Consider the following 57671-nt stretch of genomic DNA (forward strand, 5'->3'; position numbering starts at 1 on the left):
GGCGGTCAGGTCGTAGCACATGAAGTCCTGGAACACCGCTCCGATGCGCAATCGCAGCTCGGCGACCGGGACGTCGCGAAGGTCCACACCGTCCCAGAGGATCGCGCCGCGGGTCGGGTCGTACAGGCGGCAGAGCAGCTTGACCAGCGTGCTCTTGCCCGCGCCGTTGTGCCCGACCAGGCCGACCGCGGATCCGGCCGGGATGGTCAGGTCGACCCCCGCCAGCACCCAGGGCAGGTCCTCGCCGTAGCGGAACCAGACGTCGCGGAACTCGATTCCACGGCGCAGTACGGGCAGGGCGCTGGGTACGGCCGGCTCGAGGAGGTCCGGCTCGGTCCGTTCGACGTCGCGGAAGTGCTCGAAGACCAGCAGATCGTGATTGAGCTCGGCAACCGCCGCGACCGCACCGCCGATCCCCGTCTGCAACGCGGCAACCGCGGCGACGACCATGGTGAGGTCACCGGCGGTGAGGCTGCCGCCGACCGCTGTGAATGCTGCCCAGACCAGGCCCGCGCCGCTGACCAGTGCGGTCAGCAGCGCGAGGCCGGTCTGGGTGGCGAAATCACGACGGTCGACGCCGCGCCGCAGTACGTCGGCAGACCGGCGCTCCGCGAGCATCCGATCCCCGAAGAACCCGGCCAAGCCGAACAGGCGGATCTCCTTGGCCGCTTGGATCTGGGTGAGCAGGCTGCTGTAGAAGACCTCCCGTCGTTCCAGCGGACTGGTGTTCCACAGCAGGGCCGCACGTCGGCGGCTCATCGCGAGTTGGGCCAGCACGGCCGGCACTGCCGCCAGGACGACCACGGCGGTCAGGAGCGGACTCAGCGTGAGCATCGACGTCACGAAGCCGCCGATGACGACCAGAGCCCTTCCTACGCTCAGCAGTTGGCTGAGGATCTGGCATGGTGCGCTGGACCCTGGGGAATCGGCGACGCGGAGCCGGTTCAGGAACTCGGGATCCTCGAACCGTCGCAGGCCCTGCAGCCTGGCGACGGCATCGAACAGGCGGCGCCGCGCCACGAGCTCGGCTCGTCGGCCGTGCTCGTTGCCGAGATAGTTGTCGACCGGCGCGAGGACGCCCACCAGCAACGCACTGAGGGCGAGCAACAGAACGGGCGGCGCGATCAGGCCCACGCTCGGATCAGGTCCGGTCAGGCGGTCCAGGGTGTACTTCGTGCACCACGCGGCGGCCAGCGGTGCGACGCCCTGCACGACCATGACGAGGACCCGGCCGATCGCCAGGTGCGGTGCCGCCTGCCACGTGAGGAACACGGCCGAACGGGTGGCCGCGAATCTGCTCACCGCGCGGTCACCATCGGCAGGCCGTCGACCGTCGTGTCGACGGCGGCAACCCGGCCGTCCTCGTCGAGCAGGAACACCGCCGGATAGCCGTACGCCGACAGCGCCTCGACCACCGTCGCGCGTTCGCTCGTCACGACCACCCGGGCCACCGCCTCGAGCGCCTGGTGGCCGGCGGCGTCGCTTCCGGTGCCATCGACGATCACTGCGAGCACCCGCTCGCGATCCAGTCCGGCGGCGTACGCGACGAACCGCGGCAGGGCTGCCTCGCACGGGGGACACCCGGGCGAGAAGTACCCGACGAGGGTTTGCGCGCCGCGCAGGTCGCGATCCGAAACGGTCTCGCCGTCGGTTGTCGCCGCAGTGAACGGACGGATCGTGGTCCCGACGGGCAGCGGTTCGGGCGGCGGTTGGACGGGGTTCATCGTGCGCAACCGCCGCACGATGGCGAGCGTGAGAAGGAGATTGAGCGTGCCCAAGACAGCGAGCAGAACGACGGCGGCGGTCAGATACGGCATTGGAGCTCCTGTGTCAGCGGGCGGTCGATGGCGTGAACAACTCGACGAGATCGTCGAACGCGACCAGCAGCGCGGCGCCGATCAGTCCGGCGAACACTGCCGTGAGAACGCCGGCAGGCTGCAGATCGCCGGCGCCGGCGCCGGCGCCGGCGGCGTTGGCGGTGGGCACCAGCCCGGTGAGCGCGATCGCGGCGAGCAAGCCGTTGCGGGTCAGGTGCTTGCGGCCGAGGGGAGCACCGGTGGCGCCGAAACAGGCGCACGACGCGGTGACACCGCGCATGAGCAGCACAAGGATGCCCACGCAGAAGATCGTGAGCAGGCAGAGACATCCGATCAGGCCGACGACGGCCGACAAGGGAACGGCCAGCGCGCAACCCGACTCGATCGCGACGATCCCGGCCGCCGCGACGCCGGCGTACCGGTCGGGCACCAGTCCAAGCGTCCGTACGGAGCGGCGGAAGGTCGCGAATGCCCGCAACTTCGTGACGGCTGCCCACCCGAAGACCGCGGTGAGCAGCGCCTGGCTCGCGACAGTCAGGTACTCCACGCATTCACTCCTCGATCGGCTGCCTCTCGGAGTGGACGCTAAGAGCCCGGCATACAGACACCTGCACAGCCGCTGTACAGCCGTCACCCGGCCAGGCGACTAGTCGGCGAGCGGGGGATCGCCGGTCGGCTTGGCGAGGCTCAGGTGGGTGCTGACCTGGTAGCGATCACCGCGGTAGGCGGCGCGGGTGAACTCGAACCTGCGGCCGTTCTGGTCACGGGTGGTTCGCTCCAGGATCAGGATCGGCGCGTCGAGTGCGAGGCCGAGCAGGGCGGACTCGATGGCGTCGGCCGCTGCCGCGGCGTGAGTTTGCTCGGCATCGGTCGGGATCACGCCATAGTGCTCTTCGAGCAACGTGTAGAAGGAATTCTGCTCGACAGCCTGTACGTCGAAATCGGGGACGATCTCCTGCAGAACGTGGATCGTCTCCAGACAGATCGGGTCGCCGTTGACGAGGCGTTGCCGGGCGATCCGCAGTACGGCTGTGTTGGGTGTGACCTGGAGCCGGTTGCCGATCAGGGTGCCGGCTTGGATCGTGGCGTGGCTGAGGACCCTGCTGGTCCAGGTTCCGGGTGCTGTCGCTCCGTGGGTGCCGGTGATCTGCTGAGCGACCTTCGGGTTGCCGACGAACATGCCGCGGCCGTGCTCGCGCACCAGCCGGCCATCGCGGACCAGGTCGTCGACGACCGCGCGCAGGGTGGGTCGGGAGATGTCGAGTTCGGCGGAGAGTTGGCGCTCGGACGGGATCGCCTGGCCGACGGCCCGCGACTCGACCAGGCCGAGCAGGTACTCGCGTGCCCGGTCTCGCTTTCGCAGGCTGCCTACCACGAGGACCCATCCTTGTTGACGCCGGAAGGTCTCGTATCTTACGCCGCTTCGCCAGGTCGGCACGGCAACTTCGGCTGGACCGGGGTCGCTGTCCAGGCATCGTTTTGCACCTGGTGTGCGGAGCGGGAATCAGGGCCGGCCGGATTCCCGCACCGCGGCTCTCAGTGCTCCGGCGGCTGGTAGTTCTCGCACTTGCCGGTGTTGATCATGGTGTCCTGGTAGCTGGTGTCGTGCTTGCGGTACTTCTGCACGCGAGCGTCGGCCTGTGCGGGGGAGACCGTCTCGTTCTTGGCGTAGTAGGCCCAGTCGACCTGCTCGCGGTACTCGCTGGTTGCCGAGCCCTGGTGCGCATCCAGATCGATGAACCAGAGGTTCCAGTTCATGCTCATGTCCTGACGCGGTAGGACGGTGTTGCCGTCCTGGTCGACGGTGTGGTCGGCGGTGAGCTTGCCGTCGATGTAGTACCTGACATGACCGTTGCCGACCTGCGTGACATAGGTATGCCACCCGTCGAGCGACCTGTTCTGGTGATTCTCCGCGGTGCGTGCGTCCCACGGGTCTTCCCGGAAGGTGTGCCAACTTGTCTGGTAGTTGATCGGGCCGGTCTCGCCCCACCCTCCGTTCGGCAGGTACTCGGTGAAGTCGAGTTCGCTGTAGATCGGGTCGTAGTCGAACTTCGTCGGACCGATCGCGAACGCGGTCTCGTTGATGTGGTCGCCGTCGGGGCCGGTGGCCGGCTTGTCGGCGTACCGCACGCGGGTCGCGTAGGTGCCGTTCCGCAGGTTCATGGTCGTACGGCGGAGTTCGGCGTTCGTCGTACCGGCGACTGTGCCGTTGGTCGTCGCCCGGAGTTGAGCGACCGTTTGTCCGCCCGTCCTGACGAAGGAGACGTTGCTTGCCGGCCAGGCTGACCCCGGCACGCCCGGACCGCCCATCTCACTGCGCGCATTCCAGCCGTGGGCGGCGAGATCAGCATCGGTCGGCGACTTGTACTGGAAGTCGTCGAACAGCACGCCGCAGTTTTTTGGGCTGCGGTCGCCCTGGCCGGTCGAGCCGACGGCGGCCGTCGCACCACCCACCATCGAGGCAATCGAGACGGCTGCGACGAGGAAGCTTGTCGTTCGCTGACGTGACATCACTACTCGGTTCTCCTTCACGGCAAGATCGGGCGGGACAGCTGCCTGATGGTCGAGCATGAATCGCGCGCGAGCGAACCGCAAGAGTTTCGCCGATCTTTTCGAACGAATCCGGCATAAGTAATTCCATCGCCGAATACTGGTAAATACCAAGAGCTGTTGCCGACGATATTCTGCTGCCCACAGAACGCCCAGGTGGTATTTACCACTGCGGCGACCCGGAGCTAAGGCTTGGCAACCTTCGCGGCGAACGCCCTCTTGACCGCACCCTCGACACGGAACGCGTCTTCCTCACCCTCCAGCTTCACGTACGCGTCGGATATCGCGTCCCGGGCGTCTGCCGCGAGGTCTCGGAGGTCGTCGACATCCGCCTGGGGCGGGGTCTTCACCCCGGCGACCTTCTTCCAGCCAGCCACGAGGTTCGTCAAGGAAGTATCGATCGCCTGCAGCCGCTGGAGGAGTGCCTTTTCGGCGGCCGTCAGATTCTTCGCCGCGCTCATTTGCTTGAGTTTGGGCTGCAGCACGGCGGACTGCCAGGTGCCGAAGGTCTTGATGTGTGTCGCGGCAGCCGAGACCTTGGAGGCCGGCGCCGCCAAGCTATCGAGAGCTTCAAAGGCGGCTGAGTGCCGCATGAGGAACTCGAGCAACTCCTTGTGCGCGCCGTACATGACGTCGAACATCCGCTTCGCGTGAGCGATCTGGTCGGCGTCCAGCGGGTCGCCGTACTTCGACGCCGCGACCGCCTTGATCACGTCCCTGCGGATCTTGGTGTCCGCGAAAATCTGGTCTTCCGTCTTCTGCTGATCGAGCTGCACGCGGATGATCAGGACATCCTGATCGGTATGACGCGACTCGTGATACAGCGTCCCGACGACGTCCGTGACCTCAGCCACGGTCAGATCCTTGAGGGTCTTCGGCGTCGTACGATCGCTGAACTTCGAGACATTCACCTGCACCTTCCAGGCTTTCGAGTCAAAAAGCCCGGCTGCGCCCGCGTCGGACACGAACGTCCACCCGAAGAACGGGACCCCGTAACCCTTCAACTCCACCCCGATCACCTTCAGCAGCGCATTGGCAAAGTTCTTGAGCGACATTCCGGGCTGCTTGGTCCACAGTTTGACGGCGTCATCCACGTACTTGTCCTGGCTCGCCTGCCTGTCCAGGCCATAACTGACCCGCTGCACGACCGGCGCGCCACCAACGACCTGCCCACGCCCGCCCAACAACCGCCCCACAGCACGATTCCCAGCCCCCCGCTGAAGCCTGACGATCTCTCCGCTGGCGTGGCCCTGTTCCGACCCCACAATCCCGCGACGCTGTAGCCCCTGCCCGGAGCGTGTATTACCGCCGTTCGCCATTCCCGATTCATCACTACGGCGCGCTCGCACGACTCAGTCCTTCCGAAAACACCTCCTTTGAACCGTACGCCGCCTCAGCCGACCCAGCGATACCCATCTTGTGTCTCCGGGCACCGACTGTCAGCGCGGCTCTAGCGGCTGGTCAGCTGAACTTCGTCCGAAGGGTTGGACCGAGCCAGACCCGATGCCCCAGATGTGTGAGCGAAGTGACAGCTGGTGACTGATGGCGCGCAGCTGTGGCGTGTGCAGCTTGGCCCGCATCGTGTCGTCGGTGCCCGGCTGGCTGAAGTGACCGTAGACGTAGGGGTACGACGGCGGCCCGGTCGCCTCGAGGTACCGCAGCACGGCGAATTCAGGCACCGGCTTGGGAACCCCGGCGGAGCCTGCCGTGACGCGGTGACCGGACGCGAGAGCGGCGTTGATCTCATGGATCTGGCGCAGCTCCGCCGTGTGCGTGGTGAGCGCCAAGTGGTGGTGCATAGTGTTCTCCGTCTGCCCGCGGGGTGGCCGACCTGGCTACCGTCCTGCATCCAGATTGCGCCGTGCTCGAAGGCGCAACCAGGGCCACAGGTCCCGGCATACGACCGCGAAAAGCCCTCCCTGGCTACCCCAGACGTCGACCGGCCCTGCGCTGGCCTTACGGATCTCGCCGGCACCGGGTATAGGTGGTTACCGGCCCCAGCACGTCGGTTCTCGGCTTGTGGCCCGTCCGCATCCCTTGGCGGCGCCCGCGCTACACCAAGGAGTGGGCATCAGATCCAGGAGATTCGGCCGGGTGCCGCTCCGGACCAGTGGATTGGTACGAAGAGCTGTTGTTCGTGTCGGCAGCGACCTTGGCAGGTCGGACAAACGCTTGTAAGACAGGCGAAGGTGGTCCATCGGCCGCAGGCGTTGGATGTGGGGAGGACACGGCTGAGTTGCGGGAGCAGTACAACGCGGCGGCTGCGGAGAACCATGCGGCTAAGGCTGCGCTCGTGCAGTTGCCCCGGAGGCCGTGCTGACCCACTCGGAGCTGGAGGCGTACGTCGAGCAATGAGGCGACATTGGCAAGGCTCTAACCAAGCTGCAGCAGCGGAGGAGGACCTCAAGCACACTTGTTTGCCGAGATGGGTTGCGCAGCATCAGGTGATGCGCGCCGGAGGCGCCCAAAATACTGTCGCCGCCGCAGGCGGCGTCCGATCGTGGAACAGAAACAGGCAGCACCGATAGGGTGCCGCCTGCTGGTTGTGTCCGAGGAGCAACACACACCTTAACCACACGCCTGGAGGTTGAGTCGCACAGGCCGGACGGGCGATCGATATCCGACTGATTTGCGCAACTGGACCGGCGGACAGCGGGCCCGGGCAGGTTGCTACGTCCCTAGTAGCACCTAGGCGACCTGACCTCTGCGGTTCGCCTTGTCGGCGCCGGCTGAGATGATGGCATCTGGTGACCAAGTCAAGTTCATATGTCCCTAACTCCGTCCGAGTGGCAACGGATCCGGTCTATCACTGCATCTCGTCAGTCGCCCTGCTCACCATCGTGAGGAACAAGCGCCTGGGGGCTTCGGAGGCGTCCGGTATGAACGACATCGCAGAGGTGCGATCAGGGTGGCGGCGAAGTAGGGGTGAGCTCGACGAGCTGGCAGAAGACCTCTGGCCGCGCCCGGCATATTGGCAGCCACCGCGCAGGACTCGGTGTGCGCCAGCTCAATCGAGTCGCGCTGGTCTGGCGAAAACTCTGCAGGGCTCCGAGCAGCCCGTAGAGCTTGGGGACGGCGAGGCAAAGATGCCTGGCTAGAAATGTGGCTGGGAGGGACTTGTCATCCTCCGAGCTCACTCACGACCGGCTCACGCGACGTACATCTTGGCTGAGAATGTTATCTCTACCGTCAATATGAGTCAGCGGTACACCCATGACTAGGCCGCTTGCCGCGGCCACGGCGCACGACCGGACGTCTACCACCTATGTGGCAACGGGATGGCGCACGTCCGGGGACTCGGAACCCGCCGCTTGCCGAGCATCGAGGCATGGAATCACGATCAGTCTCCTTGGCTGAGCGCGGAGCACAGGAACACCGCCATACCTTCGGGTGAACATCCTTAGTGGCAGAGGTCGAACACCACGACGACGCGAAGTTCACGCTGGTCGTCGGTGCGGCTTGATATTCCAGCCTCAACGCTGCCCCGGCCGGTTCAGCCCCGCCACGCCTGTGCGCGGCTGGTCCTGCTGGATCGCGTTCGGCCATGGAACAACCTCCTGCAGGCAGGCCAACCCAATTCGACATCGCGACCGACCCCACTGGACCCAACTGGACCGAAGGCGTGTAGCGCAAGCCCTTGGCCAGCCGACCAAAATGAGGCGTCGTGGCAGCATCAAATCTGCTAGAACGGGACCTATGTTAGAGAGTTCGCAGGGTGCCGAGGGGGATGACTTGGCGCGTAGCGTCAGGCGCTTCCTGGAAGTTCCCGAGTCCACTGCAGTCGCGGGCCAACATGTGGTCTCCAAGGTTGTGCTCAAGCACTTCGAGGGAGAGGTTCAGGGCGTTCGGCAGATTGGTGTGTTCAGTGTTCGCCATGGTTCCCAGCGACCCATCGGGATTGGCAATGCGGGCCGAGTACAGGACCTATTGAGGATTGGAAGCGCCTCGGCCGAGAAGTTGTGGAAGGTCACTGAGGACGAGATTGGACAGGCAATTGCTGATATCCGCGATCAAGAATTACTTGCGTCGCCCCACAGTATGTCGATTCTCCGCGACGCCATCGCTCTCCATTTCGCGCGTAGTAAGAGTCTAGTTCCCTTCCTTGAGTGCGCGGAAGATCGGATCTCGTTAGAAACGATCGTGATTCGGCATCGGGAACAGTTGACTGCCTTCTTCGTCGCGGAGTATGGCGGACTCCCGACTGAGAATCAACTCATCTCGCTTGCGAAGGATCTAACGGTGGACGGCCGCGCGCTGGTTGCCTCTGATGCATGGCCCCGCGCTCGCGTCGAGCAGGTCTTCGAGATGCTGAAGAGAAACGCGAGCCATGAACTGATTCTGGTACGCCCCGACGCTGGCGCCGGCGAGTTCCTCATCGGCGACACTCCTGCGGTTGCCTACCGGCACGCAGTTGCCCTCGGCGAAAGTCGCATCGGATGGAATCGAGCTGACGAAATAGTGATGCCGTTCGCGCCGGACCTGGCGATCTGCCTAGCGCCGAAGTCGGCCGCCAGCGCGTTAGAAAGATTGGCGCGCGTGCCGCCGAGTCGCGTGGACATTCTAAACGCTCGTCAAGTCGGCGCCGCGATTGATTATGTCTTCCATCGACCTGAGGCCGAGTTCGCGGGTTTTATTGCAGAGAACCTACTACCGGCCGGTGATGGTCGAGGCGGGTCAGCGTGATCATGTCCGGATCAGGCTGTGTTAGTCGCGGCTGGTCCCGAGACCAGGGAACGTGCCAGCTTGGTCGGCGATGCTCTCGCCGCCCTGCGGTGTGCGGACTGCGTAGAGCCGGGCGGGTCGACCGGCCCGTCGATGACCTCTAATCCCTCCGTGCGAGCGATCGACTCTGTTAGCTACTCGAGCGTCCAGATCTGCGGGCCTGCCCTGCGCATGACGACTACGATGGCGCTTTGCAGCAAGTCGTCTCAGAGAGTGCCGTAGGCCGACTCCGGCATCCGACCATCGGCATACCGCGGGTGCCGGTCGACCTTGGCGAACTTGATGTAACGCTGGTCACTCTCGCTCGATGATGTCTATGACACGCAGGGGCAGGGGGATGCTGTGCCGCTGGTGAAGGAAGCGAAGACGGGGTACCAGAGATGAAGGCGAGGCCGTTGGGAGGTCTGTCGCTCAAGGGCTTGCTGTCCGAGATCGGCTTGTTGGTCAGCGACGGCGACCTGCTGACGTTGGCGACACTCTTCGGCGGCGCCGACGTGCTGGTGTCGCTTGAGGACCCGCAGCGAAGCGCCGATGTAGCCGGAATTGCCTGGAAGGCAATGCTCGATGCACAGCGAAACCGAACGAACCTGCCGATCTCCGCCGAGGTCCTAGGGATGTTGCTAGTCCGTACGGCCTTCAGTGACGCGGAGATCCTCGGCAGCTCGCTGGAGCCAGGCCTACGAGCGGTGAGGCTCGGCTGGATGGGAACCTGGCGCGAGCTGAACCTGAGACTTGCAGGGCGGCTCTATGCCTTCTTGCGCACGCCGGGCGACCTCGGCGACTACGTCGCCTACCGTGCCTGTATCCGGGCAGCGCTGGAATGCTGGGACATCGTCGAGGAACTGGACGATACGAGCGACGACGACCAGCGGCGGCGGTGGCGCGGCATGCGGGCGGCCAGTCAGCTCTTCCTGGCCAGGCAGACCACGGACAACGAAGACCTGTTGCGTGGTGCGGCCCACGATTTCGCCATGTCGGAGATGTACGGCGACCGTACGTCGCAGCACTGTCAGCTCTTGTCCGAGGTGCATCTTCGACTTTTCGAGATCGGTCGTGACGAAGCCGATCTGGCCGCAGCGTCGAGACCACTGGACCTCGCGCGGGATGCCGGATTGCAGACCGGTGGATTGGTGGAGGCACGGGCAGGCGTTCACTTCGTTCGCGGCCTCCGCGCTCTGACTGCGTCCCGACGCATCTCGGAGCCGCGCGAAGGCGCCGACGCCGAACACCTTGCGGACGCTCCAGATGCAGAGTTCGATCCACTCGACCGCAACGCGCTGCTGGCCGGTCGGAGCGCGTTCGTCGCCTCGGCTCTGCTGTGGACTGTTTCGATCGGTATGCCGGTTGAGGGACGCAAGGACACTGTGGTGGCGGAGATCAAGCGCGGCCAGTCGCTGCTCCGGGCGGCCCACGCGAGCCGTTTGCTGGGAGAGCCCCGGATGGACCTCGTCGTGGCGGCGATCCGGGACCTGCGCCCCATGGGTCAGCCGGGATCGCCGATCTCCGGCCCATATTGGTCGAGGGCGCAGTTTGAGCATGCGCGGCTGCTCGTTGGCGGCGGTACGAAAGAGTCTTACGAAGAGGCCGCGCTAGCGGTGGCAATCGGACTCGACGCAGTCGACGACGATCCGGATCCGGACGCCCTGTTGGCGCGGCGGCTGAAAGCTTTGGAGGTCGAGATCGACCTGCGTCTACTGGTTATCGACGAGGACGTGGGGGCGGTACGAGGTGCCCTCGACGCCGCTCTACGATGCGGTGAGGACGACGTGCGGGTTGCCATCACCCCGATGGCGTATGGAGCACGGCTGCTGGTGTCGGCCGAGGGCGATCTGTCGCCCGATGACACAGGGCTGATCCGGCGCGTGGTGGACCATCTCGAATCTACCGCAGAGCGGGCTTCGGGCGGACATCGCAGCTTTGCGGCCGGCCACGCGGCGCGCCTGCTGATGATCACCGATGGGGCGGGCGCGGTCAGCAGTGTCGAGCTCGCCGTCTTGGACCGGATCCACAGGCTGATGCGGATCGTCGTCGAGGACGACTGGCAGGAACAGGACCTGACGGGTCGGCTCGCGCTGGCTCAGGCCGCGTTCCGCAAGGCACGATTAGTCGCCGCAATCGGTGACGAGGACAGCCGACGCGCCGCGATCGAGCTGTTCGACGAAACGATCGAGCAATTCGAGCTGGTCGCAGACCGGGCAGGCGGCTGGGATCTGCCTCCCGACGACCTGCCACCGGGCGCGGAGTCGGTCGACGCTGCTCTCGGGATCGCCGAGTCGGAGACCGGATTCGTTTTCGATCGGCGGCGGATTTCCAGCATGCTCGGAGACAGTTATCTGCGTCGCAGTGCCCTCGGCCGGTTGTCCACCGATCTCGTCGAGGCGGTTACCTGGCTGCAGCGGAGCGCCGATCTGGGAAATGAGACCTCGGAGCATCTCAGCCTGACAGGCGAGGCCTATCTCCGGCTCGGCCGCCGTACGGGCGCGGTCGAGGTCCTGGAGAATGCGGTCAGCTTCAAGTCGAGATCCAGAACTGCGCAGGGCAAGGACGTGGTTCGCGAGGCGTACTCGTCTGCCGCGGCGGCTTGCTATCGGCTGTGGGAGTTGCGGGGTCGGCACCAGGACTTCGCAGAGGCTGTGCGCCTTGCCGCGCTGGCCGCGTCGACCGATCCGAGTTGGCCATGGCCACTGCTGCAGCTCGCCGAGCTGGCCGCCGCCTCACCGCGGGCTGCGGCGAGGTTGCCCGCGCTCCCGCCGACGGACGCCACGACCGGCATCGCGGCGGCTCCGGCGATATGGGCGGCGACCCGGTCGGGTGACGTCGACGTACTGCGAGCCGAAGCCTGCCGTCGGTTCGTGAACAACCGTGAGTTCATGATCAGCGCGCTCGGCGGCCGGCGGAACTGGGAGACGTACGTGCTGAAGGATCCGCACGGACTCCTCTCCTCGACGCTGGTTGCCAAACCGGTCGCAAACCGTGCCGAGGCCGAACAGGAGAGCGAGCGCACCGCGGCGTTCCGGCGGTACATCCAGAAGACCACAGCTCCGTCATGGGTCCGAACCGTGCAGCCGCTTGCTGTTGTCCATGAGCCGGAGACCAAGCGGTGGGTGATCGTGAGCTACCGAGCAGCCGGTGTGGCACTCTCGAACCTGATCGAGGGCGCCGATCTCGGCCCGGACGGACCGCCGGCACAGATATGCCGGGCCGTCGAGCGGTCTGTCACCTTGTTGGCGTTCATCCAAGGGTGGCGTGGGTCAGCCCCGCGCGGGATCGATCCATTCCGGTATGTCGTACCGCAGTTGGAACGTGAGCTGGGGAGACTCGGGCGTCGGGACGCCGCACGGGCGGCGCGTCGATGGAGCGAACTGGTGCCCTCCGGTCTGCCGCTGGTCGGCAAACGCGACGCGCATACCGAGAACTGGCTCGTCACCGACTCTGGAGCGGTGGTGGCTGTCGACCTTGCCTCGCGAGCCTTTCTCCCGGTCGGCTTCGAGGTCGCGCAGCTCGTCGAAGACAGGCCACTGTTCGATTGCTCGGCAAAAGGGGAGGAAGCGAGGCTCGCACTCGCCCGGACCTATCTCGCCGAGCTTGCGCGCCAATTGCCCGATCTCGCGCGGTCCCTGCCGGACGTCGATTCACCGCAGTGGGCCGAGGCGTACGCATGCTTCGCTGCGCGGCGGGCGATCTATTTGCTTGCCAGGAAGCCGGACGGCGCCGGCCGCGGTACTCTCGAGGCGACCAGGTCCCGTCACGCCAGGACCCTGCTCGAGTGGTCGATCCGCACAGTTCCCGAATTGGCGGTGCTCTCCTAGCCGAGGTCTAGTACTGCCAGCCCGTCGTGGCCGGCGACGGCGAGCCCGTGGTCGCCGGCCTGGGCGACGGCCCTGACGTGCAGTCCCGTTCGGAGGCGCTGCGGCGGAGTACCCGACCTGGGGTCCCATACATGGATGTCGCCGGTCCGGGCAGCGGCGACCAGCTTGATTCTCCCGTCCGATTCGAAGGTCGTCATGGCGGCGACCTGGGCTTCCAGGGCAAGAGGGTCACCAAAGGTCGCACTGGCTACTGGGTCCCACAGCCGGACGGTGCGGTCCGACGTCGCGAACGCCAGTACGGGTTGCGCTGCCGTTGTGAATCGGCCAGCCAGTAGGCAGGTCGCGGCGGGTACTCCGCTCATTGTCGTCGGTGCCCCATCGGCAACTGCCGGATTCCACAGCAGAGCCGGCGCCCTTCGTCCACTCGTCACCAGCCGGACGCCGTCGTCGCCGGGAAGTGACGTCATCGTGCCGATGGGATTGCCAGGCGCGCGGAGCGGACCTCTGACCGGGATCAGAGTTTCGAGATCCACGAACTGCACGAGGTCGTCGAGACCCGCCGAGACCAGGACGGTCCTCCCGGCATCGCTGACATACGTCGTCAACGCGACTCCTCGAACGCGGACGACTCGGACCTGCTGGTCGACGTACTCCTCGACGGCCCCGGTCTGCTGATTCGTGCCCGTCACGACATGGACTCGGCCGCCGGGATCGGACCACGCCAGCGACGTGTGTGCGGATCGGATCTCGTTCTGGATCGAGAAACCGGGAGCGTTGTTGCCATTGGCATCTTTGAGCTCCACGCCGTTGTTCCGGTGGACGACGAGCCTGGGCGGACATGAACCGCGTACCTCGGCAAGGGTGCGAACCGACCGGTCCGCACGGTCATCCGCCGCGTCGGGTTCGGGTTCCCAGATCCGCAGGGTTGCATCCTCACCTCCGCTGACCACGAGCAGACGTCCCTTTGCCGGTGCGACGAGATCGACGGCCATCACTCTGCCGCGGTGGACGGTGAGGGAGGGTGCGATCTTGTTGCCGACCCCGTCCCAAAAACTCACGGTCCCGCTATTGTCTCCGGTGGCGAACCGCAGCGTGCCGTCTGGTGCGCCGGCCACTGCGCGGACGCCGTACTCCTGATTGATCAGCTCGATCGGCTCTGCGTTGGGCGCGCCCCAGTGGACCACCCGTCCGTCATTGTCCGTGGTCAGCAGTTGAGCTGAACCGTCGAGGTCGTCGAGAACTGCACCGGCGCGGATGCCGCGTTGATGGCCGCGCACCGATCGCGTCGGCTGGTTCGTTGTAAGCGGGTCGTCCCACTGCCACAGAACGCCGTCGTTAGTGCCGATGGAGAGAGCGTGTTCTGGCCAGGCAACCAGGATCCGCACCGGACCGGCCATCCGAGACGACGTCAATAACGCTCCTGTCTCGATATCGTGGATCCGGACTGCTCCGTCCTGATGCCCGGAGGCCAGCAACGGTCGCTCAGACGACCGGGCCACGACTGCCAGAGCCGTCACGGGCTTGTCGTGGCGTGCGAGCAAATGCACACCGGCGGCTTCTGTCCATCGGTGTAGTTCTCCCGCCTTGTCCCCCCAGAGCAGAAGCTGTTGCCCCCTGATCATCGTGGTCGTGATTGCCGTTACCGCAGTCCCTTTGCTGAGGAGCGGGTCACCAACCGGAGCCGCGGTGAGGGGATTCCAGAGGCGGACAGTGCCATCGGAGCTGCCACTGGCGACCAAATGGTGCCCGCTGTGCCCGATACAGGTAATGCAGGTGATCGGCTTGACGTGGCCGGTCAGGGTGACAAGTGTCTGCTGTTGCACGAGTTCTGCCCATCGTACGGACCACCTTCCACGCAGCGCGGGTAAGCTCGACGTGCGGTCGCGATGCCGAGCGAGTGCGAGCTGGATGATCCCCCGACGGTCACCGACTCCGGCAGTGTTCAGCAGATGCTGGGCCGAGACGATGGCTCGGATCAGCGGAGGCAGGTGGGTGATCGGGGAGCGGAGCGCATCAGCCAACAGAGTCGGCGAGTCGAGGCGATCGAGTACGTCGTTGTTGACCGCCAACTCGTACCAGCCGTCGGGTCCTCCTGCGGAAGCGTGGCCGGACAGGTGGTAGACGAGGTACGGATTGGAGGTGCCTTCGGCGGACTGACGAAGCGAGCCGAGCAGGCCGCGGGTCAGAGCCGCATTGGCCCGCTCGACCACGGAACTGTCGGACGCGAAGTACTCCTCGAAGGTTCTGTGTGCGAAGCGGTAGACCGTCTGCTGGTGTTCTCGGTGTACCGAGATGTAGGGAGCCGCGGCGTCGAGTAGCCGGTGGACGTCGGCGTCGTCGACTATGGCGTCGGCCGACAAGGCCGTGCCCATCACCGCCCAGATGCCGTCGCGGATCGGCAGACCCCGCCCGCGGCTCATCGCGAGTGCTCGAAGCAGAGGCTCCGCACTTCGGTGCGTGGCGCTGATGCGATCGAGCGCACGTGCGAAGAGCTGCCGGTGATCCAACCGGAGGAGCTCATCGATCGCATTCTCGGTCAGTGTGGCTGGGGCGCTACGGAGTTCGGCGATCAGCAGCCGGGCGAAGAGGAACTCTTGTCGCTCGAGCCCAATGGCGATCGCGGCGGACACGACTGTGGAGTTGTCGGCGGAGATCTGTCCGCTCGTCACGGTATCCGCCAGCCGTCGAGCCACGTACCTGGCGATGGCCTGAGGATCGCGGCGTACCACGACCGTCGCGTCGAGCGAGGTCTCGAGGGCATCCAGGAGATCTCGTCCCTCGGAGGCGGACGACAGATCCGTCATCCAAGTGGAGGGTCGAGTTCCAATGATCAGCCGAATCCTGGACAACCGGGAGATGGGCAGGAGGAGGGTACGTGCCATTCCCAGTGGGTCGACGGCCTCGTCCAGAGCATCCAGCAGAAGTGTCAGCGGAGCCCGCGTTTTAAGCCCAGACAGTAGCCACGCAATCCGATCGTCGAGTCGTGCGACTGGAGGTTCGAGGTCAAGCGAGTGCGCAATCCGGCTGACCAGGTCGTCGGATGTGAGGCCGGTCAGGTGCACGACAACATCGAAACAGTTGTCCGGGGGACGCTGATCTGCAGGTACGGCGAGCAGGAGGTCAGCTGTAGCCAGAAGATTCCTGGTGTTCGGCTGGCTGCGGATAGCCAGCTGACCAAGCAGGGCGGACTTGCCGGAACCTGGAGGTCCGGTGACAGCCAGCAGACCGCTGTCGGTGTGCATCAGCCAATTGAGAACTGCGCGACTCTCGGCTGGGCGTTCCTGGTAATACCAGGCCTCGTCACCCAACTCACTGCCGCGCGCTTTGACGACGAAGTGCTGTCGTTCGTCGTCGGTCAGCTTCGCCAGGACTGCCTTCAGGCGCCCGAGGTTGTCGACCGTCGTACCGGCCAACACCGGTGCGCGGCGGACCAGGAAAGCGTCATGGATGGATTTTGGGACTATTTCGGAATCGGGCAGCATCCTCCGCAGCTCTCCGCAGAGGTCCCACAACGAGATCGATTGGTCCACTGCAAAGGTGTCCTCGAGGATCGCCTTGAGGGTCCTGCTCAGCCGACCCAGCGTCGCAGCGCCTGGCCCAGAGGTGCCGAGCAGGAGCAATCGTCGTGGACCGGCCGCCTGGTCCACGCGATAGTTGAGCTCCTGGATGAAGGTCGCCGACCCACAGGCGTCGACGACGAACAAGATCCACTGGTCGTCGTCAGACTCGTCCTCCTTGTCGATGATGTATTCGACGAGTTGCTGTGGTGTGAAACAACCCGCAAAAGAGCCGGCGGAGCTGCCGGCGTGAGCGAGCACGGACTGCTCCTCTGTTGTGAAGCCGTGGCCGATCCAGCAGACCACGCTCTGGGATCCTCCGGACCTGCTCCAGCCCTTCAGGCGGTCGTGAACGGCATCCGAAGTCCGTTCACGCATCGGAGCTGCCCACGGAACGTCGACGGCGCCAAAATCGGCGAGCGCCTTGACGATTTTGCGGATCTCTTTGGTGACCGCGAGGCGTTCGAGACTCTTGTCGCGGTACTTTCCGATTCCGATCGACCAGACCTCCAGTGCGTTGCCGTCACTCATCAGGAGTCCTGCGGACCGATGGCGAGAACTAGCCGAGTCACCGGGGAGAATCCGCCGCCGGCCACACTCAGGCGGTAGAGGCCGGGGGACGGTAGGACCACACTGACAGCGTATCCGTCACCGACCCGTCGGAGCCGCTGGCGAACGATGACCTTACGGGCGTCGAGGTCGGTGATGCTGTACTTCGCGCGGCCGATCACGCCGGTGACGTCAACGATCCACGGGGTCCCAGGTACAGCGAAATCCGGCGCGCTGAGTCCGATGCCGTCACCGACGCCCAGTTTTGGTCCGAGGTCCGCTTCGATGTTGGTCACGATGTCACGGACGAAGTCGATGGCTTCCGGGGAACGAGCCAGTTGGCCGTGCTGCTGGGCCAAGGGCATTGGGGCGCCGCTGTCAGGGCGGGCGGAGTCCCGCGGAACAGTTCCGTCGCCTTCTCCGTGCACCTTGTGCAGCAGCCCGTTCGCGCGCCGTGCCAACTCGCCATCCGGCTCCGGCACGAAGGTGTAGGGCTGGGCAGTAACGACGCCGCTGTCGATGGTCAGCGCGCTGAGCGTCGGCTGGCGAACTCCTATCAGAGCACGGTGATTGACCAGTGGTCGCGCGGCATCACGAGTGGCGAAGGCGTCTGCGGCGAGCTGCGGCGAGCCGCCGATGGCGCCGACGTCCGCAGGGGTCAGCCGGCGGGCGTCGGCGCCATCGTCGACGCAGCGGTAGCTAGGCAGTAGGGCGTGAATTCCGGGCATCGTCGCCACGAGGCGGCGTAGTCTGCCGGCTGGGAGCGGAGCGCCAAGGCCCGAGTTGAGGAGTAAGGCAGCCTTCGCTGCGCCTCCGAAGGGGGTGCCCAGCGTCACGACCGCGCGCGTGACGTCTTCCAGGCCCGAGTCTTCGGGGATCGCCTGGCAGAGCAGACCGCCCATGGAATGGGCCACTAGAAGCAGTTGTGCGTCCTCGAATCCCGATCGCAGTCGCCATTTCTCCAGGTGGTCCGCTGCGGCCTTGGCCAGGAGGCGGGCGTTGAAGGCGACCGGCAGGCGCCAGTCGTATCCGAAGCCGAGCACCGCATCCGGGTGGGAGACCACCTGACTGAGCGCCTTGCTGAGTTTCGTGTATGGCTCGATACCGGACAGGATTGGCACGATGGCGGGGAACCGCAACAGATCGCCGGCCCGCACTCGTCCGATCTTGCCGGACAGTTCGTCGTCGGTGAGGGCAAGAGCCTCTAGGCCGTCTCCACGACCCCACGCGCGGACGTACCATGCCGACTTGCGCAGGCCCCACAACGTCTTGCCGGTTTCGGCGTCGAAGAGCTCACTGCCCATGATTCCGGGTACGACGACGATAGCGTCGCGGGTCACCTTTAGACCCGGCCGCAGGTTATCTGGCCACGGACGGTCTGCTGTATTCGACATCAAAGTCCCCCACATCCATGCCTGTCGAACGGGATGATCGTTCAGGGAGAACAATACGAGCTTCAGCTCGTATCGCTTGGATCCCGGGGCGCCTGGGACACCACTCCAGCGAAGCGCAGGGTCAGATATGGATGTTTTGGGTGATGGTGGCGCAGGAGCATCTGAGCTCGTTCGTCGATTCTGACAAGCGTTTCATGGAATTTGCCGATATGCTGCGCCCGTATCCCGACGGATTTGATGAGGCGGCGCAACCCCGTCTGACCTGGGCCCAGCGCTACCGGACAATCCACGATGCCCTGGCTCCGCAAGACGTACCACGTCGGTCTTCGCCTCCAGTCGATTGTTGGCGTCGGATTCTGTCAGCCAACTGTTCGGGGCTGAACGAGAAGAACGCCACGCTGCGTCCGCCAGGCTCCGGGCACCGAGCGGGCGCACTTCGGGCGGGATGACCGGTACCGGAAACTCGATGTACTCCGGTACCGCCGCGCTCGCGATGTACCCGTCCCAGCGGCGTACACGGCAGTGGAGCCACCGACGTAGTGAGGTGATCGAGGGTGTTCCCTCGCAAACCGATGGTTGACTTGCCGGTCCGCCTTTCGCCGATCAAGTTGGACGCGCATCCCGCCAGTTTGGCGAGATGGCGCAGACTCTCCTCGAGCGCGGCTCGCAGATCGAGGCGGCCGGACGACCTGCTTGGCTTCCTCCCGGCGCGGTGGGTCATGCGGTTACGGCTGCAGCCAATCGCGGTCGGGCCGCGCAAGGAGCCTCGCATTCTTGATCGCCATATGCAGCGGTAGCACGGTCTCGCCGACATACTCATTTCCTACTCTCCGCACGACTAGGGCGAGTTGAGCCATGCCGGATGCGTCGATGCTGAGTGGCAGCAGAAGTTGGACTTCGCTTCGGTGGAACTGTGGCACCGCGGTCTTGTAGTTTCGAGCGACCCGTTGTTTGGCTGTCTCTACCGCGGCCATAGTCGCGGCCCGAGCGAGCGCTGGATTGTCTCGAAAACCCTCGGGATAGCGGTGGATGTTGTCCTCGACGAAGTGGTCCCAATCCAAGATCAGTGGTCGACGAACATCGTAGAAGAGGATCGCCGGATCCTCCCAGTACTGGGCGAGCCGAGGGCGTTCGTCGAATACGCCGGAGAGACGGTTGTCGCTCGCCTTCGTCCAGTCCACGAAATGCCAGTCATGAGCCGCATCTCGGGACTCGGCAAAGAAGCCATAGATCTCTTCTTGGTTCGTAGTCACAAGCCCTGTGTTGAACGCAGCTACCCGCGTGCTGTCCGCATCTGCGCCTTCCGGAATCTGTCCTTGCTCTTCAACCCGCGCGAAGGTGTAGCGGATGTAGCTCTCCAGGATTGGAAGGCGACCAGGAGTTGCATGCGAGTCCTCTGCCTCGAGCGTCCAGTCCTCGGGCTCGCAGATGTCGGCGAGGCGTTGGTACGCCTCCACCGGGACATACGCGAAGCGGTCCCACGGGTGTCGAGCGTCGAGCCGCTTGACAAAGATCGCTTGGTCTCCGCGGTCGGTTGACTTGCGAAAGAATTCGACAGACTCGCCGACCAGCAGCTCCGCTTTGCCAGACGAGCCCAGGATGTTGCTGTAGTGAACGAAGACCTCGTCGCCAGGGCCGCCATCCTTGATCATGCCGTACCCACGGGAGAAGTCGAACGACACGACTGTTCCACTCCGCCGCTGCGGTGGCCGTTGCACGGCGGTCACCTGAAGGCCCCGTTCGCCCTCGGCGAACTCTACAAGGACCGGTTCTCCGGAGACGAGCGTCCGGTACCCCTCCCCGGGAAGTGCGGTGCGGTGAACGTAGGCGTCACCTAGCCCGGGGATCTCGACGAAGCCGAAGTTCTTATGATCATCGAAGAACTTGACTGCTGCTGCCCGTCCCGTGGGCTTCATGGCGCCTCCCGCAGTGTGATGGGCCTTTGGTTCGCATGCTAGCGGTGGGATCGGACGACTACGAGAAGATGGCAACGTGCAGTTCCTGGACGCAGTTGTTCTGGCAAGTCTGCCGTGCCGCTGACACCCACCCTGTGTCAGGTAGCTCTGGTAACTGGTGTTGCCGGGTGGGGAGGGTCAGTTGCTGCTCGGTGCAGACCTCCGATGGACCAAGTCGGTGGCCTCTTGAGAGCAGGATGACTGTCTTGAAACTCTCTCGGCGTGTGGCGGAGTTGCGGGATCGCGGTGTGGCTGCATTGGTCGATCTGCGCGCTGGCCTTCATATAGACCTAGACGCCCACTCGCCGTCGCCTTAGCAACAGTCAGTGGTGGTCGATGTCGATCTGATCAACCTGTTCTTCGGCTATGACACCGACGAGGACGAGTCACCTCGATAGCAGGTCCCGAACGGATATCGGGATTCTTTAGTCGAGTAGGTCCTGCCCCATGCTGCTGCCGTGGTCCCGAACAACGACTTCGATGATGCCCGCGCACGGCCGCAGCAGTTCTGGAGGGCAACTCGGTTAGGAATCGTTGCCTGCTGGGTACTGGAAGGGAGCACTTCAACGGCGCACGAAGGCTCAGAGTTGATGGGTCCGGTAGGCGAGGCTCTATGGAGACTGAAACGGCGCCGAGTTTGCGGAGTGTCTGCAGGGTGAGCGACTGACGAACTCCTTGACGTCGTCGAGTCGAAGCAGATGAGCCTGCTGGGTGTCGGCCTGGTGGTCATCGAACTCTGGTTATGGCAGCGATAGCGTGTTTCGGTAAGGCGTACATGCTCGCGGTTGAGGCGAGTGACGCCTTCGGCCAGGTTCGTGCTTTGGTGCCGAAGGGACACATCCTTCGGCGGGGTGGTGCTGCCGGGGAAATGCTGGGCGCCTTTGACGAGTGTGAGCGGCGTGCGCGTGAGCTTGGGGACCGGGTCTACATCGCGAATGTTCTTGTCGGTCGTGGTGAGGCGCTTGGCCTTCTGGGGTTGGCCGACGAGGCGATCGCCGTGCTGCGGAGGCGGTGGACAGGTTTCAGGCGTTGGGGTCAGATGTCGGTACGGCGTCGGCGGCGTTGCCTTTGTCGGATGTGTGTCGGTTGTCTGGCCGGACAGATGACCAGATGCCGGTCCTACAGCTGGTGGTCGAGGCTTCCGCGAGGTCGGGGCAGGTTCAGGAGGCAGTTGACTTGGCGGATGTGCTTGCTGAGCTTCACCTGTCGCGAGGTGAGTTCGAAGAGGCGCGTCGGATCTGTCGTATCGCGATCGAGCGGGCACAAGAGGCGCGACACTTTCGCGCGGTCCCGCACTTGCAGATGACGTTGGGGCACTCCGAGCGCCATTCGGGCGATCCTGCGGCTGCCGTGAAGCAGTTCGCTGCGGCGCTGGAGTACTTCGTCGATCGTGAGGACGATCAGGCCACAGTTTCCTACATCGTGGGTGACTTGGCGCTTTGCGCGGAGGATCTTGGCGAGCTTTCTGATGCGGTAAAGTTGCGGCTGTTGTCGGTGTCGGCGATCGAGGAGGCGCGAGCGCGCCAGAGCAGGCCCCGTTTCCAGGAGGAATATCGGCGGCGCTTTGCTCAGGTGTATCGGGGTGCATTGCGGACCGTGGTTCTTGCTGGAGACTCAGCGGGTTTCGTGGCTGTGTTCGAAGGGCTGTGGGGGCGCCGGCTGGCTGGGCTGTCCCGCCAGGAGCTCAACGCAGGGACGGACCCGGCGCTGATCGCCCAACTGCTCGCTCGCGCCGAGCGAGCGCGCTGGCGTCGCGGCGAGGACAACGATGAGCAGACGGGGGTCGAGCGGTTCCGCCGGGTGCTCGGCGGCGCGGCGTTGAACGCGGCTTTACCTGAGATGTTCGACGATTCCATCGGGCCGGAGTTGGCCGCTGTCTATAGTCCCTTCGAGCCCGAAGAGGTTGCGGGTCTACTCGATCGATGGCCGGACGACGCGGCCTTGTTAATGCTGGCGCCGATCCCGGGCGTCGAGGTGAGATCGGCTGGCTGGAGATGCCTCCCGCCGGTGATCCAGAGCTTGGTACGACGCAGTTGTCCGAGGCTGCTTCAGAGGTGCTCGAAGCGAGGTCAGCGACCAGGTCGCGGCGGACCTAGTTCCGTTTGCGGACCTAGTGCCGAATTCGACTAAAAACTTGGAGGCTGGGATCAAGCTTCAGATTGGTCCCCTCGAATCGTTGTGGTCTCTTCCATGGCCAGCGGTTCCCGCCGGAGCGGACGCGTTGATCGGAGAGCACTTCGCGCTGCATCTCTCGCCGTCGTTGACGACCGCGGACGTAGTGCGAAGGCGTCAGGCAGACAGGGCGGCTGAGCCGTCGTTGCAGTCCTAGATCGGGCCGGGAGTAGAACATCACAAGTGGACAGCCTCAGGGGTCGCACGGACACAGCGAAATCACCCGAAGAGGCGCTTGAGGCCATCACTCGCGCCGGTGCCGACATCGGTGGTCGTGGTCGCACGCGGCCGACCTGCAGCCGCCGTCGGGCACTCATCGAACTGGGCGATGAGGTACTCCTAACGCCCGCAGACCTGTTCAAGGCGAAGACGCCGCGACGATTGGCGCTGATAGCTTGCTGGGGCGCCCAGGCTCCGGGCGGCGGTACCGGCGATCCGCTGACCCTGGCGACGTTGGCCATGGTGCGTACGTCGGAAACGGTGGCCGCTACTGTTAGCGAGCTGGGCGACGATCCGTGTCCCGTGGATTCGTCGGCGAGATTTTCGACAGCTCTGGGTCCGTGGGGGCCGCCTAAATCCGCCTGGCTGAGCTTGCCTCTCAGCGGTCTTCCAATGCCTAGTCACCGTTCCGATTGTTGATCTCGTACTCGGAGCTTCCTGGTGTATCCCTTCTCCGGGCCATCCTCGCGCCGCCGGCATTGTGAGCTCCCCTCCCGCATGTAGGGCAGTCGGTTGCTGGCGATCGCTTGGATGTCGACTTCCGGGCGAGAAGTTCACCAACGAAGGGCTGACCCCCGATGCGGATGTACAGCGGCTGCTGTCGATCAGGGGAATGAAGCCGCTCGGGTTCTCGCTCGCCGAGATGGCTGACGTTCTCAGCCTGCTCGAAGATCGCTGCAGACTCAACCCTGGTCAACCGAGGTGCGGGTGCTGGAGCGGCTCCCTATGTACCGAGAGGCCGCTGGCCAGTGCATGGGCGCGCTGCCCGAGCGGTTCGACGTCGCAGCCGGCTTTGCCGAGAACCTGCAGGAGCACCTGGACCTGCACTCCTCGAAGCGGATCCACGCCCAGCAATAGTCGCGGTTGGCCGATGGGCGCCGCGATCAGCTCGAGGACTCGTGCGCCGCGTCAGAGCGCCAAGCGCTTGCCGCGGGCAACGTCAGCTGTGCAAGACAGCTGGCAACTGAATTCATTGAAGCTGTTTTGAGGGATCGGCCAGGCAGAGGATGACCATTTGTCTTCGCTATGTTGCGGTCAATTCTTTTGAATCAAGCGTTTGGAGATGCAGAGATCGCCCTAGTCTGTAACGGCGACTGCCTTCCAGGCGATAGGGGGAGTGTCTGAGCCGCCGCATGACCGGCTTAGGGCAACTGGGAGCTACGCGGGGAGGCGTAATCCGAGTGGGGTCCGGCGACAACTTGGGCAGGAACCGGGGGAACGTGCAATGGAAGAGACCACTTCGTTGGTCGAGCGCTATCGCGAGGACGGCTTTGTCGTTGTCGACGGACTTCTCCCACAGGCGATCGTCGATCAGGCGCGGCATGGCGTTTCCCGCCATCACGCGGGCGAACGGGACGTTGAGCTGCCAAATGGGCTGGGGTATCTCGACTGGCGGCCGGGCGATCCTCCAGGCATCCGAGTCAATGACTATGTGTCGCTGCAGAACGAAGACGTTCACACATTGGTCGCCTTTCCACAGTTGGCGGCGATGGCCGCCGTGTTGAGCGAGTCACCCAACATCCGCCTCTTTCATGACCAGATCATCTACAAAGATCCTGCTGTCGCGATTCATAGCGCCGAGGTCACTGAGATCGGATTTCACACCGATCGCGCCTACTGGCAGACATGCAGCTCAGATCAGATGCTCACCGCCTGGGTGCCACTAACCCCGTGCTCAGAAGAGACAGGCGCGCTGTCGTTCGTTCGAGGCAGTCACCGTTGGCCAGGCAATGACAACCTCGCGAACTTCTTCGCGCCGGCTCACGGCGCCGCACTCCGAGAGGTCATCGCCCCCTCGGGAGTTGTGCCCGAGGTTGTGACCCTCGAACTGGAGCCGGGGCAGGTAAGTTTCCACCATTGTCGGACCATCCACGGCAGCGCCCCGAACCGCTCGCAAGCAGCCCGGTGCGCAATCACGGTGCACTTCCAGGACGCCGCGAACGACTACGTCTTGCCTCCTCCCGGCAGGCACTCGGTGCACGTGAACGACCTCTTGTCCCGGAAGCGACTCGATGGAACGCCGGACTACGCCGATACTTTCGTGTCGCCGATCCTCTTCGAGGGAACGGCTGCGGAGGCTGTTCAGTTGATCGGTCTGGACTCCGCATGAGTTTCTCAAGATCGGACGAGCCTCAGCTTGGAACCGTCCTGCGATGCGCGCGGGCAGTCGCTGCAACTCCTCCGTTCTTCACTCGGCGCTCGAAGGTGCCTTGGCCGGGCAACGGCAGCCTCAGCGCGCCGGGTGCAGTGTCAGGGGCCGAAGAGATGCTGGTCGCCGCGTGCCTGGGCGTGCTTGCGCGGGGGCACGGCGGAGCCCAGGGTGAGGCACCGATTTTGCGGGTGGGCTTGTTGAGGGCTTCACAAGTGGGCCCTTCCGTCGTGCCGGTGGTGGTCGACGCTCCCGCGGGTGACCTGACATGTGTGGAGTGGCTCGCCCACGTGCGGGGCGCGATCGCTGAGGCTGACGAAGTATTCGCCGGCTTTGCGCCGGAGGACGTTGAGCTATTGCTGGGACAGGAGTCCGACGGAGGTCGGAGACGGCTCTTCTCCGTCTTGGTCGCACCGCGAGAGATCGAGCTTGTCGGGCGAACGTTCGGCAACGATCTGACGGTAGGTATCGGGCCAGGTGGGCTCCACGTCGTGTTCGATGAACGACTGTTTGACCCAGAGATTCTTCGGGCATGGATGGAAGACACCACGACACTGATGGACGCTCTTCAACATGGTCGGGGGGTAGTGAACGAGATCCTGGCTGCTGCCACAGCCGACCGGGCAGGAAGGGACCAAGCGCGTACAGTCGCCCTTTACGCTGCACCGAGTGTCGCGACGTCGATCATGAGCGCTGCCGCTCACTGGCCCGATGCGCCCGCAGTCGTTACTGCCAATTGCTCGGTCAGCTACGAGCAGCTGAGACAGCGATATCTGGCAGTCGCGCAGGCCCTTCAGGCTGAGGGCGTCGTGTCCGGCGACGCCGTAGGAATTCTTGTCACCGCCGGGCCTTCCTTCGTCGCTGGACTGTTGGGAACGATCCACCTGGGAGCAGTCCCTGTCCCTTTGGATGCTCAGAGCCCAGCTCCAAGACTGGCGCTAGCAGCCGGTGTCGCCGGATTCGACATCCTTCTTGCAGACGATGCGAGGACGGCGAAAGCCCTCCAGGTATGCGCCTCCACGACCGGAAGTCCGCCGCGTGTTGTGGACGTCGATCGAGCTCAGGAGATGCCGGAGACTACGGACCCAAAACTGAGCGCACCTGCCGCTGTCGAACCTGATGCACCTGGATACATCCTGTTCACTTCCGGCAGCACCGGACGGCCGAAGGGAGTCGTCCAAACCAGACGAACCCTTGACTCCGTGGTTGATTGGCAGGTCCGCCGCTCCGGAGTGGCGACGCGCCCTCGCACGTTGCAACGCAGTGCACTCTCCTTCGACGTCGCCCTTCAAGAGATCTTGTCCACACTTGCCGACGGGGGCACATTGCTCGTGCCAGCTGATTGGCAACGCCAAGACCTCAGTCTCGTTGCCAGGCTGATCCACGAATGGCAGGTCGAGCGCCTGTTTATCCCCCCGTCGGGATTGCATGCGATGCTGGCCGCCGCAGATGCCTCGCTCCTGTCATCGCTGCGGGAAGTCATTTGTGCGGGTGAGCCGCTAATTATCACGGGCACGGTCCGACGCGTTTTTCGAGAGATCAATTCCGGCCTCGATAACCAGTACGGGCCCACCGAGACTCACGTCTGCACTGCCATGTCCGTCGGCGGCGATCCGTTCACTTGGCCGGACAACCCCTCGATCGGGACCCCGGTCCCCGGTGTCGGCGCGCGGGTGGTGGACACTCTCGGGCGCCACGTGACCCTAGGAACTCCCGGCGAGTTGGTGATCAGTGGGCAAACCGTCGCCCTTGGGTACCTTGACGCCCCTAGCCTGAAATTCGCTGACGAACCTCGGCACGATGGGAACGGCGCCGTACGTTCGTACCGGACCGGCGACTTCGTCAAGGAGCGCCCCGACGGCTCGTTCGAGTTCCTGAGTCGGCAAGACGAACAGCTCAAGGTCCGCGGCTATCGAGTCGAGCTCGGAGAGGTCGAGGCTGCTGCGCTTGCAACCGAGCTAGTAACCGACGCTGTGGCATTTGGTCTCGGCGATAGCTCCGCTGTCGAGCGTCTTGGCCTGGTCGTAGTGCCGTTTGAGCCCACCCCAGATTTCGACAAGGCGAGCCTGCTGGAGCAGATGGCACTGCGATTGCCTCCGTACATGATGCCGCGCCCCGCCGAAACGATGGTTCGCGAGGGCTTAGAACTCACGCCAACGGGCAAAGTCGACCGCCGCCAAGTCGCACAGTTGGGGGAGATGACATTCCGTGAGCGAAGCGCCAACGCGGGAAGTGGCGATGAACGGATCCGATCGCTGTGGCACCGATGCCTCGGAGTCGACGAATGTGACGAAGACGAGACGTTCGTGGCGCTCGGGGGAGACTCGCTCGCCGCCGTTGAGCTCACGGCGGCACTCCAAGATGCCGTCGGTGTAAACGTGTCACTTCGGCAACTCCTCGCTGGAATGACGCTACGCACCCTGCGATCGGTAGCTACAGGCGAACTGCGCTCGCCCGATACGTCCCAACAGCCAGGCGTCACTTCGTCCGACCGGAACGCCGTGCCTTCGACTGTTGACCTCCCGAAATTCGGCCGCATCGCTTGTGTCTCGCCAGCTGAGGCGAAACATCTCTACCTGGACGTCGTTGTGTCCAACAATTACGGCCGTTTCGGCATGCTCGACGGACCAATAGAAGTCGTCGTGGACGTCGGCGCGAACATCGGCCTCTTCGCCCTCAGTGTGCTCGACCGGCACCCCGAAGCACGCGTTATCGCCGTCGAGCCCCATCCCGCTTTCGCCCAGGCGTTGCGGGCGAACACTGCGGACCGAGTCTCCGTCGTCGAAGCCGCCGCCGCACAAACTCGTGGCGAAGCCCCACTTTTCATATACGACCAGATGCCAGCAATGTCGTCGCTGAATCCTGAGCCCGACTATGACCGGCAACTCATGGCATCGCTCATCGACAACCAGCTCAACAGAGTTGGCGCTGGCGTAGCAACCGCGCCGGCGATCGGCCTCGTCGGCGAGAACCCCGTCGCGCACCCAGTTCAGACGGTCCGCCTGTCGGACCTGCTGGCGGATCACAACTGCACGTCCGTGAGCCTGCTCAAGGTCGACGTGCAGCACGGTGAACTCGATGTGCTCTTGGGACTCGACGACGGAGACTGGACGCGCATAGAGCGCATCGTCGTAGAAGTGCAAGATCGCGACAAGCAGCTGGACGATCTACAGCAACTATTGAGCATGCATGGCTTCTCCACCTCCGTGCACTTCGACGCAATCCTGCACGCCGGTAGCCGCGTCCGATTCCTTTACGCCTGGGCGCCGAGCCAGCAAAAGTCGGCAGTCTGATGAGCGAGGCCACTCCACCCGCCGTCCTCGTAGGCGAAGCTGATGTCGCGTGGTTCGCAAAGCACGGCTGGTGGGTGTCACCTCGAGTCCTCACCGATCCCGAACTCGACGCGCTTGCCTACGGCGTTGATCGCTTCTACGCGCGGGATCTCGACGTTCAGCTCCCGGCGGTGCCACCGGGCGATTCAGACCCCGGTCAGCCCGATTCACAGACCCTTCAGAACGACTATGTCAGCCTTCAGGTGGACGAGATCAGAAACTTCGTGATGTCGCCGATGCTCGGATCGATCGCCGGCATACTGGGCAGCCACACCGGTCTGCGCCTCTTTCACGATCAGTTGATCTCGAAGGCGCCCGGCCCAGCACTTGTCGGCTGGCACACCGACAGAAGCTATTGGCTCACCTGCTCATCGCAGGACATGCTCACAATCTGGGTGCCACTCCAAGACGTAGACGAGAGCAACGGTGGCTTGCAGGTCGTCGACAGCAGCCACGCCTTAGACCTCGATCACAACACTCTGCGCGGATTTCACGCGACCTCCGCGGAGCGACAGATCACATCATGGCCGTCTTTCTCCGTCCGGACACTGCGGGTTAGGCGCGGTCAGGTGTCGGTCCATCATGCGCGAACTGTCCACGGCAGCGGACCGAACACGACAAGACTGCCGAGAGTCGCGCTGGCGATACATTTGCAACCCGAACAGAACCACTACGTACCGCCTCCGGCCGGTGCGCCCACACTGCATTTCAACGACGTGCTCTGCCGCCGGGACGGCGTGGGGCACCCGGACTATCACGATCCATACGTGTGCCCGATCGTCTGGCCCCAGGAATCGGGGCGCCCGTGACCCGCTGGGTGACCGCATGATGCGCCCTTCAACTCATCAGATCAGGCTGCTCATCGCCCAGCAGATGACCCCGGACTCCTCGGCCCTGAACCACGCGGTCCTTCTTCGACCCCGAACCAGCGCAGCCGCCGATGCGCTACGTTCGGCAGTGCTGTCTATGGCAGCAGAGCGCGACAACCTGCGCTGTCGCTTCCGCCGGGGCGGGCCTGACGGATGGACTTCTGTTGATGGGCCACCGGCGGTGCCGCAGACAAACGTTGTTGCACTCATGGAGCAGGATCTCCGCCACCGAGCGCAGCTCGAGGTCGACCGACCCTTCGACTTGGCAAGAGAGCCTCCGCTACGCATCGCATGGTGGACTGGTCCGCGGGGGCCCCTCTGCCAACTGACCTTCCACCACGTGGCAACCGACGCACACACGCTCTTCCTCCTGCTCGAAGAACTCCGCGCCCGTTGTGCCGTCCCCGCAGGCGACCTGACGACCTCCCACGCCTATTACGAGATAGCGCAGAAGACAGCCCTGAGTCACGAGGACGGGCGACGGGACCAATTGCGCGAGTACGCCACGGACATTTCCAGCATTGATTTATCACCGATGTTCGGTCCGATTGGCCGCGGTTTCAGCCGAAGCACGTCGGATTCCTGGCACATACCTGACAGCGTCGCCACAGCAGCGCTTCGAACGGCCGCCGAAATCGGGAGCACCCCATTCGTCGTCTGGCTGACCGCCTGGACCAGGGCCCTGGCGCGGCTTATGGACCGATGGCAGTTCCCGATCGCTGTGCCTGTATCCACCCGAAGCAGTCGAGCGGAGATGAGCATCACCGGGTTCTTCGTCAACTCGGTGATCGTTCCGATCCGCCATCGACCCGACGAGTCGTTCGCCGGCGCAGCTTCCCGCATGCGCGAAGCCATGTTCGACGCGCTCGATCGCCGTCATCTACCTCTTCACGAGCTCGTCCGCGAGCTCGACCTCGACACCCGCGGTACTGCGAATCCTTTGATGGCGGTGTCGAGCCAACTCCTTGCCGCTCCGCTCGATCACATCGAACTGCCGGATTCGCGAGTCGAGGTTGACTATGTGGAGTCCCAAGAGTCTCGGTACCAGATCTCCTTCGAGGTCCGGGATCACGGGGGTGCCTACCAGGGCAGGCTGACGGCCGACACCCGCTATCTGGAACCGGCGAGGCTACGGACGCTGCAGCATCTGGTCGAGTGCGAACTCTCACCCCCAACGACCGCGACTGCACCCGCCGCCGTTGTAGATCTGCCGCACGAATCAGCCATACCCACCGAACCGAGGTCACTGCTCGAGCCACTCGCCGCATGGCGCCGTGCTGCACCTGACGCAACCGCGCTGGAGTGGCGCGACGGCCGGTGGTCTCGTCAAGAACTCGCGAACGCGATTTCCGATGCGAAAGACTTGATCACTCATTCGAACGCAGAACCAGGAGACGCCGTCGTCCTGGAACTCCCGCGCGGACCACAACTAGTGGCTGCGCTTCTCGGCGCGTTAGATGCCAACGTCGTACCAGTCATGGCCAGACCCCACGTCGACGCGGGTGCAGCGGATCAACTGGAGGATCAAGTCAACGCTGTGCTGACGCTCACGAGTGGACCGGAGGGGCTCGCCGCGAAGGGAAGACGCCCCAACGGGCTGGCCTCACGCAGACGGCCCATCGCCAAGGGAACCGCGTACGTGACATTCACCTCCGGTTCAACAGGCCGCCCCAAGGGCGTCCCGGCACCCTTGGGCGGAGTAGCGGCCTATCTCAGTTGGGTGGAGACCACAACCGGCCTATCCCCTTCCGATCGATGCCTCCAACTCGCAGCGCCGGGCTTTGACGCTCTCATTAGAGACACACTCGCGCCTTTACGATGCGGCGCTTCGCTGGTACTACTTCCCGACGAACATCGTCTCAATGGACCGGAACTGCGTAAAGCCGTGGTGGGAGGCGACATCACCGCAATCCTCGCCATGACCCCGCCTCAGCTGCGACGGCTTCTTGCCGCAACACACGCGGCCGGCCCGATCTCGAAGGTTCGGCTGCTTTGTGTTGCAGGCGAGCCGCTGTTTCGCGGCGATCTTGCAGGCGCAAGCCGGGCGCTACCGAATGGACGGGTCCTCAACCTCTATGGGCCGACCGAGACGACCATGACGGTCACATGCATGCCAGTTGGCGAAGAGACCACGGTGTATGAGCGCTTGCCGGTGGGAAAGCCCATTGCTGGGTCCGCGATCGCTATTCTGGATGCGCGTGGTGCGGAGGTGACTGCCGGCTGTACGGGTGAGGTCGTAGTCGCGGGACCGGGAGTGGCGACAGGCTACGTAGGTGCTGATCCCTCTGGAACAACCCCTTTCGCCTACCGACAGGTCGCTGGCCAGACCAGGTGGACGTACGCCACCGGCGACCTCGGCTACCAACTCGGCGATGATGCCGGCATTCGCCTAATCGGCCGCCTCGACCAGGAACGCAAGGTCAACGGCGAACGGGTGGACATCGAAGCAGTCGAAGCAGCCATCACAAGCCATCCAGAGGTCCTCGATGCCGCGGTACACGTCGACGACAGCAGCGGTTTCCCGGTGGTGTCGGCCATAGTCGCTTTCAACCGGGAACCGCTGTCGTACGAGCAGCTTCGTCAGTTCCTTACAGGCAAGGTGCCTGCGGCGGGATTGCCACGCCGTATGACCGTCGGGGCGGTGGCCCGCTTGCCCAATGGCAAGCTCGACCGCTCTGTGCGACCTCGGGCCAATGGCATCGACGTCACGCCAATGCCAGAGGTTGCGGCAGGGCACGACGAGGTGTCAGCCGCAGTCCAGAACTTGCTGGGAGCTGTACCGGCCGATCCGTCCTGCTCGCTGTTTCACCTCGGATTGGACTCCCTGCAAGCGATCGAGCTCCTTGAACGCTTGGGAGTGCTCACGGCCACTTCACAGGCCGCCACGCGCTTTTTCGAAGATCCGCGGATGGCGACCCTTGTCCAGCTTGTGGCCGAAGCGGCCGCCTCGAATAAGGCTGTGCCTCCGACGGCGGTGCGGCAGGAGAGAGGCGGCCCAGCGTGGCTCTCGGGTGCAGGCCGGGGAAGCATCCTGCCCTCGCTTGTCTGCTTTCCGCATGCCGGGGGGGACTCCCCGACATTCGCTCCACTTGCAATGGCTTTGGACGGCTTGGTGGACGTCGTAGTCATCCGACGGCCACCTCCGCTGGAGCGGACAGGAAGCATGAACGCCTGGCTGGACGCGCACGTGCACGAGACCGCTCAGTCGCTGACGGAGCTAGCCGGCCCCGTCATGCTCTGCGGGTATAGCCTCGGCTTCCCTCTCGCGTGCCTCGTCGCGCAGGTAATCAGCCACCAGTGGGACGCTGGTATCTCGAGACTCATCGGAATCAACCCTGGTGTGCCCGGCCTGAGGAGTGATCAAAGTCCGACTCGGTCTTCCAATACCACTGAGAAGGCGGAGCTTCCATCTCCAGCTCAGCGCGCCATGTCGGACCTCCTGCACGCCGATCTGTCGCTACGGGACGCCCAACCAGTGACTGCCGCTGAGTTGCCGCCCGTCTTGCTCTTCCAAACTCCGCGTGACCGGCGACGATTCGATGCAGCACCTGGCCTTCTGGCCCGTTTCGACAGCATCGAACGAGAACAGATACGCGGAGACCACATTGTGACCAGAGCGGAGATGTTCCGTGTCGGCCACGTTCTTCGAGAAAGAATTGCGCAGTGGCATGAGCAGTGACGTGGCCCTCGCCCTGGCGGCTGTACGTCGGCTCGCCGAGCCGACGCCTCTAACGCACTTGCCCCAGCTCGATCTGTGGATCAAGGACGAGCGGCACCTTCCAACTGGGTCGTTCAAGTTGCGAGGAGCAGCAGCATGGGTGTCAGGCACCAGCTCGATCGGCCAGGTTTTCACCGGCAGTTCCGGAAACCACGCAGCTGCCTTGGCCTGGGTTCTGTCTTCGACCCTTGGCTCGCGCCGGCTCACGGCGGTGGTGACGAAGCAGTCCGACCCCGCCAAGGTGCAAACCCTCGTTCGTGCAGGAGTGAGAATCGTGACGGTCGCCGGAAGTAACGAATCGCGCGATCGCATGGCCCGCCACCTGGCGTCCGAACACGAAGGACAATATTGCTCGTCTCACGACGACCCTCTGGTGATCGCAGGCCAGGCCACGGTTGCGGTCGAGATCCTTGACGCCATGCCAGACACGTCGACCGTGGTGGTGCCCGTGGGGGGCGGAGGCTTGTTTGCCGGCACGATCCAGACAGCTGCGGATCTTGGAGGCGTGCGGGTTGTGGGGGCAGAGCCATCCGGCGCCAACGCGATGGCTCTATCACTGGCGGCCAATCGCCTAGTGCGGCTTCCGGCCGCAGATACTCGTTGCGATGCGTTGAGGGCGAATGAGCCAGGTCTGCGGTGCTTCCAGATTGCCCGCGGCTCAGGGGCCAGCGTGGTCGTAGTGTCGGATCAGGAGGTGGAACACGCACAGGCCTTACTCCGAGGACTAATCGGCCACGTCGAGTTGTCCGCGGCGGCAGGCGTGGCCGCAGCCCTGAAGTCTCGTCTGGCGGGGGCCGTCTGCGTCGTGACAGGAGGTCCTCGACGCGTGAGCCGGACATTCAACGGAGCGAGCTCGTCGAGCACGGGAGACCGAGTGTGACTTCATCGGGCGTGTGATCGTGTGAAACATCTGCTATTGCAGGGCGCCATGATCTCCTCCATCGTCAACGCATGATGCGCTGCTGTCCTTCTCCTGGTAGGTCCACGTGCCATCGATCCGTCGGCCCTGGGCCTGGCTGATACACATCGAGGTTGGGGTTGACCCGGTCCGACGGACAAGGTTGATGTGAGGTTGGTTCACGCTATCTGTTGGTGGGTGGTGGCGTGGGTCGCTTCGAAAGTGGCGGGGCTGAGATAGCCGAGGGTGGAGTGGCGTCGGCGGGTGTTGTACCAGCCCTCGATGTAGTTGAAGAGCGCGCTGGTGACGGCCTTGTGGGTCGGCCAGGAGCGACGGTGGATCAGCTCGGTCTTGACGGTCGCGAAGAAGGATTCGGCGACCGCGTTGTCCCAGCATTGGCCTTTGCGGCCGACGGACAGGGTGACGCCGAGATCCCTTGCCAGGTTGGCGTAGTGGGCCGAGGTGTATTGGGCGGATTCAATTGGTCGTCGCAACACCTTGATCGTGGAGGTGTTGATGGGTAGGCCAGCAGGGTGGATGAAGGAGTTGACGGGAAGGGCGGCGATGAAGTCGCCGGGAGCGCCGTCGTTGCGGCGTGATGTGGAGCGGTTGTTCTGGCGTGAGATTCGCAAGGGGATGACCAGTGAGGAGTCGGCGGTCGCCGTTGGCGCGTCGCCGGCGGCTGGCAGCCGTTGGTTCCGGGAGCGTGGCGGCATGCCGACGTTCATGCTCGCCGCAGCCACGGGCCGCTACCTGTCGTTTGAGGAGCGGGAGGAGATCGCCCTGCTGAAAGCGCGGGGTGCTGGTGTCCGCGAGATCGCCCGCCGCCTTGGCCGTGACCCGTCGACCATCTCACGGGAGCTGCGCGCCGCAACGCCGCGACTCGAGGCGGGAAGCTCGACTATCGTGCGTCTGTTGCGCAGTGGAAAGCAGACCTGCTGGCGCTGCGCCCCAAAACGGCGAAGCTCGTCGCGGACGAGCGGTTGCGGGGAGTACGTGCAAGAGCGCCTGTCGGGCGAGGTTCGCCGCCCGGACCAGACACCGGTATCGGGGCCGGCGACGGCGCCGTGGAAGGGCCGGAACAAGCCGCGGCGTCAGGACCGGAGGTGGGCGACAGCGTGGAGCCCGGAGCAGATCTCGAACCGGCTGTTGATCGATTTCCCCGAGGACGTGTCCATGCGGATCTCGCACGAGGCGATCTACCAGGCGCTCTATGTCCAGAGCCGCGGTGCCCTGCACCGCGAACTGGTCGCTTGCCTGCGCACCGGACGCGCGTTGCGTGTCCCACGCTCTCGTGCCCGCCAACGCGCGAGCGGTCACGTCACCGAGGAAACGATGATCAGCGAACGACCCGCCGAGGTGGACGACCGCGCGGTTGCCGGACATTGGGAAGGCGACTTGATCATCGGCACCGGCCGGTCAGCGATCGGCACCCTCGTGGAACGCACCACGAGGTTCACGATGCTGATCCACCTGCCACGCATGGACGGCTACGGCATCGAACCACGGATCAAGAACGGCCCTGCCTTGGCCGGCTATGGCGCCCACGCGATGCGCGACGCGATCACCGCGCAGATGGCCACGATGCCCGAGCAGCTGCGTCGCTCGCTGACCTGGGACCGCGGCAAGGAGCTCGCCCAGCATGCGCAGCTGAAGATCGACACCGGCATCGCGGTCTACTTCGCCGACCCGCACAGCCCTTGGCAGCGGGGTACGAACGAGAACACCAATGGCCTGCTGCGGCAGTACTTTCCCAAAGGCACAGATCTCTCGCGCTGGAGCGCCGAAGACCTCCGGGCAGTCGCAGCAACCCTCAACAGCCGACCACGCAAGACACTCCAAATGGAAGACACCCACCGAAGCACTCAATGACCAGCTAGCCTCACTCCAACAAGCCGGTGTTGCAACGACCGTTTGAGTCCAAGTTGGCAGCCTCGGTCGGAGTGAAATATCACTCCGGGCGCGGGCCGGCGCCGATTCACCGCGTCGGTGAGGGCCTCGGCGACCAGGTCGGTGCGCAGATGGTCCGCGACTGCCCAGCCGACTACCCGGCGAGACGCGAGGTCGATCACGGTGGCCAGCTAGAGCCAGCCTTGCAAGGTCTGGATGTAGGTGATGTCGCCGCACCAGCGGCGGTCCAGCTGTCCGGGGTGGTCGGGGTCGATGGCGAAGTCGCGACTGATCAGATCGGGTCGTTGCGCGGCGTCCGGGTCAGGGATCGTGGTCTTCTTCCATCGCCTCGGGACCCGGCCGTGCCGGTCGGCGGCCTGCATCAGCCGCACGACCCGCTTACGGGAACACCGCTGCCCTTGCTCGAGTTGTTCGTGGTGGACCCGCGGCGAGCCGTAGGTCAGTTCCGATTCGTCGTGGATCGCGATGATCTTGCCGGTCAGCTCAACATCACGCTGCTCACGCGACGAGGGCCTGGCGACGCGGTCGGCGTAGTAGGCGGAAACGGGAGACCTGCAGCAACTCACACGCCCGTTTCACGTTGTGGTTGCCCTGCTTTCCGCCTCGATGAATGGGTAACAGTTCACCGGGTCTCCTTGGCGAAGAAAGCCGTTGCCCGCTTGAGGATTTCGACGTCTTCGCGCAGCCGACGGTTCTCGCGGCGCAACTGGGCGAGCTCGTCCTTCTCGCTCGTGGTCAGCCCGCCGTCGCCGGTGCCTGCGTCGCGCTCGGCCTGCTTCAGCCACTCGCGCACCGCGGTCTCGGTCAGATCGAAGTCCTTCGCGACCTGACCGACCGTCCGGTCGCCGCGCTGGCACAGCTCGACGATCTCGGCCTTGAACTCAGCAGTGAACGAACGACGAGGCCTTGGCTTCTTCTTGCCCATGGACTCCATGATGAACATCCTTCCGGAGCACAAGCTCCTGACCTCGGATGTCCGTCAAAACGGGTCAGTCCCAGGAGTCGGGGCGGTTCCCGTTGGTCGACTGGTCGATGCCACGCAGCGGCGTTCGTCACTTCACGACCTCGCCGATCGCCTCTAGTGTCAGAGTTGAGCTTGCTGCTGCGAGACCGGAAGGGATCGCGCCCGGCCTCGACGTGGTAGACGACGCGCTCGTTGACGGCATGACGCTCTAGCGAGCCGGGGCGCTTAACCTCTCTGCGACCGGCGGTGGCCTTCAGCGTGGTGATTTGCTCCGCCTCTGCACTGACCACGATCGACGGTCTCCGCGTCGCGAACAAATGCTGCCGCGTGCCGCGCAGCTCCGCAATCAGGGTACGAGATACTCCTTGGTCCACGGCGCGTGCAGCGCGTCCTCAGGCTGGTCGTATTGAGGCCGTCTAGCGACGTTTGCCCAAGCCGGGTGCGCCACCGCTGACGATCCGGATCCTTGGGATGACCATTTCGCGCTCACTCGATCTCTTGCTTACACGCTTCTTAGTAGCGCGTTTGGGCTTGCGCTTGACGCGAGTACGGGGCTTTCCGTTCGACCACGGTGTGCTCAATGGCTGCTTCATGAGCTCCCGCGCTGCCCCATCTGCAGACTCGCAACCAGTCAGCCAGACCATCGCCGCCCCCAGCCCCTCACGAAGGCCGGTTAGCGACTGCTCGTCGTGAGGGACGTCGAGGAAGTGTGATTTGATGCCTTCGACGCGCTCGAACGAGAATCCGGCAACGAGCTCATCGCCATCCTCTTCGGTCCAAAGCCACACCGGCACGGCTCTCGGGCGCAAATCTCGGGTCTCAATGTTTCTCAGTGCTTTCACGACTGGCAGCCACAAACAGGTGAGGCCAATTGGGGACATTGGAGCGTCGAAAGCCGTCGCGGTGGCGCCATCAGCCGGACTTAGGCTTGCATTTGCTTGCCAGATTCCGTGCTCGTCGGCCTCAAGCCAGATCCATACCGGCAACGTCGGCCACGCTTCGTCCTCAGATTGCGTGTTGTCGGAGGGATTCGCAGATAGGTCGTCGTCATCGATGGTGGGCTCTTGCATTTCTGAGTCGGTGGGCTGGTCATGCTGGGAGGATTCAATGGCCGCGACAGCGGCCTCCACCGTTGGTTTCCCGGTCAACTGCGTGAGCGCCGTAGCTACTGCCTTGCGGACAGCCGAGCGCCCTCGTGCTGAAGTGGGCATGACTAGTTGCCGTGGGGTCACATCGCTGTTTCGGTCCAAGGACGCCCATTCGACTTGGGTGTTGCCGCTTTGCTCTATCCACACCCAGGCGGGCACCCAACCGGGCTCATCTCCGGGTTGGAGGGGATGTGCAATCGATTCCCACCAGAGCAGCAGCAAGGATGAGGTGTATGGCAGGGATAGGCCGACGGGCTCCACACCGCGGGCGTATGAGAGCTCGAGGAACGGCACGACCGCTCCGTCAGGTCCGCCGCATTCTTCCAGCCACATCCACCCCGTGACGGCTGGCCAATCTGCTTCGACTAATTCATCGCTCACCATTTGGGGAGTTTAGGCACGATCGGTGAGGCCTGTCTGCCGATGGCGAAGGCGGGTTGCGCGGAGGGCGCTGCGGCTGAGGTCCGTGGAACCGGGTCAATCCCAGGGTGGGGGGCAGGCCGCGAAGGCTTCGTTCGATGCGGGCGGGGGCCGTGGTCTTGCGGTCAGGGCGTGTGAGCCGGAAGGACCAGGAGCGTCCCGTCGCTGTGCTTCTCGATTTCGATGACGACTTCTGCCGTCGGGGCTGCGGCTGCAACTCCCTCGCCAAGGGCTCTGAGTCGATAGGACGTCCCAAGGAGGCCGTCGACCTGGCCTCGAGTCATGACCTTGTCGATCCGGCCCTGCGGAGGCCGCAACTCAAGGGTCGAGAGTCGCAGGAGAACGTTGTCGACGCGTGTTTCCAACTCGTCGATCCGCTGGTGGTCGGCCCGAAGGCTTCGGACAAAGTTTTCAAACGGGTTGTCGGGGTCGCTCTGACCGGCTTCCACGCCTTGCAGGACGACTACGCGACGTTTCAGCGCGATGGCGAGGGCCGCCAGTTCGACATGGGTGCGGAATTCGCCTCCCTCTTTACTGATGCCGCGGAACGCAGCCTCCAGGTCGGGGACTTCGACGCGGTTGTTGACTATGGCACCAAGGGCGTCCTCCCACTTCTGCACCCGGCGGGCGGCCTTCTGTGTTGCCGTGCTGATCGCGTGGACAGCCGAGTCGAGGCCGAGTGAGGCTCCGACCTTTCCGCGATCCAGCAGCAGCGCAGTGGCCTTGTCGATCGCGTCGCGGCATCCGTCAAGCTCGCTGCGTTCCTGCTCCAACTTGTCGTCGTTCAGCTTCTCGAGCAAGTCGGCGATGTGCTCGATAGCTTTCTGGCGCTGCTGGTCGGCATACGCGCTCGCGGCGACCGCGATCGCCATCAGAACCAGAGGCGCGGCCACAGTGAACGCAGCTCCCGCAGCGATACCTCCGGCGGCGGTGCCGGCAGCCGGGGTGCCGGCGGCCGCCTTTTCGACGGGAACCAGGGTTGCCTTCGCGACCGCCACGTTGGTCGCGGCGTCAACCATGGTGCCGTACACCCCGTTCGCGATGGCTTTGGATGCCATCGGCTTGACGAGGCCCTTGCCGAGCTGCGCGGCAACCTTCGCCGGCACCAGCATGCGGTAAAGGACCTCACCGGACTCCGCGACCTGCGCGACCGCAGACACGTTCTTCGCATTCGCTGCCACCAGGCGCGAGAGCTCCTGCGCGAGAGGGCTGAGAGCGTCGAGCGGCAGGCCCGTCGCGCGGCTGCGCCTCTTCGGCAACGGATGGGCCTCGAGGGTCACTAGCGGGACCGATGAGAACGAGGCGAGCGCCGTGCGAAGTTCGGCCAAGCGTTCCGGGGTGAGCGCGCCTTCGTCGGCCACCGCCGGAATGCTGGAGGTCTCGGCTGTGGACAGTGTCCAAACGGGCACGGCCGGAGTGTCGCTGTTGCTCATGGATCTCCCTTGGTGAGGACCCAAACCATAACTGCCGGCGCCGACAGCCGTGGGGGCCAGCGCGATTCGGGTTGGCGCCTCGTTGGCTACTTCTGACAGGAGTGGCTGGGGAGGTTGCCGGTGGTCAGGCGTTGGCGGAGGCCGGTGGCGCGGAGTGCTCGGCGGCTCAGGGCCAGGCGTACGGCGGTCTCGGTGCCGACGACGCGTACACGCTCCTGTGCGCGGGTGATCGCTGTGTAGAAGAGTTCGCGGGTGAGGAGGCGGGATTCTTCACCTGGCAGCAGGACGGTGACTTCATCGGCCTGGCTGCCTTGGGCTTTGTGGATGGTCATGGCGTGGAGGGTTTCGATGTTGCCGAGTCGGCTGGGAGCGAAGTCGAGGCGGCCGCGGGAGCTGTCGATGCAGACTCGGAGGGAGCCGTCGGGGCGTCGGATCGTCACGCCGACGTCGCCGTTGTAGATGCCCAGGGCGTAGTCGTTGGCGGTCACCAGTACCGGTCGGCCGACGTACCAGGTGTCCCAGAGCGGGTCTTCGGTTTCTTCGGTGATCCAGCGCTCGACGGTTCGGTTCCAGTGACTGACGCCCCATGGTCCTTCGCGGTGGGCGCAGAGAAGGCGATGGCGGTCCAAGGCTGCCAGCGCGGTGTCGGCGTCGCCGGCCTGGGAAGCTTCCCGAATTGCCAGCGCATCGGGCAATAGCGTGGATCGAAGCGTTTCGCGGGGGTCGTCGTCTTCGATGAAATGCACTCGGTCGCCGCCGTCGCGCAGTACGTCGAGAACGACATCTGGCTGGTCGTCGCGGACAGCCAGTGCCAGCTTCCCGATCTCACCGCCGAATCGATGAGAGGTGCGCAGTTCGGCTGCTTCGATGTGGCCGCCGGCAACCAGTCCCTCGACGAGGTCGGCGAGTACTGCTCCCGCTTCGATGGAGGCCAACTGGTCGGGGTCGCCGACCAGGATCAGCCGGGTCTCGGGCCGGAGCGCCTCGAGGAGTCGCGCCATCATCGTCAGCGAAACCATGGAGGTTTCGTCGACGACGACGATGTCGTGCGGTAGCCGATTGTCCCGGTCGTGGCGGAATCGGGTCGACGAGTCGGGGCGTCCACCGAGCAGCATGTGCAGGGTTCGGGCGTGGAATTCGCCGAGTCTGTCCCGGTCCTCCGCGCTGAGGCGTTCCTTCATTTCGCGCCGTACGGCTTCTTCGAGGCGGCCCGCGGCCTTGCCGGTCGGTGCCGTCAATGCGATCCATGGGCGGCGGTCCCCGGCGAGTTCTGCCTGTTCCGCGAGCAGGGCGAGCAGGCCGGCGACGGTGGTGGTCTTGCCGGTACCGGGCCCACCCGTCAGAACTGTCGTCCATTGCCGGGTGGCCGTCTCGGCCGCGCCCCGCTGTTCGTTGTACGCCGTACCGGGGAAGAGCCGGTCAAGCCCTGCGAGCAGAGCAGCTTCGTTGGCGATGGCCGGCGAGGGTCGGCCGGCTCGGCGGCGAAGGTCCTGCTCGACTTGGTCCTCTTCTCGCCAGTAGCGATCGAAGTACAGGCGAGTGTCCTCGAGGTGGAGGGGCTGGGGAGCGGCGAGCAGGGGACTGGCTTTGATTGCCGTCAGCCATTCGTCCGGGCTAGGCCAGGCCAGCTCGGCGCCGTCTTCGCCGACCTCGTCCCGAACGCCGGTCAGGTCGAGGCAGATGGAGCCGGCGCGGACCGCGCGTGCTGTCAAAGCGCAGGCGAGTGCCACCGATTGGTTGCCTTCAGCAAGCAGGGTGGTGAGCCTCGAGGCCACGTGGACATCGGCGGCGATGATGACTCCGGCTTGATTGAAGTCGCGCAGGATCCCGGTTGCGCCGAGCGCAAGGGTTGAGTCGAACTCGTCGATGGTGGTGGTCATGTCGCGCTTCCGTCGAGCAGGTCGGACAACGCCAGCACGAGCGCTGTCGGGATCGGCCAGCTGAACACCCCTGCTGGGTGTCCGTTCACGTGTGGTGTCTCGGGTCCGCACATTCCGCGCAGGTAGAGGTAGATCACTCCGCCGAGATGTACGTCGGGGTCGTAGGCGGGTAGCCGCCAACGAAGGTAGCGGTGTAGCACCACTGAGTAGAGCATCGCTTGCAACGGATAGTCGGAGTGCAGCATCGCGGCGCCTAGCTCATCCGGGCCGTACTCCGCGGATGTGGCGGGCTGTTCCGGGTCGCCGAGCCGGTTGGTCTTGTAGTCGACAACTACGAACCGGTCGCTCTGGCCGTGCGGAACTCGCAGTACTACGTCGATCGAGCCGGAGAGATAACCCCGCAGGCTCTGCTGGCCGAGTAGCGGCTGTTCGAGGCGGTCGGCGTACGCGAGGAGCGGATCATCCGACGACAGGTAGGTGCGCAGCAGTGGTGCCAACTGGGCGAGTCGTACGTCGGTCGCCGTCGGATGATCGCCGCCGGCCAGCGGGATCTCGAATTCGAGTTCGCGGAGCCGGTCGGCGCGGACCAGGTCGCCGAGGGTCAGGCCGGGAACGAGCGGTCCGAGTGGCGTGTTGTGCAGCGGCAACATCGCTGTGGCCAAGGCATCGGCTGTCACGTCGACCCGCCAGAACCGCAACTGTTCGCGAATCCGTCTGGCCAACTCGGCGTGCAGATCTGGCGCCTTTGGATCGGCCTCCTCGAGTACTGCGTGGACCAACGATCCGAATGTGGCTCCGGTCGGCAGCCCGTCCATCGGAGACGGGAGAGCATCGGCAGACGCGGCCTCCGGCATCGGGGTCGGATCGACGGACTCGTCCTCGAGTTGGCTCTCTTCGTGTTCGCTGGCGACACCACCGAGCTGCTGATCCGCCGCACGGATCAGTCCGGAGTACGACGTACGGCGCCAGGCGAGGTCGACCTCGCGGGAGAATCTTCCGACTGCGAGCCCACCGGGTAGCTCCTCGTGGACAGCCTCGGCCGGTTCGGTGATGGCCGAGTCCTCGACCACTGGCCCTCCAGCCTGTTGCCAGCGCCGGAGCCAGATCAGGACCTCGTCATCGGACGACGATCTGTCCAGTGTGTCGGGTACGACCGCTTCGCCTTGTTTGCGGCCGCGGAGGAGCCGCGAGATCCCGCCGTTGATCTCGTCCCAGGACGGTGCCCACCAGGCCACGACCTGAGATTGAGCCCGGGTCAGTGCGACGTAGGTGAGGCGGATGTCGTCGCCGGCCTCCTCGGCCCGCCAGAGTTTCTGGTTGGCCCGATGGCCACGGTGGCTCTTGCCGCCGAGGTCGAGGCAGCGGTCGCCGTCCTTGTGGAAGACCAGCAGCTCGGTCTCCTCGACAACGTGGCGGGTGAAACCGAACGGCAGGTAGACGACGGGGTATTGGAGGCCCTTGCTGACCCACACCGTCATGATCTGGACAGCAGCGGCGTCGCTGTCGAGCCGACGGGTTCGTTCGGTTGTGCGTCCGTTGCCGCTGGTCTCCTTCCGCAGCCAGTCCAGGAGGGCCGGCAGTCCGAATCCTTCCCGGTGCGCCGTCTCGTGGAGCAGTTCGGCCAGGTGCGCAAGGTCGGTCATGTCGCGTTCGCCGCCGCGCCACGCGAGTACTCGCTCGGTCATCCCGTGGACCTGTGCGGCCTCGAAGACGGCCGCGACGCCGCTGGTTCGCAGTCGGTCCGCCCACGCTCGTAGCGTCTGTCCGGTCCGGTCGGTGAGCTCTTCGCCGCCGGTCCGTAGGCCCGCAGCTGTCTCGCCGAAGAACATTGTGGTCGCCGCGGCACGGACCAGCCCGGAGCGATGGGGCTGCTCGAAGGCCTCGAGCAGGCACAGCCAGTCCTTGGCGGCCTCCGACGCGAAGATGTCGAGGTCACCGGAGTAGACGGCAGGGATTCCGGCCCGGGCCAGTTCCTCCCGGCAGACCCGCGCGTCCTTGTGCGTCTCGACGATCACCGCGATGTCACCGGCGCGGAGCGGCCGGCCGTCGTATGTTGCGTCGGCGGCGAGCAGGCCGCCGATATCGCCGGCCAGGTCGCGAGCGATGTAGCTGCGGAGGTCGTCCATCGGAATGCTCTTGCGCCGGGGCGAGCCGAACTGTTCCCTGCGGGCGACCCGGAGCCGGAACGGCGCGGCGGACGGCGCTCCGGCGAGCCGGCTGCCCTGGTGGTGGGCGGCAACCGGGTGAACGACGATGCCGGGGTCGCCGAGTTGGGCGCCGCCGAGGACAACCTGGAGAGACTCGACCAGTGGCTGGTCACTACGCCAGTTGGTGTCGAGGGTGCGGCGTTGCCCGGCGGTGGCTGCGGCCGTGAGGTAGGTCGCGATGTCCCCGCCGCGGAAGGCATAGATGGCCTGTTTGGGGTCGCCGATCAGGACCAGTGTGCTGTGCCCGTTGAAGGCGGTGTCGATGACCTTCCATTGCACCGGGTCGGTGTCTTGGAACTCGTCGACCATCACCACTGACCATCGGCGTTGCATCTGCCGTCGGGCTGGTGCTTCGGGATCTTCCAGCGCGGCGGCGAGGCGGGTGAGCAGGTCGTCGTAGCCGAGGATGCCGAGGCGACGTTTGCGGTGCTCCATCTCGGCGAGTACGGCGTGCGCGAACTCGACCCGGACTCCCTCGGGAGAGGCGTCGGCGTACTCGTCCGGAACCAGCCGGGTGTGCGGGTTGCTGACCGCCTTCAGCGCGATCTCGAGGGCGGTGCCCCGAGTGATGGGCGGCTGGTCCGCGGAACCCCCGAAGAGGTTGAGGTAGAGGTCGTCGACCACCTCGGTGACGAGGTCCCTGAGGTCGTCGACCAGTGTGACGCCGGTGTCGGTGTCACCGGCGACGCCGAGCGAGCGTAGTACGAGCTGGCAGAACTGGTGGGTGGTGGCGATGGTGGCCGCGTCGAAGTTGGCCAGTGCATCGCGAACGCGTGAGTGCCGTAAGGCGATGTCGTCGGTGGTGCCGTTGACGAGGTGGCCGAGTAGACCCGGGTCGTCCAGCCAGTTGGTCGGGTCGGACAGGGCGAGTTCGGCGTCGAGCAGTTGGGTGCGGACGCGTTCGCGGAGTTCCTGGCTGGCCGCGCGCCCGAAGGTGATCAGCAACATCTGATCGAGCCTGGCCCGCCCCTCGGCCACGAAGCGGGTGACGAGCCCAGCCAATGCATAGGTCTTGCCGGTTCCGGCACTCGCCTCCAAGACGGTGGTTCCGGTCGGTAGTTCTCCGAGCAGATCGAAGGGTTTCATCACGTCACCGCTTGCTCGAAGCGAAGCATCGGCTCCCAGAGCCGGGCGGCATAGGCGCCGAGCCGGGTCGGTTCGCCTGGGAGCTCCTCATCGGGACGCGTCGCGTCCAGCAGTACGTCGAGCTGTGTGTAGGGACCCCAGACCCGAACGTGCGCCAGGTCGGCGTTCTCACCGTCGTACGCGGCCGGGCGCCAGCGCCGACCGGCCGCCATAGCCGGGTCGTCGCCGCTGCGGCGTGCCTCGTACCAGGCGAGCGAAGTCTTGAGCGGCAGCGGAAGGGGCTCGCGTCGACCCGCGTCGTAGATAGCGGCCAGGTCGGCAAGCAGCGCACGTGCTTCCGGGCCGACCGGACCGAGGAGCCGGCTCGCCGGACTGTTCCGTCCCCGCCCGATGACCAGAGCTGTCCAGTTGTGATCCTCGTCGTTGGCGGAAAGGGCGAGCAGCTGGATCCATGAGGACAACAGCTGCCTGGCATCGAGCCGGGAGAATCCGACCGAGACCAGCCGGTGACCGTGGACGCTCGGCACAGTGCCGGTAAGCCGCCGGCCGCCACCGAGGTCGATGTCCAGGTCGAAGGCCCTGGGGCTGGTCAGCCGGTGCCGGTGGGCAGCGATCGCGAGCTGCTTGGCTTCGTCGCGGACGGCGGTTGCGGTCCGCCAGCCGAGTCGTCCGGGTGGCAGAGTGCCTCGCCGCCACTCTGCTTGCAGCGCGTCATTCGGATTGACGCCGGCAAGCATGTCGCGGAGCAGCCGGTCGCCGACCGACCATTTCTGGAGGTTGTCGATCTCCACCGGCATCTCGTCCGAGAGGCCGTCGACCTCCCACGGCAGGGTCAGGTCGAGAGCTCTGAAATAGCCCTTCACGGGATGCCGGAAGAACGCCAACAGGTCGGCCAACGCGATGTCCTCGCTGCTGACCACTGCCAGTTGTCCGGCCAGAAACTCTGGTCGTGGTGGCCGGAGTCCCGAAGCAGCTCGCGCTGCGACCAGCGCGGTTGGGTCGAAGGTGAAGGGCCCGGGTGTGCCGAGCTGTCCTGGTTCGAGGTTCTTACGGTCGAAGGGCTGAAGCGGGTGGTTGACCAGCACCGCTTCCCGGACGCTTGACTCGGTGGTGCGGTCCAGGACGTCGAGGAGTTCGCCCAGAGGGACTGCGGGTGGCCGTCGTTGTCCGGAGTACTCGTTGGCGCCGGTGTAGGTGATCACCAAGGACTCGGTGGCGGCAAGGACTGCGTCCAGCAGCAGTTGGCGATCCTCGCTGCGGACGTCACGTTCGCCCGTGAGCGGGGTCCGGGCCAGTACGTCGTCCCCGTCGGCGAGACCGGACCGCGGGAAGATGCCGTCGTCGAGCCCCAGCAGACAGACCACGCGATGCGGGACCGATCGCATCGGCACCATCGTGCAGATGGTCAGTGTGCCGGTCCGGAAGCTGACGCGACTCGGGCGGCCGGCCAGATGACTGGACAAGAGGGCCCTGATGTCGGGGAGCCTCAGCGGTGTCTGCGCCAGCTGACCGGCGTCGGCGGCGACCTCGGCGAACTCGCGATGCACCTGGCTGACCTGCCAGTTGTCATCGGGGACTACCCGGGTCAGCTGATCGATGCTCTCCCGCAACGCGTCGAGCCAGTCTGCGAGTGGACGCCTGCCATCGAGTCGCTTGGTTGCCGCCTGCAACCGATCGACGTACTCCGCGAACCGGCCGGCCAGCTCGATCCGGGTGCTGCCGACATCGTCGAGCGGCAGGGTCGTGTCGATCCAGGCGTGCGCATCGGCCGACATCGCCACCCCGGCGAGGATCCGGTCGATGCCGAAGCGCCACGTGTTCTGTCGGTAATCGGCCAGGCCGTACGGTGCGCGCTGATCCTGGTCGAATGCCCAGCGGACGCCCGATTCGCGGACCCAGGCGGTGATGGTGTCCAGATCGTCATCGGTGAACCGGAAGCGGCGGCGTACCGGCTCGGTCTGTGCCAGGTCGAGCAACTGGCTGGCGGTCGCTCTGCTGCCGGCGACCCCGAGCAGCTGGGACGCGACACCGAGCAGGGGATTGGTCTGAGTGAGCGACCGGTCGGCCAGCTGCACCCGCAACCGATGCGCCGGGTGGCCGTCATTGCGGAGGTCTCCGAGGCCGAAGCGAGCGCTGATCAATGGCGCGTACGTCTCGATGTCGGGGCACATGACGATGATGTCGCGGGGTTCCAGCGTGTGGTCTGCCTGGAGCATCCCCAGAAGGACCTCGCGCAGTACATCGACTTGCCGCGCCGCGCCGTGGCAGGCGTGGACCTGAACGCTGCGGTCACCGGCCGCCAGGCGGCGGCCATCGGGAGCGAGAGTGTTGCTGCGCAAGTCGTTCTGCAGCCAGCCGAGAAGCGTGTTGGGTTCTGGTGGCGATGGAAGGTGGACATCGGTGGTCGATGCGCCGGCCAGGGTTGATTGAAGCTCGCGGCTGTCCCGCCCGAGGGTCGCCAGGAGCGGATGCTCGGCCTGTTGATGGCTGGTGTCGGAGGCACGGTCGCCTGTCGCGGTGCGAACTGTTTTCAACCGTTCCCAGAGGGCGCTGCTGGGGTGGGGGAGCCACAGGTGTATGTCGCGGTGCTCGGCCAGCGCGGAGAGCAGTTCGACCTCGGTGACCGGGATCCTGTTGTGTCCGAACAGCGAGAGTCGTGCAGGCAGGTCGAGAGACTCCGGTCGGTCGCGGAGCTGGGCGAGCGTGTCGGAGTGGCGGATGTTCGGCGGGGGTGCGTCGATTCGATCGACCAGTCGCCGCCAGAGCTCGGGCTGCCAGGCCAGATCGTCATCGATCGCCTCACCGCGGCCGTCAGTGTCGCGTCCGTTGCTCCAGTCCGCGAGGACGGTTGGCCGCTGTACGGCGTACGACGCGAAGAGCCGCGCCAGCCGCGCGGCAACGGCGTACCGGCGGCCCTGACGTAGCTCGGCCTCCGCGCCTGTGTCGAAATGGCCGAGATGCCGGGCAACGGGCCTGAACCAGCCCTCGTCGAGCGATTCGTCGAGGACCGCAAGCAGCGGCCAAGCCATCGCGTCCGCGGCCCAGGGATCGTCATCACCGAGACCCAAGACCACAGAGACCAACGAACGTGGCGTGGTGAACCGCACTCCGGCGCACACCCCGTCCGCCCGCCCCTCGGCGGCACCGAGCCGATGCGCGAGCCGCTGAGACAGCCAGCGCTCAACGCCTTTGGCCGGCACCACTACGAGTTCTTCGGCGAACGGGTCGGCGAGGGGTACGGCGAGCAAATGCCCCAGCCCGTCGGCCAGCACATCTGTGCGTTCGGCGCGGTGTAGGTACAGGGTCACCGACGCAGCATGCCACGTGACGGCGATACCGGCTTGATGCCCGGCCGCCGTGCGGTTCTGGCCGAGGGGTAGGAAGCCACGACCGTGCGAATCTTGATGAGACTTGTTGGAATTCCTGTCTGCGCCCCGCCACACCCGAGGCAACCAAAAACCGCTGACCCCAATGGGTCTGCGGCTTTGTCTGTGTCCGAGGAGCAACACCCACCCTAACCACACATCTCGAGCTTGAGCCCGATCTGCCAGGGCCAACCCCGTAACCATTGATCGGAGGCCGAGATTTGCTCAGTCGTTGCCGTCAGCGCGTGGAATCGAGCCAGGGAGCTCCGGCCTCTGCCTCACAGCTACTCGGTCAGCAGGGGCCGCGGCGGAGGCAGGTGGCTCATTGCTGGCGTCCTGGGCCCTTGTCCCACCAGGTCTGGAGGAGGGCGCCGTGCTCGGCGACCAATTGCTGCATGTGCCGAATCTTCCGGGCGGACGCGCCCGGTGGTAGGTCATCGAGCAGAGAGCCGTCCGCGAGGCCGAGGCGGATGTCGTTCTCGCCCGGGCGCTTCACATGAACGTGGGGCGGCTGATGGTCGTTCATGTGCACGACCAGGGAGATGCCGCCCTCGAGCTTGAGACCCTCGGCGATCAGGGACAGGAAGAAGCCGTCCTCGTCGTACGCCGCGGGACCTTCCTCGCCGAATTCGTGTACGGCCATGCGTGAGAGCCGATCGAGAACGTCCTGGCCAGTCAGCTCGGAGCGTGCATCGGCTCTGTCCCAGTCCGCCCGGGTGTAGAGAGTCCGGCGCGGCATACTGTCTGCCATGAGCCAACTCTCCTTTAGGCGGCAAACCACTTTCGCTTGCCGTGCCGCACACGGTCCTGGTTGATGCAGAACCACACTCCGTCTCGGCGGCGCGGACAGCCGCCTCGATGGGCTGACTGCTGATCCGCTCGGCAACCTCTTCCACCGAGTGCACCGAACGCACGGTTTCAGTGCCGTTGAAGATCAGGGGCGGCCGCACGGTGCCGTCCCGCGTGGACAATTGGCGTGACCCGCGGGGCAACACGTACCTGAACCACACGCCTCGAGCTTGACCTGCGTAGTCGGACATCGTGACGGTGGGTTGGACGCATCGAACTCTGTCACGCGTCGGTGGTGCCGACGAGGCGGCGGTATCGGGTCTTGATGGCGTCCTCGCCGCCTTCGAGGATTACGCAGACGTTCGCCTTGACGGCTGGAACCTGGAGTGTCCCTTCGGTCTCGATCTTGGGAATGGACTCTCCGTGCTCGAGTACGAGGATGTTTTCGGCGGCGGACGTGACGACGATGTTCGCGTTGTGCGTCGAGACGACGATCTGCCGCCGGGTTTTGATGGTCTTGAGGGTTTCGACCGCGAGTTGCTTGATCAGCTTGTTCTCGAGATCGTCCTCCGGCTGGTCGAGCAAGAGTGGATCGGTGCCCATCTGGAGGATCACGGTAAGGAGCGCCGCCGTCTTCTGGCCGGGAGATCCTTGATCGACGGATGTGAAATTGCCGCCCTCGGTCTGGCGATACTGGACGGCCACGAGGTCCTGGGGAAACCAAAGCTTGATGTTCGTGACGAGGTCGAACGTGTCGGCGGCAGCGAGGCGACTGTAGAAGCGGGCATCAATCTTCAGGGACTGCCCGATCTCGGAGTCGGCGCCTTTCTCTACCAGTTCGACGAGCGCCGCCTTGAACTTGACCACTTCGATCGGGAACCGCGGATCCTTCGGTTCATGGTTGAGCAGAAATGCCGCGATGCCGTCTTTGCCGAAGGCGGACTCAAAGGACTCCGGGCAGCCGAGTAGGGCGCGAAGTGCAGCTCCGATGGTTTCGACGTCGCCTTGTGCATGAAGGTTCACGCGCGTACGGGTGGAATCCGCGTTGAGGTGCCCGGCAAACTCCTGACGGCGCCTAAAGAGTTCGGTTCTCTTCGCGGTGAGTTCCTTCATCAGTTGAGCGATCACGACCTCCTGCTCCTGCTGCCTCTCACCGGAACTCTCGACCTCGAGAAGCTCCGCCTGCAGTTCAGCTTCCCGCTGCCGATCCGCCTGTGTCTGCTCGCCATCGGCTTGAAAGGCGCCGATCTGCTCGGCCAGCCAGGCGTTGAGCTCTTCAACTCGCGCCCGCCATGATGCTGAGGTCGCTTGGCTCTGCCACGATGTGCGGGCGGCCGCCAACGCGCTCGCGGCCTGCTCGAGCAGATCCGCTGCAAAGGCAAAGGAAGTCGCTCGGTCAGCGTAATCGGTCCCCTGAAGGACATCGGTCACGAGGCCACGCAACTCAGCGGCTTGGGTACCGAGGCTCTGCTCGATACTCTCGGCTCGGTCTTCGGCCGTCGTGGCATGCCTGATCCGAGTCTCGGTTTCCGTTAGCTCCTCGTACTGTTGGGTCGATTGAAGCTCGGCCAAGCGGTGCAGCCGGCCCTGCACTTCTTCTAGCTGGCCTCGGATTCGGTCGGACCTAGCGGCCTCCGCCAGCAGCTGGCGGAGCTTGTTGCGCTCACCTTTGAACTTGAGTTCGAGTTCCTCGTATTCGATGTCCCATTGACTCCTCCGAATCGACGGCATGTCGTCGAGGATGGTCAGGAAGCTTCGTGGGGAGGTGGCGAGCTCGTAGATCTGCTTCTGACTGAACACCCGGATAGGGACACGGTCGAATACTCGGCCGGCTTGTCGGTGCCAGGCGTCTCCTTCTAGGAGTTCGAGGATAGACATGTCAGGCTCGTCTCCTGACCAGGTGACCCGAAGCTGCCGACCATCCTTCGTGTATTCAACGATTATCCGCGTCTTCTCATCCCACCAGCGTTCAGCGCGATCTGCAGAGGGGTGAAACCGTTTGAGGTCAACAGCGACAGACCCCGCCAACTCATGACTGCGGCCAAGCGCCAGGCGAACCACCTCGACAAGCGTTGACTTGCCAACTCCACGTCCGCCGATCAGGCAGTTCATCCACGGACCGAAGCGGTAGTCCTCGGTGACGCCGTCGTGCTCGAGCCGGATTCTGTCGATGTGACCGTGCTCCGTGTTATTCGGATCGCTGTCACCGAGCCGGGCCCGTCGCACGGAGTGGGTGGGATCGGTCAGAGCTAGCCGAAGCCCTTCGAGGTCGAGAGTCTCTGCCTTGATGCGAGTCAGATGAGTACCTGGTGCTTTTGCCTCGAGCCCATCAGGACAGCCGTCGGTGGTCAGATGATGTGCGTCGGACCCCAGAACAGGCACCCACCCCGCCGACTCGGCCTTCCCCACGTTCGCGTCGTCGACGACTTCAACGGCGAGTATGGATTGCGACCCGATCAAAGTTTCGAGATCCCGGGAGTCGATCTTGAAGACACCCCGAGACTGGTCGGCGTGCGCGGGCACGCAGATCCCGCCCTCGGTGTTGATGATCGCGGCAGCATCGACGACAGTCTTGTTGGCGGTCTCGTCGCTGTGCCCACGCGTTCCGTTGTACTCACAAAGGGTCAAAACCCGATTGACGACCTCAGCGTCGCAGGCCGGGTCGAAGATCCCAAGAATGTGAGTGCCCCCGGTTACGGTCAGCTCAAGGCCTGGAAAGATTACGAATGGTGGAAGCTCGGGGCTCTCGACGCGCAGTTCTGCTAGAGCCTGCCGAGCCGGTTCGATTCCTGCATGCGAGTTGTGGTCCGTGACGACGAGGCCGTCGAGTCCCGCGTTGATGTAGGAGCGCAGCCAATCCTTGAACGACGGCTTGGGCGCCTTGTTCGCGTGACCTTCGATGCCCCCGTAGTCGAAGGACCCGGGTGAGTGGGCGTGAATGTCGATGCCCCACCATCGCGCCCCTGCTTGCTGCTGTACCAGACCGTCCGAGGTGATGTCGGCCCCGCTTGTAAAGATCACTTCGTGCCTTCCTGATGGCCAACGATTGGGCCGGTTTGCCAGATCCGTGGGGCCGTGCAGATCCGCCTTCTTGGTGCCCCGTACATCGAGTACGAACACAAAGCGTTACATCCTATTCCCGGCCCGACGGAGGTCTTCGCTAACTAACGAGTCGAGCCGCATTAGGTCATTGCTCGCTTCGGTAGGACGTAGTGGCAATCCTCGTCCTCCCACCCAGCGAGAAGCGGCAGCTCGGCCGCGAAACACGACCCCACTGCACGGAGCGGCGGCATCGGGCGACACCCATCGAACGCCAACGAGCTGTGCGTGCGACGGTGCAGCGGACACCAGACCGTTGTCGGCCTACGGGTAGAGATAGGCCGACAAACCCTTGGTACCGCGAATGCGAGATGCCATACTTTGCGCATACCGCTGCTCCTTCGCGAGAAGGACAGCACCGAGGCGGATGTACCGGTGGCATTTCGACCTCGATCCCTACGCCGTGCAGGAGTGGTGCAGCACCATCGTTCAGGGACGGTGCACCCACCTGAGATCCAGCACACCGGAGCGGACCTCAGTTCAACCAGCAACGCTGGTCGAGCTGAGGCCTGTCATCGACTCCCCACCTCGACCGGCAAGGGTCGAAGGGACGTTCGATGGAGCCCAATCCTGTGAGTGGGAGGGCCAAGGCAGTCGGTGCACGGATGGCCGGCGGTGTAGGGCTTGCGGGTCTGTTCGGGACGCCAGGCGTCATCGCGGCCACCCATCCGATCCTCGCAGCGGGTCTGTTCATTGCAGAACTCACACTCATCTACGTGCTGGTGATGTCCTTTCTGTACGGATCCAAGGAGCGCGGCGAGCGGGTGTTCAGACTGCTCCGCTGGGTCAAGGACAAGGAGGAACCGTCGTCCAGCGTCGAGCCGTCTGACTCCGGACCACCGGGTGGACCTCTTCGTTGACTCTCCGAGCAGACGAGATCAATCAGCGACCTTGCCAGACTCTGCCGTGTTGTTGGCGATCCAGCGAGACAGACGGCCGGTGTTGTTTTCGCCGGCCACGATCCTGCCGTCTGGGAGGTACGCGATGTCGCATTGCGTCGCGATCAGCCTTAGCTCAGTCCCGTCGCTGGACTTGGCAACTAGGCCCGACGTCAGGAGGTCGTCCCAGAACTGGTCGAGATCGTCGCTCGGGCGAGACAGGAAACTGATGAGCTTCTCGTCGGTGAGCCGGACATCCTTACCTTGCTGCAAGCGCATGAGGATGACTGCTTGTTCATCGGTTGGATAGAAGGGCTGCCAGGCCTCAGAGGCGCCGAGCTTCGTCAGTAGCTCGGGGGTGTTGTTCACGAAGCGGTAGTTCCAGCCGATGGCTCCGTCAGGAGTGTGCTCGGCTTTGCCGACGAGCAGCGCGTGTGGAACTTCTAGCTCGAGATCCTCGCCCCACAGCCCGCCAATGCCGAACATCTGGTCGAGCCGCGTCCAGACGTATTCGAGGATCATGTGGAGCGGATTGACTGCGGTCGAGAAGTAGAACGGCCACCATCCATCAGGAGTCAGGCGATTCGAGTAGGGCTGACCGTTGGCTTTCGCGAGCGTGTAGTCTCCGGAAACTATCAACTGCGGGAATCCTCCGGGACCGAACCCCGGAGTCCTAAGGTTCTCGGTGAGGTACGAGACCAAGGACTCCCGGAATGAGTGCTCGGACTTGAATCCGTGGAACCCAACGATGATCCGCAGTGCGCTGTGGTACTCGTCGAGCAGAGTCCTGAACAGAGCTTCTCGGTCGGCAGGCAGAGATTCGATCGCGCCAAACTCCGGCGGATCCTGGCCCGTGACCTCAGCATAGGCACGGTTCGGACGCCGTAGGTCGACAAGCGCCGCGTCTCCGGTCAGGCTCGCTCGGTACCGCTTCTCCAATTCGCGGACCTCCCCGAGGTGCTGGAACGCATCCTTGAGCTCGGCAGAGTAGAGGGTCTTCTTTATCTCGAAGACCGCGATCACATCTCTGATGTGCCATTGGAAAGCTGTGGTGTACGGGACGGGGATGCCCGCGCCGCGCACCAGCATGCAGTCGAGCTGGCCGGACATGTTCCCGTCGTCGTCGACAGCAAAACCGGTAACTAGGTTGAGATCCAGACCGTCCGGAATCGCTCGCCCGAGGATGTCGATCGACAGGCCCTCGTACATGCTGCCGATCGTTGGTCGGTGTTCGATTGGGCTCGCGTCAAGTACCGCGCGCTCCTTCAGCATGAGCTCCTGCAGGAGCTCGGCGACAGTCGTGATCATGTAGATCCTTGCAGTCCCTTCGGTGGCTGACCGGCTGTGCGTAAGCCTAGTTGCCGGATACCTGGGAGGTTCCAGTCAGTGAAGTCGATGGGCTGATCAGAGGGAAAGCGGTCACCGATAAACATTCGCAGGCGGTCGCCGGCGCGTACCGGGAAGCTGATCGGCTGTCCGGCAATATCTGAGGCGGCCAGACTGTTCCGCGCCGCCGCTAGCTGATCCTCGGTGAGTTGAACGACCGCGGCGTAGGTCAGATTCGGGACCTGGATGGTCTGTCCCAAAAGGTTGATGTGCCCGATCTCCGTGGCGTAGAGCAGCCAGTGGGGAGCGGTGGTGAGGACCTGCTCGGCTAGCCCCTCGGTCTCTCCGTTGAAGGTTCCGTTGAACGCGTCTGCCGTTGGGTGGATGACGCAGTGTCCGGCGAGCATCAGCTGGAGGTTTCGGATCATGATGCGTTCGACGACGTTGAGCTGACGCGGATATCGGAAACGGACAGGCAGCTGAGCCTCGATCGCGCGCAGATCGGCTGCGACCGAGCGAATGTCCGAGAACCCATCTGTCAGGCTGCGGTCGACCCGCCGCGTGCTGAGGTCGAGCGCGGTGGCGAGCGTACCTCCGACGAAGATCTCGACGGCCCGCGCATAGTCGAGGCCGACCATGAAGTCAGCTGCCTCGAAAGCCTCGGCGGCCGGCGCTCCGGAGAGATCTCCGATGTCCAGGTCAGCCGAGCCGCTGGCTGCGTTGCTGAACGGCAGGCGGAACGCGACCTGGATGTGGTGGCCGATCCGGGCCTGCACAGTCACTCCGTCGATGCCTTGAGCCAGAGGACGGGTCTCTGCCAGGTAGGTGCCGATCCGCTGGCCGTCGGCGCCGGTCAGCCTGAGTTCTGAAGGCTGCCATGGGGCGTCGGTCGGGGCTGGGTGCATCACCAGGAGTTCGATGTGTGGATTGGCTTCTCCAACAATAGGTGGTCCGCCGATGGCGAAGCGGGTGACCATGTCGGCTGTCAGTCTTACCGGCTTCGTGACACCGAAGGCCTGCGCGTTGGCGAGGTCGACGGCCAGGGGGCTGGCTGAGTCCACCTGAGCGGTGAAACCGATGGTGATTGGTGAGCGCTCGGCGGCGCACGGATCCTTCGCGCGGAGGAATCGGGTAATCCGGCCACCCTCCATGTGCACGTCCCAGGTCCAGTCAGGATCCACGCGGTCGACATCCTGCCGTAGATCCCTAAGGCGTTCATCCAGGTCATCCGGGTTTCGGATGATGGGGTTGAAGCGGAATGCTTCGGCCCTGGCGTGGAGGTAGTCGAGGTCTGAGCTCCACCGGAAGTGCTCCGCTAGGTCCTTGTGCTTGCTGAGCTGGTCCGTGAACCACGTTTCGTCACGGACCGACACTTTGACACGCTTCCCCTTGCCGAGTTCGCTCACGAAGCGCCGTTCCGGCGGTGTCAACGCGGCCGGTACGACCAGGATCCACTCATCGGGATCGTGTTGCAGTGCTGCTTTGAAGGAGCGCTTGACCTGATTGCGTCTGGTGCCCTCGCTGGGGATGCCTTCGGGGAAGAACTTGTACTGGAAGATGATCTTGGTGTCGTCGACGTCGTAGTCGATCCCGGCGTCGCCGCCGCGGCCGTTGACGGCGTGACCACGGCTCCCGTACTCACGTCCGAGCAGAGCGTTGGCGATCTTCTCGAAGTCGTCGCGTCCGACGTCCCGCCAGTCGATTCCGCTCATCTGGACCTACTAGACGGGCTCAAGCCCCGCTCGCTAAGGCGCATACCGCCAGGTTGCCAGTCTCCACCGACACCTGCGGTTACCGACACCGTCTACAGCTGCCCTAGTTCTGGGCCCTGCTAAACCGCGGCTGGGATGGGCTGGTGGTAGGGGAGGCGACGCGGTGCTGGTTTGGGACCAGTTCCGTTTGACCTGGCCGAAGTTTGACCGGTTTGGGGCGTCGTTGTGGATTCCGAGTCTTGGAGGCCGGTTCGAGCCCGAGAAGGCGGTGCATGACATGGCGATGACGATCACGGGTGAGTTGTCGAAGAGCGAACGGCAGCATGTATTGCGGCGGGTGAGGGCGGCGATGGCTGCGCAGGTGTTGATTGACGGGAAGCACCAGGGAGGGCGAGCGCCGTACGGTATGTGGTGGTCGACGCTGGGCCGCATCCGAATCCGCGGAAGGCTCAGGAGGGGGTATCGGTTGCGGGTGCTGGCCGTTGATGAAGTCGCGGCGCCCGTGGTGCAAAGGATCTTCGGGATGTATCTGGATGGTCTGGGGATCAAGGCGATCGCGGCGACGCTCAATGTTGAAGGTGTGCTGTGCCCGTCGGCGCATACGCCTGAGCAGAATCGCCATCGGAGTGGTGATGGGTGGCAGTTCACGACCGTGAAGACCATCCTCGAGAATCCGCGCTACACCGGATATGCAATCTATGGGCGGTCTCACAAGGTCGAGGAGTTGCTTGATCCGGATGATGTTGCGGCCGGGCATGTGGTGCGGTTTCGGCGGTCGGCACAATCGAAGATTGTGCGATCTCGGGAGCCCGCGCATCCGGCGATCGTGTCGGTTGAGGACTTCACGAGTGTTCAGTTGGAGATGCGGGCTCGGCGGGGGCCAGGGCGGGTTCCGCGGGCGTCGCAGGAGCGGACGAAGGTGGGGCCGAAGGCGGCTTATCTGTTCCGCGGCGCGATCCGATGTGCTTGCTGTGGGCGGAAGATGGAGGGGGCTCGGCGTAAGCACGCGATCTTCTATCGGTGTGCGGCCCGGACGTTGGTACCGGGATCGAGGAGCGTCGTGGACCATCCGCCGACGGTGTACCTGCGTGAAGACCGGCTCGCTGAGGCGGTCAATGGGTGGGTCTCCCGGCTGTTCAGTCCGGACAATCTTGATGAAACCGTTGCTCAGATGGCGGGTGCTCAAGAAGGCCCAGATCCGGCTGAGGAGGTTGAGGCGAGGTTGAGGGAGCGGATCGCGGCGGCGGAGGCTGCGATGTCGCGGCTTCAGCGGGCGGTGGAGGCCGGCTGGGATCCGAGCGAGCTGACCGCTCAGTTCAACGCGGCCGTGATGGAGAAGCGGGCAGCCGAGGCTGGGTTGAATGCATTGGAGCCGGCGCAGCAGCTGAGCGCCGAGGACTTCCGCGAGACCGTGTTGGGCCTAGGGGACATGGAGGAGGCTCTCAAGGAGGCGACTCGTGACCGTCTAGTCGAGCTTTATCAAGGTCTACGACTCGCGGTCGTCTACGACCACCAGATGCGGGCCGCCGACGTTTTCATCAGCCCTGTCCCGCGTGTGCATAAGGTTGGTGTCCGAGGGGGGACTTGAACCCCCACGCCCCGTAAAGGGCACTAGCACCTCAAGCTAGCGCGTCTGCCTATTCCGCCACCCGGACGAGTGGTCGGCGCCGCCGGAGCGGTGCTGACCGGAGAACAGTAGCAAAGAACATGGGGGGAATTCACATCGGGTGGGGTGGGGGTGTT

General features: G+C 64.6%; 34 protein-coding genes, 1 tRNA gene and 1 pseudogene (1 of these 36 running past the window's edge). 12 read left to right on the top strand and 24 right to left on the bottom strand.

The features are described 5' to 3' along the window. The 7 genes from EV138_RS31825 to EV138_RS31855 form a co-directional block, all read right to left on the bottom strand. Nucleotides 1-1302, bottom strand: the 5' portion of a protein-coding gene (locus EV138_RS31825; RefSeq protein ID WP_202867025.1) for an ABC transporter ATP-binding protein. 522 nt of this gene lie to the left of the window's left edge; the window shows 1302 of its 1824 coding nt (coding positions 1-1302); the start codon lies at nucleotides 1300-1302; its stop codon lies off the left edge, out of view. After that, the gene (locus EV138_RS31830) at nucleotides 1299-1817 is read right to left on the bottom strand and encodes a TlpA family protein disulfide reductase (RefSeq protein WP_133983575.1); all 519 of its coding nucleotides are present in this window, start codon (nucleotides 1815-1817) and stop codon (nucleotides 1299-1301) included. Before EV138_RS31830 ends, EV138_RS31825 begins: the two co-directional genes overlap by 4 nt. A gap of 13 nt (nucleotides 1818-1830) precedes the next feature. Then, complete coding sequence (locus tag EV138_RS31835; protein WP_166678827.1) at nucleotides 1831-2364, bottom strand: MauE/DoxX family redox-associated membrane protein; 534 nt, start codon at nucleotides 2362-2364, stop codon at nucleotides 1831-1833. Between the two features lie 99 nt (nucleotides 2365-2463). After that, a complete protein-coding gene (locus EV138_RS31840) occupies nucleotides 2464-3192 on the bottom strand; it encodes a GntR family transcriptional regulator (protein WP_133983577.1) in 729 nt (242 codons plus the stop codon). A gap of 161 nt (nucleotides 3193-3353) precedes the next feature. Then, complete coding sequence (locus EV138_RS31845; protein ID WP_133983578.1) at nucleotides 3354-4328, bottom strand: glycoside hydrolase family 16 protein; 975 nt, start codon at nucleotides 4326-4328, stop codon at nucleotides 3354-3356. Nucleotides 4329-4552: 224 nt separating this feature from the next. Next, entirely contained in the window at nucleotides 4553-5563 is a 1011-nt protein-coding gene (locus tag EV138_RS31850; protein WP_133983579.1) for a hypothetical protein, read from the bottom strand. Between the two features lie 243 nt (nucleotides 5564-5806). Continuing rightward, nucleotides 5807-6166, bottom strand: coding sequence for a hypothetical protein (locus tag EV138_RS31855; protein WP_133983580.1), 360 nt, complete (start codon nucleotides 6164-6166; stop codon nucleotides 5807-5809). Nucleotides 6167-8063: 1897 nt separating this feature from the next. Between EV138_RS31855 and EV138_RS31860 the strand changes: the two genes are divergently transcribed. Then, nucleotides 8064-9050, top strand: a complete 987-nt coding sequence (locus EV138_RS31860) for a DUF4238 domain-containing protein (protein WP_166678828.1) — start codon at nucleotides 8064-8066, stop codon at nucleotides 9048-9050. A 419-nt stretch (nucleotides 9051-9469) separates the two neighbouring features. Further along, nucleotides 9470-12898 carry a hypothetical protein gene (locus EV138_RS31865; protein ID WP_133983582.1) on the top strand — a complete coding sequence of 1143 codons (3429 nt, stop codon included), beginning with the start codon at nucleotides 9470-9472 and terminating at the stop codon, nucleotides 12896-12898. Here the strand turns inward: EV138_RS31865 and EV138_RS31870 are convergent. The 3 genes from EV138_RS31870 to EV138_RS31880 all read right to left on the bottom strand — a co-directional run bounded on the left by EV138_RS31870 (nucleotide 12895) and on the right by EV138_RS31880 (nucleotide 20314). Next, nucleotides 12895-16986 (bottom strand): WD40 repeat domain-containing protein, encoded by a 4092-nt coding sequence (locus EV138_RS31870; RefSeq protein WP_133983583.1) that lies wholly within the window; start codon nucleotides 16984-16986, stop codon nucleotides 12895-12897. The genes EV138_RS31865 and EV138_RS31870 overlap by 4 nt on opposite strands. Further along, entirely contained in the window at nucleotides 16986-18452 is a 1467-nt protein-coding gene (locus EV138_RS31875) for a lipase/acyltransferase domain-containing protein (RefSeq protein WP_133983584.1), read from the bottom strand. The genes EV138_RS31870 and EV138_RS31875 overlap by 1 nt, the downstream gene beginning before the upstream one ends. Before the next feature lie 671 nt (nucleotides 18453-19123). Further along, nucleotides 19124-20314, bottom strand: a complete 1191-nt coding sequence (locus EV138_RS31880) for a DUF3825 domain-containing protein (RefSeq protein WP_133983585.1) — start codon at nucleotides 20312-20314, stop codon at nucleotides 19124-19126. Between the two features lie 1149 nt (nucleotides 20315-21463). Here EV138_RS31880 and EV138_RS31885 point away from each other — a divergent pair. The 7 genes from EV138_RS31885 to EV138_RS31915 all read left to right on the top strand — a co-directional run bounded on the left by EV138_RS31885 (nucleotide 21464) and on the right by EV138_RS31915 (nucleotide 33692). Continuing rightward, nucleotides 21464-22483 (top strand): hypothetical protein, encoded by a 1020-nt coding sequence (locus EV138_RS31885; protein WP_166678829.1) that lies wholly within the window; start codon nucleotides 21464-21466, stop codon nucleotides 22481-22483. Nucleotides 22484-23470: 987 nt separating this feature from the next. After that, nucleotides 23471-23602, top strand: a complete 132-nt coding sequence (locus EV138_RS38435) for a hypothetical protein (RefSeq protein WP_255513774.1) — start codon at nucleotides 23471-23473, stop codon at nucleotides 23600-23602. A gap of 367 nt (nucleotides 23603-23969) precedes the next feature. Then, nucleotides 23970-24854 (top strand): phytanoyl-CoA dioxygenase family protein, encoded by an 885-nt coding sequence (locus tag EV138_RS31895; RefSeq protein WP_133983587.1) that lies wholly within the window; start codon nucleotides 23970-23972, stop codon nucleotides 24852-24854. A 311-nt stretch (nucleotides 24855-25165) separates the two neighbouring features. Next, nucleotides 25166-28186, top strand: coding sequence for a non-ribosomal peptide synthetase (locus tag EV138_RS31900; protein ID WP_166678830.1), 3021 nt, complete (start codon nucleotides 25166-25168; stop codon nucleotides 28184-28186). Next, nucleotides 28186-29034, top strand: a complete 849-nt coding sequence (locus EV138_RS31905) for a phytanoyl-CoA dioxygenase family protein (protein ID WP_133983589.1) — start codon at nucleotides 28186-28188, stop codon at nucleotides 29032-29034. Before EV138_RS31900 ends, EV138_RS31905 begins: the two co-directional genes overlap by 1 nt. Before the next feature lie 19 nt (nucleotides 29035-29053). After that, nucleotides 29054-32773, top strand: coding sequence for an AMP-binding protein (locus EV138_RS31910; protein WP_255513788.1), 3720 nt, complete (start codon nucleotides 29054-29056; stop codon nucleotides 32771-32773). Further along, a complete protein-coding gene (locus tag EV138_RS31915) occupies nucleotides 32724-33692 on the top strand; it encodes a pyridoxal-phosphate dependent enzyme (protein ID WP_133983591.1) in 969 nt (322 codons plus the stop codon). The genes EV138_RS31910 and EV138_RS31915 overlap by 50 nt, the downstream gene beginning before the upstream one ends. Before the next feature lie 197 nt (nucleotides 33693-33889). On the opposite strand, the gene EV138_RS31920 is transcribed toward EV138_RS31915, so the two are convergent. After that, nucleotides 33890-34204 (bottom strand): integrase core domain-containing protein, encoded by a 315-nt coding sequence (locus EV138_RS31920; protein ID WP_166678832.1) that lies wholly within the window; start codon nucleotides 34202-34204, stop codon nucleotides 33890-33892. 43 nt (nucleotides 34205-34247) lie between these two features. Here EV138_RS31920 and EV138_RS31925 point away from each other — a divergent pair. Next, a pseudogene (locus EV138_RS31925) lies at nucleotides 34248-35628 on the top strand (IS30 family transposase). Here the strand turns inward: EV138_RS31925 and EV138_RS38640 are convergent. From EV138_RS38640 to EV138_RS31975, 10 genes are all read right to left on the bottom strand, one after another. Next, on the bottom strand, nucleotides 35576-35782 hold the full coding sequence (locus tag EV138_RS38640; protein WP_369410853.1) for a DDE-type integrase/transposase/recombinase: 207 nt from the start codon (nucleotides 35780-35782) through the stop codon (nucleotides 35576-35578). The pseudogene EV138_RS31925 and the gene EV138_RS38640 overlap by 53 nt on opposite strands. Before the next feature lie 9 nt (nucleotides 35783-35791). Further along, nucleotides 35792-36187, bottom strand: a complete 396-nt coding sequence (locus tag EV138_RS31935; protein WP_133983593.1) for an IS3 family transposase — start codon at nucleotides 36185-36187, stop codon at nucleotides 35792-35794. A 56-nt stretch (nucleotides 36188-36243) separates the two neighbouring features. Continuing rightward, on the bottom strand, nucleotides 36244-36555 hold the full coding sequence (locus EV138_RS31940) for a transposase (protein WP_166678833.1): 312 nt from the start codon (nucleotides 36553-36555) through the stop codon (nucleotides 36244-36246). A gap of 446 nt (nucleotides 36556-37001) precedes the next feature. Then, on the bottom strand, nucleotides 37002-38117 hold the full coding sequence (locus tag EV138_RS31945) for a hypothetical protein (protein ID WP_133983595.1): 1116 nt from the start codon (nucleotides 38115-38117) through the stop codon (nucleotides 37002-37004). 161 nt (nucleotides 38118-38278) lie between these two features. Beyond that, nucleotides 38279-39586 (bottom strand): hypothetical protein, encoded by a 1308-nt coding sequence (locus tag EV138_RS31950; protein WP_133983596.1) that lies wholly within the window; start codon nucleotides 39584-39586, stop codon nucleotides 38279-38281. Nucleotides 39587-39672: 86 nt separating this feature from the next. Further along, nucleotides 39673-41466 (bottom strand): exodeoxyribonuclease V subunit alpha, encoded by a 1794-nt coding sequence (gene recD, locus EV138_RS31955; RefSeq protein WP_133983597.1) that lies wholly within the window; start codon nucleotides 41464-41466, stop codon nucleotides 39673-39675. Continuing rightward, nucleotides 41463-44759, bottom strand: coding sequence for a UvrD-helicase domain-containing protein (locus EV138_RS31960; protein WP_133983598.1), 3297 nt, complete (start codon nucleotides 44757-44759; stop codon nucleotides 41463-41465). Before EV138_RS31960 ends, recD begins: the two co-directional genes overlap by 4 nt. Then, on the bottom strand, nucleotides 44759-48067 hold the full coding sequence (gene recC, locus EV138_RS31965; RefSeq protein WP_133983599.1) for an exodeoxyribonuclease V subunit gamma: 3309 nt from the start codon (nucleotides 48065-48067) through the stop codon (nucleotides 44759-44761). The genes EV138_RS31960 and recC overlap by 1 nt, the downstream gene beginning before the upstream one ends. A gap of 379 nt (nucleotides 48068-48446) precedes the next feature. Beyond that, on the bottom strand, nucleotides 48447-48875 hold the full coding sequence (locus EV138_RS31970; protein WP_133983600.1) for a DUF4160 domain-containing protein: 429 nt from the start codon (nucleotides 48873-48875) through the stop codon (nucleotides 48447-48449). Nucleotides 48876-49195: 320 nt separating this feature from the next. Further along, nucleotides 49196-52033 carry a TrlF family AAA-like ATPase gene (locus EV138_RS31975; RefSeq protein WP_202867026.1) on the bottom strand — a complete coding sequence of 946 codons (2838 nt, stop codon included), beginning with the start codon at nucleotides 52031-52033 and terminating at the stop codon, nucleotides 49196-49198. Between the two features lie 584 nt (nucleotides 52034-52617). Between EV138_RS31975 and EV138_RS31980 the strand changes: the two genes are divergently transcribed. Further along, complete coding sequence (locus EV138_RS31980; RefSeq protein WP_133983601.1) at nucleotides 52618-52872, top strand: hypothetical protein; 255 nt, start codon at nucleotides 52618-52620, stop codon at nucleotides 52870-52872. An 18-nt stretch (nucleotides 52873-52890) separates the two neighbouring features. Here the strand turns inward: EV138_RS31980 and EV138_RS31985 are convergent, their stop codons facing one another. Both EV138_RS31985 and EV138_RS31990 read right to left on the bottom strand, forming a co-directional pair. Further along, complete coding sequence (locus tag EV138_RS31985; RefSeq protein WP_133983602.1) at nucleotides 52891-54198, bottom strand: DUF6602 domain-containing protein; 1308 nt, start codon at nucleotides 54196-54198, stop codon at nucleotides 52891-52893. Further along, nucleotides 54195-55928, bottom strand: coding sequence for a hypothetical protein (locus EV138_RS31990; RefSeq protein WP_133983603.1), 1734 nt, complete (start codon nucleotides 55926-55928; stop codon nucleotides 54195-54197). Before EV138_RS31990 ends, EV138_RS31985 begins: the two co-directional genes overlap by 4 nt. A gap of 163 nt (nucleotides 55929-56091) precedes the next feature. On the opposite strand from EV138_RS31990, the gene EV138_RS31995 reads away from it, so the two are divergent. Beyond that, nucleotides 56092-57516 carry a recombinase family protein gene (locus EV138_RS31995; protein ID WP_133983604.1) on the top strand — a complete coding sequence of 475 codons (1425 nt, stop codon included), beginning with the start codon at nucleotides 56092-56094 and terminating at the stop codon, nucleotides 57514-57516. Here the strand turns inward: EV138_RS31995 and EV138_RS32000 are convergent. Beyond that, nucleotides 57495-57583, bottom strand: a tRNA-Leu gene (locus EV138_RS32000). The two genes, EV138_RS31995 and EV138_RS32000, sit on opposite strands and share 22 nt — an antisense overlap. Between the last annotated feature and the right edge of the window lie 88 nt (nucleotides 57584-57671).

Source organism: Kribbella voronezhensis, from assembly GCF_004365175.1.
GTDB lineage: Bacteria > Actinomycetota > Actinomycetes > Propionibacteriales > Kribbellaceae > Kribbella > Kribbella voronezhensis.

What these genes read in the sequence shown, in the direction of transcription:
- EV138_RS31830 (WP_133983575.1), bottom strand. Translation starts at nt 1,817, where the DNA reads ATGCCGTATCTGACCGCCGCCGTCGTTCTGCTCGCTGTCTTGGGCACG.
- EV138_RS31845 (WP_133983578.1), bottom strand. Translation starts at nt 4,328, where the DNA reads ATGTCACGTCAGCGAACGACAAGCTTCCTCGTCGCAGCCGTCTCGATT.
- EV138_RS31855 (WP_133983580.1), bottom strand. Translation starts at nt 6,166, where the DNA reads ATGCACCACCACTTGGCGCTCACCACGCACACGGCGGAGCTGCGCCAG.
- EV138_RS31860 (WP_166678828.1), top strand. Translation starts at nt 8,064, where the DNA reads ATGTTAGAGAGTTCGCAGGGTGCCGAGGGGGATGACTTGGCGCGTAGC.
- EV138_RS31865 (WP_133983582.1), top strand. Translation starts at nt 9,470, where the DNA reads ATGAAGGCGAGGCCGTTGGGAGGTCTGTCGCTCAAGGGCTTGCTGTCC.
- EV138_RS31870 (WP_133983583.1), bottom strand. Translation starts at nt 16,986, where the DNA reads ATGAGTGACGGCAACGCACTGGAGGTCTGGTCGATCGGAATCGGAAAG.
- EV138_RS31880 (WP_133983585.1), bottom strand. Translation starts at nt 20,314, where the DNA reads ATGAAGCCCACGGGACGGGCAGCAGCAGTCAAGTTCTTCGATGATCAT.
- EV138_RS31885 (WP_166678829.1), top strand. Translation starts at nt 21,464, where the DNA reads ATGCCGGTCCTACAGCTGGTGGTCGAGGCTTCCGCGAGGTCGGGGCAG.
- EV138_RS38435 (WP_255513774.1), top strand. Translation starts at nt 23,471, where the DNA reads ATGTACCGAGAGGCCGCTGGCCAGTGCATGGGCGCGCTGCCCGAGCGG.
- EV138_RS31895 (WP_133983587.1), top strand. Translation starts at nt 23,970, where the DNA reads ATGGAAGAGACCACTTCGTTGGTCGAGCGCTATCGCGAGGACGGCTTT.
- EV138_RS31905 (WP_133983589.1), top strand. Translation starts at nt 28,186, where the DNA reads ATGAGCGAGGCCACTCCACCCGCCGTCCTCGTAGGCGAAGCTGATGTC.
- EV138_RS31910 (WP_255513788.1), top strand. Translation starts at nt 29,054, where the DNA reads ATGCGCCCTTCAACTCATCAGATCAGGCTGCTCATCGCCCAGCAGATG.
- EV138_RS31940 (WP_166678833.1), bottom strand. Translation starts at nt 36,555, where the DNA reads ATGGAGTCCATGGGCAAGAAGAAGCCAAGGCCTCGTCGTTCGTTCACT.
- EV138_RS31945 (WP_133983595.1), bottom strand. Translation starts at nt 38,117, where the DNA reads ATGGTGAGCGATGAATTAGTCGAAGCAGATTGGCCAGCCGTCACGGGG.
- EV138_RS31950 (WP_133983596.1), bottom strand. Translation starts at nt 39,586, where the DNA reads ATGAGCAACAGCGACACTCCGGCCGTGCCCGTTTGGACACTGTCCACA.
- recD (WP_133983597.1), bottom strand. Translation starts at nt 41,466, where the DNA reads ATGACCACCACCATCGACGAGTTCGACTCAACCCTTGCGCTCGGCGCA.
- EV138_RS31960 (WP_133983598.1), bottom strand. Translation starts at nt 44,759, where the DNA reads ATGAAACCCTTCGATCTGCTCGGAGAACTACCGACCGGAACCACCGTC.
- EV138_RS31970 (WP_133983600.1), bottom strand. Translation starts at nt 48,875, where the DNA reads ATGGCAGACAGTATGCCGCGCCGGACTCTCTACACCCGGGCGGACTGG.
- EV138_RS31980 (WP_133983601.1), top strand. Translation starts at nt 52,618, where the DNA reads ATGGCCGGCGGTGTAGGGCTTGCGGGTCTGTTCGGGACGCCAGGCGTC.
- EV138_RS31985 (WP_133983602.1), bottom strand. Translation starts at nt 54,198, where the DNA reads ATGATCACGACTGTCGCCGAGCTCCTGCAGGAGCTCATGCTGAAGGAG.
- EV138_RS31990 (WP_133983603.1), bottom strand. Translation starts at nt 55,928, where the DNA reads ATGAGCGGAATCGACTGGCGGGACGTCGGACGCGACGACTTCGAGAAG.